At 62.6% G+C, this 57,671-nt stretch carries 43 protein-coding genes, 1 tRNA gene and 1 pseudogene (1 of these 45 only partly in view); 23 read left to right on the forward strand and 22 right to left on the reverse strand.

The features are described from left to right. Positions 1-633, forward strand: the 3' portion of a protein-coding gene (rimK, locus tag ACF8R4_RS07050) for a 30S ribosomal protein S6--L-glutamate ligase (protein WP_060501259.1). Its footprint begins 273 nt before the window's first position; only the last 633 of its 906 coding nucleotides appear in the window; its start codon lies off the left edge, out of view; the stop codon is at positions 631-633. A gap of 30 nt (positions 634-663) precedes the next feature. Here rimK and ACF8R4_RS07055 read toward each other — a convergent pair whose 3' ends face one another. Then, the gene (locus tag ACF8R4_RS07055; RefSeq protein ID WP_392491989.1) at positions 664-1,977 is read right to left on the reverse strand and encodes an ATP-binding protein; all 1,314 of its coding nucleotides are present in this window, start codon (positions 1,975-1,977) and stop codon (positions 664-666) included. Positions 1,978-1,990: 13 nt separating this feature from the next. After that, the gene (gene ompR / locus ACF8R4_RS07060) at positions 1,991-2,731 is read right to left on the reverse strand and encodes a two-component system response regulator OmpR (protein WP_016484407.1); all 741 of its coding nucleotides are present in this window, start codon (positions 2,729-2,731) and stop codon (positions 1,991-1,993) included. Positions 2,732-2,948: 217 nt separating this feature from the next. Between ompR and ACF8R4_RS07065 the strand changes: the two genes are divergently transcribed. The 4 genes from ACF8R4_RS07065 to ACF8R4_RS07080 all read left to right on the forward strand — a co-directional run bounded on the left by ACF8R4_RS07065 (position 2,949) and on the right by ACF8R4_RS07080 (position 8,019). After that, on the forward strand, positions 2,949-5,273 hold the full coding sequence (locus tag ACF8R4_RS07065) for a Tex family protein (protein WP_182408714.1): 2,325 nt from the start codon (positions 2,949-2,951) through the stop codon (positions 5,271-5,273). Further along, complete coding sequence (locus ACF8R4_RS07070; protein ID WP_003257433.1) at positions 5,273-5,656, forward strand: PaaI family thioesterase; 384 nt, start codon at positions 5,273-5,275, stop codon at positions 5,654-5,656. The genes ACF8R4_RS07065 and ACF8R4_RS07070 overlap by 1 nt, the downstream gene beginning before the upstream one ends. Positions 5,657-5,809: 153 nt before the next feature. Next, complete coding sequence (gene gshA / locus ACF8R4_RS07075) at positions 5,810-7,387, forward strand: glutamate--cysteine ligase (RefSeq protein WP_156867783.1); 1,578 nt, start codon at positions 5,810-5,812, stop codon at positions 7,385-7,387. Then, the gene (locus ACF8R4_RS07080) at positions 7,387-8,019 is read left to right on the forward strand and encodes a TetR/AcrR family transcriptional regulator (RefSeq protein WP_156867784.1); all 633 of its coding nucleotides are present in this window, start codon (positions 7,387-7,389) and stop codon (positions 8,017-8,019) included. The genes gshA and ACF8R4_RS07080 overlap by 1 nt, the downstream gene beginning before the upstream one ends. Before the next feature lie 43 nt (positions 8,020-8,062). Here ACF8R4_RS07080 and ACF8R4_RS07085 read toward each other — a convergent pair whose 3' ends face one another. The 8 genes from ACF8R4_RS07085 to ACF8R4_RS07120 all read right to left on the reverse strand — a co-directional run bounded on the left by ACF8R4_RS07085 (position 8,063) and on the right by ACF8R4_RS07120 (position 15,370). Next, the gene (locus ACF8R4_RS07085) at positions 8,063-8,278 is read right to left on the reverse strand and encodes a molybdopterin-binding protein (RefSeq protein ID WP_008095172.1); all 216 of its coding nucleotides are present in this window, start codon (positions 8,276-8,278) and stop codon (positions 8,063-8,065) included. Positions 8,279-8,322: 44 nt separating this feature from the next. After that, positions 8,323-9,135: an aliphatic sulfonates ABC transporter ATP-binding protein gene (gene ssuB, locus ACF8R4_RS07090; RefSeq protein ID WP_019096900.1), complete on the reverse strand. Its 813-nt coding sequence runs from the start codon at positions 9,133-9,135 to the stop codon at positions 8,323-8,325. Further along, the gene (ssuC, locus tag ACF8R4_RS07095; protein ID WP_392491991.1) at positions 9,132-9,929 is read right to left on the reverse strand and encodes an aliphatic sulfonate ABC transporter permease SsuC; all 798 of its coding nucleotides are present in this window, start codon (positions 9,927-9,929) and stop codon (positions 9,132-9,134) included. The genes ssuB and ssuC overlap by 4 nt, the downstream gene beginning before the upstream one ends. A 10-nt stretch (positions 9,930-9,939) precedes the next feature. Then, entirely contained in the window at positions 9,940-11,088 is a 1,149-nt protein-coding gene (gene ssuD, locus ACF8R4_RS07100; RefSeq protein ID WP_060501273.1) for an FMNH2-dependent alkanesulfonate monooxygenase, read from the reverse strand. 60 nt (positions 11,089-11,148) lie between these two features. Continuing rightward, a complete protein-coding gene (locus tag ACF8R4_RS07105; protein ID WP_060501275.1) occupies positions 11,149-12,114 on the reverse strand; it encodes a sulfonate ABC transporter substrate-binding protein in 966 nt (321 codons plus the stop codon). An 84-nt stretch (positions 12,115-12,198) separates the two neighbouring features. Next, the gene (ssuE, locus tag ACF8R4_RS07110; protein WP_156867788.1) at positions 12,199-12,792 is read right to left on the reverse strand and encodes an NADPH-dependent FMN reductase; all 594 of its coding nucleotides are present in this window, start codon (positions 12,790-12,792) and stop codon (positions 12,199-12,201) included. 439 nt (positions 12,793-13,231) lie between these two features. Continuing rightward, positions 13,232-13,870: a peroxiredoxin gene (locus tag ACF8R4_RS07115; protein WP_019096904.1), complete on the reverse strand. Its 639-nt coding sequence runs from the start codon at positions 13,868-13,870 to the stop codon at positions 13,232-13,234. Positions 13,871-14,035: 165 nt separating this feature from the next. Then, entirely contained in the window at positions 14,036-15,370 is a 1,335-nt protein-coding gene (locus ACF8R4_RS07120) for an OprD family porin (RefSeq protein ID WP_060499427.1), read from the reverse strand. A 498-nt stretch (positions 15,371-15,868) separates the two neighbouring features. Here ACF8R4_RS07120 and tauA point away from each other — a divergent pair, with 498 nt between their 5' ends. From tauA to tauD, 4 genes are read left to right on the forward strand one after another with little or no spacing between them, the layout of a single operon-like run. Then, a complete protein-coding gene (gene tauA / locus ACF8R4_RS07125; RefSeq protein ID WP_060499428.1) occupies positions 15,869-16,840 on the forward strand; it encodes a taurine ABC transporter substrate-binding protein in 972 nt (323 codons plus the stop codon). Between the two features lie 13 nt (positions 16,841-16,853). Continuing rightward, positions 16,854-17,642, forward strand: coding sequence for a taurine ABC transporter ATP-binding subunit (tauB, locus tag ACF8R4_RS07130; protein WP_060499429.1), 789 nt, complete (start codon positions 16,854-16,856; stop codon positions 17,640-17,642). Then, positions 17,639-18,478, forward strand: a complete 840-nt coding sequence (gene tauC, locus ACF8R4_RS07135) for a taurine ABC transporter permease TauC (protein ID WP_156867789.1) — start codon at positions 17,639-17,641, stop codon at positions 18,476-18,478. The genes tauB and tauC overlap by 4 nt, the downstream gene beginning before the upstream one ends. Before the next feature lie 48 nt (positions 18,479-18,526). Beyond that, on the forward strand, positions 18,527-19,360 hold the full coding sequence (tauD, locus tag ACF8R4_RS07140; protein ID WP_060499431.1) for a taurine dioxygenase: 834 nt from the start codon (positions 18,527-18,529) through the stop codon (positions 19,358-19,360). Between the two features lie 117 nt (positions 19,361-19,477). On the opposite strand, the gene betT is transcribed toward tauD, so the two are convergent. Both betT and epsC read right to left on the reverse strand, forming a co-directional pair. Then, entirely contained in the window at positions 19,478-21,439 is a 1,962-nt protein-coding gene (betT, locus tag ACF8R4_RS07145; protein ID WP_164525217.1) for a choline transporter BetT, read from the reverse strand. A 238-nt stretch (positions 21,440-21,677) separates the two neighbouring features. Beyond that, positions 21,678-22,610: a serine O-acetyltransferase EpsC gene (gene epsC / locus ACF8R4_RS07150; RefSeq protein ID WP_016714447.1), complete on the reverse strand. Its 933-nt coding sequence runs from the start codon at positions 22,608-22,610 to the stop codon at positions 21,678-21,680. Between the two features lie 308 nt (positions 22,611-22,918). Here epsC and tcyJ point away from each other — a divergent pair, with 308 nt between their 5' ends. The 9 genes from tcyJ to ACF8R4_RS07195 all read left to right on the forward strand — a co-directional run bounded on the left by tcyJ (position 22,919) and on the right by ACF8R4_RS07195 (position 31,958). Beyond that, positions 22,919-23,713, forward strand: a complete 795-nt coding sequence (tcyJ, locus tag ACF8R4_RS07155) for a cystine ABC transporter substrate-binding protein (protein WP_016714446.1) — start codon at positions 22,919-22,921, stop codon at positions 23,711-23,713. Next, positions 23,710-24,378: a cystine ABC transporter permease gene (gene tcyL, locus ACF8R4_RS07160; protein WP_016714445.1), complete on the forward strand. Its 669-nt coding sequence runs from the start codon at positions 23,710-23,712 to the stop codon at positions 24,376-24,378. Before tcyJ ends, tcyL begins: the two co-directional genes overlap by 4 nt. A gap of 2 nt (positions 24,379-24,380) precedes the next feature. After that, positions 24,381-25,139: an L-cystine ABC transporter ATP-binding protein TcyN gene (gene tcyN / locus ACF8R4_RS07165; RefSeq protein WP_392491997.1), complete on the forward strand. Its 759-nt coding sequence runs from the start codon at positions 24,381-24,383 to the stop codon at positions 25,137-25,139. Between the two features lie 325 nt (positions 25,140-25,464). Beyond that, positions 25,465-26,706, forward strand: coding sequence for an SfnB family sulfur acquisition oxidoreductase (locus tag ACF8R4_RS07170; protein WP_060499434.1), 1,242 nt, complete (start codon positions 25,465-25,467; stop codon positions 26,704-26,706). Positions 26,707-26,847: 141 nt separating this feature from the next. After that, positions 26,848-28,029: an SfnB family sulfur acquisition oxidoreductase gene (locus ACF8R4_RS07175; RefSeq protein WP_392491999.1), complete on the forward strand. Its 1,182-nt coding sequence runs from the start codon at positions 26,848-26,850 to the stop codon at positions 28,027-28,029. Next, on the forward strand, positions 28,029-29,420 hold the full coding sequence (locus ACF8R4_RS07180; protein ID WP_392492001.1) for an LLM class flavin-dependent oxidoreductase: 1,392 nt from the start codon (positions 28,029-28,031) through the stop codon (positions 29,418-29,420). The genes ACF8R4_RS07175 and ACF8R4_RS07180 overlap by 1 nt, the downstream gene beginning before the upstream one ends. Beyond that, the gene (locus tag ACF8R4_RS07185; RefSeq protein ID WP_186723149.1) at positions 29,413-30,213 is read left to right on the forward strand and encodes a MetQ/NlpA family ABC transporter substrate-binding protein; all 801 of its coding nucleotides are present in this window, start codon (positions 29,413-29,415) and stop codon (positions 30,211-30,213) included. Before ACF8R4_RS07180 ends, ACF8R4_RS07185 begins: the two co-directional genes overlap by 8 nt. Position 30,214: 1 nt before the next feature. Beyond that, entirely contained in the window at positions 30,215-31,324 is a 1,110-nt protein-coding gene (locus ACF8R4_RS07190) for a methionine ABC transporter ATP-binding protein (RefSeq protein WP_186723150.1), read from the forward strand. Then, the gene (locus ACF8R4_RS07195; protein WP_186723151.1) at positions 31,314-31,958 is read left to right on the forward strand and encodes a methionine ABC transporter permease; all 645 of its coding nucleotides are present in this window, start codon (positions 31,314-31,316) and stop codon (positions 31,956-31,958) included. Before ACF8R4_RS07190 ends, ACF8R4_RS07195 begins: the two co-directional genes overlap by 11 nt. Positions 31,959-31,989: 31 nt before the next feature. Here ACF8R4_RS07195 and dibA read toward each other — a convergent pair whose 3' ends face one another. Then, positions 31,990-33,885: a phosphodiesterase DibA gene (dibA, locus tag ACF8R4_RS07200; RefSeq protein WP_186723152.1), complete on the reverse strand. Its 1,896-nt coding sequence runs from the start codon at positions 33,883-33,885 to the stop codon at positions 31,990-31,992. A 146-nt stretch (positions 33,886-34,031) separates the two neighbouring features. Between dibA and desA the strand changes: the two genes are divergently transcribed. Further along, entirely contained in the window at positions 34,032-35,216 is a 1,185-nt protein-coding gene (gene desA, locus ACF8R4_RS07205; RefSeq protein WP_019096488.1) for a delta-9 fatty acid desaturase DesA, read from the forward strand. A gap of 140 nt (positions 35,217-35,356) precedes the next feature. Then, positions 35,357-36,343, forward strand: a complete 987-nt coding sequence (locus tag ACF8R4_RS07210; protein ID WP_223624463.1) for a sensor domain-containing diguanylate cyclase — start codon at positions 35,357-35,359, stop codon at positions 36,341-36,343. A 120-nt stretch (positions 36,344-36,463) separates the two neighbouring features. Here the strand turns inward: ACF8R4_RS07210 and ACF8R4_RS07215 are convergent, their stop codons facing one another. The 8 genes and pseudogenes from ACF8R4_RS07215 to ACF8R4_RS07250 all read right to left on the reverse strand — a co-directional run. After that, on the reverse strand, positions 36,464-37,333 hold the full coding sequence (locus tag ACF8R4_RS07215; protein ID WP_392492003.1) for a PoNe immunity protein domain-containing protein: 870 nt from the start codon (positions 37,331-37,333) through the stop codon (positions 36,464-36,466). Further along, positions 37,333-46,260, reverse strand: coding sequence for a hemagglutinin repeat-containing protein (locus ACF8R4_RS07220; RefSeq protein WP_392492004.1), 8,928 nt, complete (start codon positions 46,258-46,260; stop codon positions 37,333-37,335). Before ACF8R4_RS07220 ends, ACF8R4_RS07215 begins: the two co-directional genes overlap by 1 nt. Before the next feature lie 24 nt (positions 46,261-46,284). Next, on the reverse strand, positions 46,285-46,803 hold the full coding sequence (locus ACF8R4_RS07225) for a toxin-activating lysine-acyltransferase (RefSeq protein ID WP_060499443.1): 519 nt from the start codon (positions 46,801-46,803) through the stop codon (positions 46,285-46,287). A 9-nt stretch (positions 46,804-46,812) separates the two neighbouring features. Further along, the gene (locus tag ACF8R4_RS07230; protein WP_392492006.1) at positions 46,813-48,507 is read right to left on the reverse strand and encodes a ShlB/FhaC/HecB family hemolysin secretion/activation protein; all 1,695 of its coding nucleotides are present in this window, start codon (positions 48,505-48,507) and stop codon (positions 46,813-46,815) included. 233 nt (positions 48,508-48,740) lie between these two features. Continuing rightward, positions 48,741-49,994: a response regulator gene (locus ACF8R4_RS07235; RefSeq protein ID WP_164524032.1), complete on the reverse strand. Its 1,254-nt coding sequence runs from the start codon at positions 49,992-49,994 to the stop codon at positions 48,741-48,743. A gap of 139 nt (positions 49,995-50,133) precedes the next feature. Next, positions 50,134-51,411, reverse strand: a complete 1,278-nt coding sequence (gabT, locus tag ACF8R4_RS07240) for a 4-aminobutyrate--2-oxoglutarate transaminase (RefSeq protein ID WP_060499445.1) — start codon at positions 51,409-51,411, stop codon at positions 50,134-50,136. A 182-nt stretch (positions 51,412-51,593) separates the two neighbouring features. Further along, complete coding sequence (gene gabD / locus ACF8R4_RS07245; protein WP_015268576.1) at positions 51,594-53,036, reverse strand: NADP-dependent succinate-semialdehyde dehydrogenase; 1,443 nt, start codon at positions 53,034-53,036, stop codon at positions 51,594-51,596. 236 nt (positions 53,037-53,272) lie between these two features. Next, a pseudogene (locus ACF8R4_RS07250) lies at positions 53,273-54,184 on the reverse strand (aryl-sulfate sulfotransferase); the annotation flags it as partial. A 145-nt stretch (positions 54,185-54,329) separates the two neighbouring features. On the opposite strand from ACF8R4_RS07250, the gene ACF8R4_RS07255 reads away from it, so the two are divergent. The 3 genes from ACF8R4_RS07255 to ACF8R4_RS07265 all read left to right on the forward strand — a co-directional run bounded on the left by ACF8R4_RS07255 (position 54,330) and on the right by ACF8R4_RS07265 (position 56,969). Further along, positions 54,330-54,406 (forward strand) — tRNA-Arg (locus tag ACF8R4_RS07255). A 162-nt stretch (positions 54,407-54,568) separates the two neighbouring features. Beyond that, the gene (locus ACF8R4_RS07260; RefSeq protein ID WP_392492007.1) at positions 54,569-56,299 is read left to right on the forward strand and encodes a dipeptidase; all 1,731 of its coding nucleotides are present in this window, start codon (positions 54,569-54,571) and stop codon (positions 56,297-56,299) included. A 232-nt stretch (positions 56,300-56,531) separates the two neighbouring features. After that, the gene (locus ACF8R4_RS07265) at positions 56,532-56,969 is read left to right on the forward strand and encodes a CBS domain-containing protein (protein ID WP_060499452.1); all 438 of its coding nucleotides are present in this window, start codon (positions 56,532-56,534) and stop codon (positions 56,967-56,969) included. Between the two features lie 6 nt (positions 56,970-56,975). Here the strand turns inward: ACF8R4_RS07265 and ACF8R4_RS07270 are convergent, their stop codons facing one another. Further along, complete coding sequence (locus tag ACF8R4_RS07270) at positions 56,976-57,614, reverse strand: hypothetical protein (RefSeq protein ID WP_060499454.1); 639 nt, start codon at positions 57,612-57,614, stop codon at positions 56,976-56,978. Between the last annotated feature and the right edge of the window lie 57 nt (positions 57,615-57,671).

The following is a 57,671-nucleotide window of genomic DNA, read 5'->3' on the forward strand; positions in this document are numbered from 1 at the left end:
GTGGCCATTGCCCGCTCGCGCGACAAACTGCGCTCGTTGCAGCTGTTGTCACGACGCGGCATTGGCCTGCCGATCACCGGTTTCGCTCATTCGCCGGACGATATCCCCGACCTGATCCAGATGGTCAATGGTGCCCCGCTGGTAATCAAAGTGCTGGAGGGTACCCAAGGCATTGGTGTGGTGCTGTGTGAAACCACCCAGGCGGCCGAGTCGGTGATCGAGGCGTTCATGGGCCTAAAGCAGAACATCATGGTTCAGGAATACATCAAGGAGGCCGGTGGCGCCGACATTCGCTGCTTCGTGGTGGGCGACAAAGTGATTGCCTCGATGAAGCGCCAGGCCAAGCCGGGTGAGTTCCGCTCCAACCTGCACCGGGGAGGCGTCGCCAGCCTGATCAAGATAACGCCTGAGGAGCGGATTACCGCGATTCGTGCAGCCAAGGTCATGGGGCTGAGCGTGGCGGGTGTGGATATCCTGCGTTCCAACCATGGGCCGCTGGTGATGGAGGTGAACTCGTCGCCGGGGCTGGAAGGGATTGAGGTGACCACCGGCAAGGACGTGGCCGGGATGATCATCGAGCATCTGGAGAAGAACGGCGGGCCTAATCAGACCCGGACCAAGGGTAAGGGCTGAGTTTGTGGGGCTGCGCTGCAGCCCCAGCAATTACACAGCATTGCGCGGTAACAACAACCCTAGCGGCAACCGCACCCGCGCTTCGATCCCACCACCGGACCGGTTGCGCAGCTCTACATTCCCGCCATGCTGCGCCGCGATCCTTTTGACGATCGCCAGCCCCAGCCCGGTGCCCTTGCCACCCCGCGCCCGGTCACCACGAATGAACGGGTTGAAGATGGTTTCCAGCTCCGATTCGTCGATCCCTGTACCACGGTCCAGCACGCTCAGCACCACATACGGCGCACTCTCGTCACCCGACACATAAGCCGCCACCTCGACCCCTTTGCCAGCGTGGTGCAGGGCGTTGCCGATCAGGTTGCCCAGCATGCGCTTGAGCGAAACCCGGCTCAGCGGAAATGGCGGAATAGGCTCCAGGCAAAGTCGCACACGTTCTTCCGGCTGGTTGTACGGCGCCACCACTTCGCGCACCAGGTCCGCCAGGTCGACCTCTTCTACCGGCTCGTCACGGCCATCGCGGATAAAGGCCAGGAACTGATCGAGGATCGCGTCCATGTCTTCGATATCGCGGACCATGTCGTCACTCAAATCGCTGTCGCTGTTCAGCAGTGACAGCGACAGGCGCAAACGGGTCAGCGGTGTGCGCAGGTCATGGGACACCCCGGCCAGCATCAGCTCACGCTCGCGTCCGGCCTGCTCGACGTCCTCGGCCATCTGGTTGAAGGCCTTGTACACCTCGGTCATTTCGCTGGGCGTGTCGCTGATCGGCAGGCGCACGCTGCGCCCCTGGCCCAGCTGACGAGCGGCGAACACCAGGCGCTTGAGCGGCTGGTTCAGCTGGCGAACGAAGATCCAGGCCGAGGCGGTGGACAAAAGGCCAATGGCCAGGAACCAGCCCAACACGTTCCAGATCTTCTGCCCGCGCAGCGGGTGTGGGTACAGCGGCACCTTCAGCCACCCGGGGCCCAGGCTGGGCGCATTGACCCACAACGCCGGTGGCGCATGAATGCGCAGCCGCACCTCGGTGTCCTCACCCAGTTCGGCCTGCATCTGCCGCTGGTAGATCTCGCTGTAGGGCCAGTGCTGTTCGCCCTCGGGCACACCCGAGCCGGTCACGCGGATAAGGCCAGCCGCCTCGGCAATCTTGTCGCGGTTTTCTTCATCGGCAGCCCAATAGGCACGCAAGGTCAGCGCCACACCGTGGCTGTACTGACGGTCGACCAGCACGTCCTCGTTCATCAGCAGGTAGACCAGGGTCAAGGCCTTGCTGAACAGGACCACGATCAACACCAGCCACAGGGTGCGGGCGAAGAAGCTTTGCGGAAACCAGAGCGGTGTTTTCATCGACGGCCAGGCATCATTTACCGGCGTTTCCGTCTGGCACGAACACGTAGCCCACGCCCCAGACGGTCTGGATGTAACGCGGCTTGGACGGGTCCGGCTCGATCATGCGGCGCAGACGCGAGATCTGCACGTCGATGGAGCGCTCCAGTGCATCCCACTCGCGGCCACGGGCCAGGTTCATCAGCTTGTCGCGGGTCAGCGGTTCGCGGGCGTGCATCACCAAGGCCTTGAGCACGGCGAACTCACCGGTGGTGAGCATGTGCACTTCATCGCCACGCTTGAGTTCGCGGGTAGCCAGCGACAGCTCGTAATCACCGAAAGTGACCGATTCGTCTTCGCTACCCGGTGCCCCCGGTACAGCGGGTGCCTGGCGGCGCAGCACGGCCTTGACGCGGGCCATCAGCTCGTCCGGGTTGAACGGCTTGCCCAGGTAGTCGTCGGCGCCCAGTTCCAGGCCTTTGATACGGCTCAACTCATCGCCTTTTGCGGTGAGCATGATGATCGGGATCTGGTTGTTCTGCTGGCGCAGGCGCTTGCACGCGGACAGGCCATCTTCGCCTGGCAGCATCAGGTCGAGCACCACCAGGTTGAACACCTCGCGTTGCAGCAGGCGGTCCATCTGTTCGGTGTTGGGCACCGCGCGGGCACGGTAGCCCTTGCTGGTGAAGAAACGTTCCAGCAGGCTGCTAAGCCCCGGGTCGTCGTCGACGATGAGAATCTTGTCACCTTCAGCGGTGTTTGCGGTGCCGGTCATGAATAACTCCTCTGATATCGCCGCGCATTATGGCGTAGCCATTGCTGCACGTTGCGTGAGCATTGTTAGCAGATTTTTCCCCGGGCGCCAGTTCCGGCTGGCCGGGCGCCATCACCGCAAGCCGTTTGCGATGGGTATAATGCGCGGCTTTCATCCAGCGCCACCGGGCGAAAAGCCCACAGGCGACCCCCGTATTCACAAATGTCAGGTGGTTTACATGGACAGCATCAACAGCCGTATCGCCGAGGAACTGGGCGTACGCCCCCAGCAGGTCGAGGCGGCCGTGGGCCTGTTGGACGAAGGCTCGACCGTGCCTTTCATCGCCCGTTATCGCAAGGAAGTGACCGGTAGCCTGGACGACACCCAACTGCGCCATCTGGAAGAGCGCCTGCGTTACCTGCGCGAACTCGACGAGCGCCGCGCCAGCATCCTGTCCAGCATCGAGGAACAAGGCAAGCTCACCCCGGAGCTGGCCCGCGAGATCAAGCTGGCCGACACCAAGACCCGCCTCGAAGACCTGTACCTGCCGTACAAGCAAAAACGCCGCACCAAGGGCCAGATCGCCCTGGAAGCCGGCCTGGGCGAGCTGGCCGACGGCCTGTTCAACGACCCGACCCTGGCACCGGAAAGCGAAGCCGCACGCTTCGTCAACGCCGAAAAAGGCGTGGCCGACGTCAAGGCTGCGCTGGAAGGCGCCAAGTACATCCTCATGGAGCGTTTCGCCGAAGACGCCTCGCTGCTCGAAAAACTGCGCAACTTCCTCAAGCAGGAGTCGGTGCTCAGCGCTCGCGTGGTAGCGGGCAAGGAAGAAGAAGGCGCCAAGTTCCGCGACTACTTCGCCCACGACGAACTGCTGCGCACCGCCCCGTCGCACCGCGCCCTGGCGATCTTCCGCGGGAGAAACGAAGGCGTGCTGAGTGCCTCGCTGAAAGTCGGCGAAGAGCTGCCTGGCACCCTGCACCCGTGCGAAGTGATGATCGGCAACCACGTCGGCATCGAAAACCGCAGCCGCCCGGCCGACAAGTGGCTGGGTGAAGTGGTGCGCTGGACCTGGAAGGTCAAGCTGTACACCCACCTGGAAACCGACCTGTTCGGCGAGTTGCGCGACAACGCCGAAGGCGAGGCGATCAACGTGTTCGCCCACAACCTGCACGACCTGCTGTTGGCCGCCCCGGCCGGCCCGCGCGCCACCCTGGGCTTCGACCCGGGCCTGCGCACCGGCTGCAAGATCGCCGTGGTCGATGCCACCGGCAAGCTGCTGGACCACACCACGGTCTACCCGCACGCGCCGAAAAACGACTGGGACCGCACCCTTTCCATCATGGCCGCGCTGTGCGCCAAGCACTCGGTGGAGCTGGTCGCCATCGGCAACGGCACCGCCAGCCGCGAAAGCGACAAGCTGGTGGCCGAACTGGTCAAAAAATACCCAGCGCTGAAAATTACCAAAATCATGGTCTCCGAAGCCGGCGCTTCGGTGTACTCGGCATCGGAACTGGCCGCCCGCGAGTTCCCTGACCTGGATGTGTCGATCCGTGGCGCCGTGTCGATCGCCCGCCGCCTGCAGGACCCACTGGCAGAGCTGGTGAAGATCGACCCGAAATCCATCGGTGTCGGCCAGTACCAGCACGACGTGTCCCAGTTGAAACTGGCGCGTGGCCTGGATGCCGTGGTCGAGGACTGCGTGAACGCCGTGGGCGTGGACGTGAACACCGCTTCGGTGGCGCTGCTGACCCGTATCTCTGGCCTCAACGCCACGCTGGCACAGAACATCGTCGCCCATCGCGATGCCAACGGCCCGTTCGCCACGCGTGCAGCGCTGAAAAAGGTCAGCCGCCTCGGTGAGAAAACCTTCGAACAAGCCGCTGGCTTCCTGCGTGTGATGAACGGCGACAACCCGCTGGACGCCTCCGCAGTGCACCCCGAGGCCTACCCGCTGGTGCAACGCATTGCCGCCGACACCGACCGCGACATCCGTTCGCTGATCGGCGACAGCAGCTTCCTCAAGCGCCTGGACCCAAAAAAGTTCACCGACGAAACCTTCGGCCTGCCGACCGTCACCGACATCCTGCAGGAGCTGGACAAACCGGGCCGCGACCCACGCCCCGAGTTCAAGACCGCCACCTTCCAGGACGGCGTAGAAGACCTCAAGGACCTGGAGCCGGGCATGATCCTCGAAGGCGTGGTCACCAACGTCACCAACTTTGGCGCCTTCGTCGACATCGGCGTGCACCAGGACGGCCTGGTGCACATCTCGGCGCTGTCGGAAAAGTTCGTCAAGGACCCGCGTGAAGCGGTCAAGGCCGGCGACGTGGTCAAGGTCAAGGTCATGGAAGTGGACATCCCGCGTAAACGCGTCGGCCTGTCCATGCGCATGAGCGACACACCGGGCGAAAAGGTCGAAGGCAACCGCGGCGGCAACCGTGGCAATAGCGGCAACCGTCAGCAGCAGGCGCCGCGCCAGCGTGAGACCGCCACTGCCGCTCCGGCCAACAACGCCATGGCCGCCCTGTTCGCCAACGCCAAGCAGTTGAAGAAGAAGTGATGGACGTACCACGCGAATACGTCGAAAGCGCCTTCAGCCAACTGCTGGGCTGCCGCCTGCAACGCCTGGAAACAGGCGTTGCAGAGGTGGCCCTGGCGCTTGAGCCGCACTTGCGCAACCGTGGCCAGAAGCTCCACGGCGGGGCAATCTTCAGCCTGGTGGACATCGCGATGGGCCTGGCCTGCTCGGCCAGCCATGGCTTTGACCAGCAAAGCGTCACCATCGAGTGCAAGATCAACTACATGCGCGCCGTCAGTGATGGCGAAGTGCTGTGCACCGCCCGTGTGCTGCACGCCGGGCGGCGTACCCTGGTGGTCGACGCCGACGTAGTCCAGGGCGACAAGCTGGTGGCAAAAGCGCAAGGAACCTTCGCGGTTCTCTAGCTCACCAAGCTGTATCTGCGGTATTTTCAGCAGTGCGCTGGCACTGCTGGAACCGCGTAAACCAGGCGACAACGCCAGTTCCTTTCTTCCTACCCTTGTAGACCGTTATCTCTACCCCCATATTGGGGCGACTGACGCGTGAAGGAATACATCTTGAGCGACCTCCTCAACCGCCGCCTGAGCCTGCTCGGCGCCAATCTCCCCCTGCTCAAGCAGTGCCTGCACGGTATTGAGCGCGAATGCCTGCGCGTGACCGACGAAGGTCGCCTGGCCCAGACCCCGCACCCGGAAGCTTTGGGGTCGGCGCTGACCAACGAGCAGATCACTACCGACTATTCCGAGTCGCTGCTGGAGTTCATCACGCCAGCCCTGCCCGACCCGGCCAAGGTACTCGAAAGCCTCGAGCAGACCCACCGCTTCGTCTACAGCAAGCTGGGCGACGAATACCTGTGGAGCCCGTCGATGCCGTGCACGCTGCCGGCCGAGGAGGACATCCCGATTGCCGAGTACGGCACCTCGAACATCGGCAAGCTCAAGCACGTCTACCGCAAGGGCCTGGCCCTGCGCTACGGCCGCACCATGCAGTGCATCGCCGGTATCCATTACAACTTCTCGCTGCCCGAGGCCCTGTGGCCGCTGCTGCGCGAAGCCGAAGGCAGCACTGAAGACAACCGCGACTACCAGTCGTCGGCCTATATCGCCCTGATCCGCAACTTCCGCCGCTACAGCTGGCTGCTGATGTACCTGTTCGGCGCTTCGCCGGCCCTGGACAAAGGCTTCCTGCGTGGCCGCCCGCACCAGCTCGAAGAGCTGGATGCCGAAACCCTGTTCCTGCCCTATGCCACCAGCCTGCGCATGAGCGACCTGGGCTACCAGAGCAACGCCCAGGCCGGCCTCACGCCGTGCTACAACAACCTGGCCAGCTACACCGATAGCCTGCGCAAGGCCGTGGGCACGCCCTACCCGCCGTACGTAGAAGTCGGTACCCACGTGGACGGCGAGTGGGTGCAGCTGAACACCAACATCCTGCAGATCGAGAACGAGTACTACTCGAACATCCGCCCCAAGCGGGTTACCTACACCGGCGAACGGCCGATCCAGGCCCTGACCTCGCGTGGCGTGCAGTACGTGGAAGTGCGTTGCCTGGACATCAACCCGTTCCTGCCCGTGGGCATCGACCTGACCGAGGCGCGCTTCCTTGATGCGTTCCTGCTGTTCTGCGCACTGGAAGACAGCCCGCAGCTGGACAACGGCGAATGCGGCCAGTGCACCAGCAACTTCCTGACCGTGGTCAAGGAAGGCCGTCGCCCGGGCCTGGCGCTGCATCGCGATGGCCAGCCAATCAGCTTGAAAGATTGGGCCAGCGAGCTTATCGGGCGTATCCGGCCACTGGCCGACCTGCTCGACCAGGCGCAAGGCGTTGACGAGCACGCCAAAGCCCTGGATGCCCAGCAAGCCAAGGTTGACGACGCTTCGCTGACACCGTCGGCCCAGGTGCTGGCACGCATGACCGAACACGACGAAACCTTCGTCCAGTTCTCCCTGCGCCAAAGCCGGATCCACGCCGAAACGTTCCGCGAACAGCCCCTGAACAACGAGCAGCAACAGGCGTTCGAAACACTGGCCCGTGAATCGCTCGCCAAGCAATCGGAGCTGGAACAGGAAGAAGTCGGTGACTTCGACCTGTTCGTCGGTGCCTACCAGGCCAGCATCCTGGCGATCAGCAACTGATGACCCGTACCGCCACCCCGCGCAAGCCGCGCGCCAGCAGCCAGGCCAGGATCGAAGCGATCCTGACGGCTGCACGCGAGTTGCTGGCAGAGCAAGGGGTGGCGGCACTGTCCATCTACAGCGTGGCCGAACGGGCACAGATTCCGCCGTCGTCGGTGTATCACTTCTTCGCCAGTGTGCCAGCGTTGCTGGAAGCACTGACTGCCGACGTACACCGGGCCTTTCGCGAAGCACTGAGTGCACCGATCGATAGCAGCGCGTTCAGCACTTGGCACGAACTCTCACGGCTCATCGAAGAACGCATGCTTTGTATCTATAACGAAGATGCGGCGGCGCGGCAGCTGATCCTGGCCCAGCATGGGCTGAGCGAAGTGGTGCAGGCCGATCGGCAGCACGACATGGAACTGGGCGACTTGATGCACAAGTTGTTCGACCAGCATTTTCACCTGCCGGTGATGCCACTGGATATGGATGTGTTTGCGTTGGCCATGGAACTGAGCGACCGGGTGTATGCGCGATCGGTGCAGTTGCACGAAGCGATCACCCCGCGCATGGCCGAAGAAGGCAAGCGGGTGTTCGAGGCGTATCTGGGGTTGTACCTGCCGCCGTTTCTGGCCAAGCGTTCAGGCTGAAATTGTTAGGGCTGCGAAGCAGCCCCGATATCGAGCAGCAGCATCACAGCTTGGCGATAGACACTTCAGTCGACTTCACGAAGGCAATCACTTCGCTGCCAACCTGCAACTCCAGCTCCTTCACAGAACGGGTGGTGATGACCGAAGTCACGATACCCGAGGCGGTCTGTACGTCGATTTCCGACAGTACCGGGCCTTCGAGGATTTCTTTCACGGTGCCTTTGAACTGGTTGCGGACGTTGATGGCTTTGATAGTCATGAGTTGATTCCTTCTCTATGGCTTCAGTCTGGTAAGTGAGTGAGTCAGTGCGCCCAACGCAACTGCGTGGGCAGAGGGGCTACAGGGTCCGGCTCGGGCGCAGTGCCCGGGGCCGACAGAACACGGTTGAGCACTTCGCTTTCCAGCGCGGCCAGGCGGTGCGAACCACGCGCCCGGGGCCGTGCCAGGTCGACAGTAAGGTCGAGCCCGACCTCGCCGTCCTCGATCAAAATCACCCGGTCAGCGACGGCAACGGCTTCGCTGACATCGTGGGTGACCAACAGCACGGTGAAGCCATGCTGACGCCACAGGCGCTCGATCAATTGCTGCATCTCGATACGGGTCAATGCATCCAGCGCACCCAGCGGCTCATCCAGCAGCAGCAGGCGTGGCTGGTGAATCAAGGCGCGGGCCAAGGCCACGCGCTGCTTCTGGCCACCCGAGAGGGCTGCCGGCCATTCATTGGCGCGATCAGCCAGGCCCACCGCCTCCAGCGCTTCCAGCGCACGTGGGCGCCAGTCACCAGACAGGCCCAGGCCAACGTTGTCGATCACCTTCTTCCAAGGCAGCAGGCGTGCGTCCTGGAACATCAGGCGGGTTTCCTCACGGGCCTCTTCCAGCGGCGCAGCACCGGCCAGCAGTTGGCCGGCGGTGGGTTGATCGAGCCCGGCCAGCAGGCGCAGCAAGGTGCTCTTGCCGCAGCCGCTGCGGCCAACGATGGCAACGAACTGGCCGGCCGGAATGTGCAGGTCGATACCTTTCAGCACTTCGCGCTGGCCAAAGGTCTTGCGCAGGCCATTGGAGGCCAGCGGGATGCCACGCAACAGGCGAGGTGGCTGTTCCTTGAGCACGGTCATGCACCCTCCTTCCTGGCTACTTGATAGGCCGGGTGCCAGCGCAGCCACACACGCTCCAGGCCGCGAGCGGCGAGGTCGGCGAGCTTGCCAAGCACGGCGTACAGGACGATGGCCAGTACCACCACGTCGGTCTGCAGGAACTCACGGGCATTCATTGCCAGGTAACCGATGCCGGCGTTGGCCGAGATGGTTTCCGCCACGATCAAGGTCAGCCACATGAAGCCCAGCGCAAAGCGCACACCCACCAGAATCGATGGCAGCGCCCCGGGCAGGATCACCTGGCGGAACAGGCTGAAGCCGGACAAGCCATAGCTGCGCGCCATTTCCACCAATGCCGGGTCGACATTACGAATGCCGTGGTAGGTGTTCAGGTAAATCGGGAACAACGTGCCCAGCGCGACCAGGAAAATCTTTGCCGACTCGTCGATACCGAACCACAGGATCACCAGCGGGATCAGTGCCAGGTGCGGCACGTTGCGGATCATCTGCACCGAGCTGTCGAGCAGGCGTTCGCCCCAGTTCGACAAGCCGGTGATGAACCCCAGCACCAGGCCGATGCTGCCGCCGATGACGAAGCCCAGGCCGGCACGCCAACCGCTGATGGCCAGGTGGGTCCAGATTTCGCCGCTGCGCACCAGCTCGACACCCGCGCTGATCACAGCGCTGGGTGCCGGCAGAATGCGCGTCGACAGCCAGCCAGCGCTGACCGCTAACTGCCAGGCTGCCAACAGCAGCACCGGCAGCGCCCACGGCGCCAGGCGCTGGGCCAGGTTGGAGGAAGTTGCACGACTCATGGCCCGGCCCTCAGCTCTGCGACACGGACTTGGGCAGGATGTCGTTGGCTACCATCTCGCCGAACGGGCTTACGTAGCCGCCGGTTTTCGGTTGCTCCGGGCGTTGTACATCGAGGTGCGGGAACAGCAGCTCAGCAACCCGGTACGACTCTTCCAGGTGTGGGTAACCCGAGAAGATGAAGGTATCGATACCCAGATCGGCGTATTCCTTCACCCGTGCTGCCACAGTCGGGCCATCGCCCACCAGTGCGGTACCGGCGCCGCCACGCACCAGGCCAACACCCGCCCACAGGTTGGGGCTGACTTCCAGGTTGTCGCGGTTGCCGCCATGCAAGGCAGCCATGCGCTGCTGGCCCACCGAGTCAAAGCGCGCCAGCGAGGCCTGGGCACGGGCGATGGTGTCATCGTCCAGATGCGAAATCAGCTTGTCGGCAGCGGCCCAGGCCTCTTCGTTGGTTTCCCGCACGATCACATGCAGGCGGATACCGAAGCGTACTTCTCGGCCTTGAGCGGCCGCTTTTTCGCGCACCTGGGCAATTTTTTCGGCAACGGCTGCCGGTGGCTCACCCCAGGTCAGGTACAGCTCGACCTGCTCGGCGGCCAGGTCCTGTGCTGCCTCGGACGAGCCGCCGAAATACAGCGGAGGACGTGGTTGCTGAATCGGTGGGTAGAGCAGCTTGGCGCCCTTCACCTGAATGTGTTTGCCGTCGTAATCGACGTTTTCGCCTTCAAGCACCTTGCGCCAGATACGGGTGAATTCGACCGAGGCTTCGTAGCGCTCTTCATGGCTCAGGTGCAGGCCATCACCGGCCAGTTCGTCCGGGTCGCCACCGGTTACCAGGTTGAACAGGGCACGGCCATTGGACAGGCGATCCAGCGTTGCCGCCTGGCGTGCTGCCACGGTTGGCGAAATGATGCCTGGGCGCAGGGCCACCAGGAATTTCAGTCGCTGGGTCACAGGGATCAGCGACGCGGCCACCAGCCAGGAGTCCTCGCAGGAGCGCCCGGTGGGGATCAGCACCCCGCCAAAACCCAGACGGTCAGCGGCTTGGGCGATCTGCTGCAGGTAACCGTGGTCGACCGCACGGGCGCCGTCGGAAGTGCCCAGGTACTTGCCGTCACCGTGGGTTGGGAGGAACCAGAAAATGTTAAGGCTCATTGGAGTTGTCTCCTCAAGGGTGGCTCAAGCCAGGGCGACGCCCCGGCACAGGCGAATCAATCAAGGCGCGCTAGCGACCTTGGCCGGGGGTGTCCAGATCACGTCCTTGATGCTCAGTGGCTTGGGTATCAGCTTGAGCGCCTGGAAGGTGTCGGCGATTTTCTGTTGTGCGGCCACGACCTCGGGGGTGAGCGGCGCTGCACCGTAGCCTTGGCGTTTGACCGAGGTCAGGGTGATGTCGGCGGGCAGGCCGAGCAGCGGTGCGACCTGGTCGGTCACTTCTTGCGGGTTGGCCTGGGACCACTCGCCCACGGCGCGCACTTCCTCGATCACGGTGTTGATCACCGCCGGGTGCCGGGTGGCGTAGTTGCGGGTGGCCAGGTAGAACTGGTGGTTGTCGACCAGGCCCTTGCCATCACGCAGGGTGCGGGCCTGCAACTGTTGCTCGGCGGCGGCCTGGTACGGGTCCCAGATGACCCAGGCATCCACACTGCCCCGCTCGAAGGCGGCGCGGGCATCGGCGGGTGGCAGGTAGACGGGCTGGATGTCGCTGTACTTCAGGCCGGCATCTTCCAGCGCGCGCACCAACAGGTAGTGAACGTTCGAGCCTTTGTTGAGGACGACTTTCTTGCCCTTGAGGTCTTTCACCGACTGGATAGCTGAGCCTTTCGGCACCAGGATCGCCTCGCTGTGGGGTGCTGGCGGCTCGTAAGCCACATACAGCAGGTCGGCACCGGCAGCCTGGGCGAATACAGGCGGGGTCTCGCCGGTTACGCCAAAATCGATGGAGCCGACATTCAGCCCTTCAAGCAGCTGCGGTCCACCGGGGAACTCGGTCCACTGCACCTGCACGCCCTGCTCTGCCAGGCGCTTTTCCAGCGTGCCCTTGGCCTTGAGCAGCACCAGGGTGCCGTATTTCTGGTAACCGATACGCAGGCTTTCGGCCTGGGCTTGGGTAATGGCGCCGAAGGACACAGCCGCCGCAAACAGGGCGACCAGACCGCGACGCAAGAAGACTGTGCGCATGGCGCTCTCCTGTACGTTTGGGTTCGGGTTGCACCTGCTTGCCTCGTTGTCGGGCGAGTAAGGTGGTGAAGCGGGTTGGGCCGGTCAGATGCTCCAGCGAGCGCTGATCAGGCGTTCATTCAGTACGCCGGGGGCCACGGGGCGTGGCCGACGGGCCAGGGCAACGTGGAAGGTTTCCAGCGAGTCCAGCAGGCGTTCTTCCAGTGCCGGTACCAACTGCGCGGGCTTCGTGCCGTCTGCGTAAGACACCTGACTGTCGTCGGCGAAGATCCCTTGCAGGGTCTCTTGTGCCTTGAGTGCCGACAGCACGGGTTTCAATGCGTAATCCACCGCCAGCATGTGGGCGATGCTGCCACCGGTGGCGATTGGCAATACGATCTTGTGCGCCAGGGCGCGTTCGGGCAGCAGGTCGAGCAGTGTTTTCAGTGCACCGGCAAACGACGCCTTGTACACCGGAGTGGAAACGATCAGGCCATCGGCCTGGGCTACCAGCTGTTGGAAGTGCTGCACATGCGGGCTGTCGAAACGGGCATGCAGCAGGTCTTCGGCGGGGAAGTCACGTACCTGGAACGTCACCACTTCAACGCCACGGCCCTGCAGCCACTGGCGCGAACGCTCAAGCAGCACGCCGGAGCGTGAACGAGGACTTGGGCTACCACCGATTGAGACGACCAGCATTGCAGCGCTTCCTTGTGTTCTGTTGAGGGAGACATTAACAGCTGCTACATATATCTAGAAATCATATTTTTTCATTTGTTTATTCTTTTTAGATACAAGACTTGAGGGTTGTAGGAGGGCGTACATCGAGCGCCGCCCGCGCGGCGCATCGCGAGCTGTGCTCGCTCCTACGTTTGTTTCGGGCCAGTAACGCCTGTGACAGGCGCGCGCGACCGCCTAGTTCATACGACGCGATATCGAGACATACACCAAAGCGTTCGCGCTCAAATTCCACAGGAATAATTGGCCCGAAACAAACGTAGGAGCGAGCACAGCTCGCGATGCGCCGCGCGGGCGGCGCTCGATCTCACAGGCACCAAAAATCTATAGGCATAAAAAAGGGCCGTCGAAACGGCCCGAAAATCCCTGCTTGGCTAAGAGCAATGCAACGAGGAATCCGTTAACGATTAGGCTGCGGGGTCAGACGCAGGTAGGGTTTGACCGCCCGGTATCCTTTCGGGAAGCGCTGCTTGATCTCTTCCTCGTCCTTGAGCGAAGGCACGATCACCACCTCGTCACCGTCCTGCCAGTTACCTGGTGTGGCGACCTTGTGGTTGTCGGTCAGTTGCAGCGAGTCGATCACCCGCAGAATTTCATTGAAATTGCGCCCGGTACTGGCCGGATAGGTAATGGTCAGGCGCACCTTCTTGTTCGGGTCGATCACGAACAGCGAACGCACGGTGAGGGTGTCACTGGCGTTCGGGTGGATCAGGTCGTACAGGTCGGACACCTTGCGGTCGGCGTCGGCGATGATCGGGAAATTGACCACGGTGTTCTGGGTTTCGTTGATGTCATCGATCCAGCGGTGGTGCGAGTCGACCGGGTCTACCGACAAGGCGATGGCCTTGACCCCACGCTTGGCGAAATCATCTTTCAGCTTGGCGGTCAGGCCCAGCTCGGTGGTGCACACCGGGGTGAAGTCGGCCGGGTGGGAGAACAATACCCCCCAGCTGTTGCCCAGCCACTCGTGGAAGCGGATTTTGCCTTCGCTGGAATCCTGTTCGAAATCGGGGGCGATATCGCCGAGTTTGAGGCTCATGGGCTGCGGCTCCTTGGCTGGGTTCTGTACCGTATGGGTTCAATGTGCCTGCATTCGGTTAAAAATAAAAAGAATAAATGACGATTTATTTATAACCATAATGCATACGAATTCGTAGGCACAAAAAAGCCTCGCACTAGGCGAGGCTTCTGGTTCAGCTACGGCTTACAGGAAGTTGTAAGTGTAGTTGAAGATCAAACGGGTCTGATCCTGGTCAGCCAGCGAGCTGGTGCCAGTGCCACGGTATACGCCGTGACGCAGGCTGGCGCCCAGGCCCTTGAAGGTGCCTTCCTGGATGACGTAGTCAACGCGGGCGTCACGTTCCCATTCGCTGAAGGTGCCGTTGCCATTGGCGTTCTTGCCATCTTCACCTTTCAGGTAAGAAACCGAAGCTTTCAGGCCAGGCACGCCCAGACGTGCGAAGTCATAGGCGTACTGACCGAACGTGGTGTTTTCACCGGCCTTGGCGAACTGGTTGATCATGCTGTCGGTGAACAGGTAGAAGCTCGAACCACCAGCACCTTCGTTGCGGCCATTGCCATCAACCACGTTGCCTTGGTTCAGCCAGACGAAACCACCGTCGTCATTGACGCGCTGGTGGCCGAGCAGGAACGAGTGGCCACCCAGGGTGTAGGTGAAGATCGCGGACCAGGTCTTGTTGTCGACCTCGCCAGTGTTCTTGGCATAACCGCCATTGTTGCTGAAGCGGTAACCGGCCTCACCGTTCTTGCCGTCGCTGCTGCTGTCGAAGTAGCGCAGGTCAGTCTTGAACGACTGGTCGTCAGCGATCTTGAACACGTGGGTCGCGCCCAGGAAGTGCTGCTTGTAGAAGTCTTCCAGGTTCGAGTAGTAGTACTGCAGGGTCAGGTCTGGCGTGAGCTTGTAGTCCAGGCCGCCGTAGCGGAACTTGTTGCTGTCCTGGGTAGCACCGGCTACCGACAGGCCGGTACGGTTGCTCGATGCACGGCCCATGGCGTGGGTCAGCTGACCGGCGTTGATGGTCAGGTTGTCGATTTCCTTCGACTGGATGGTGCCACCCTCGAAGGTTTGCGGCAGCAGACGGCCATCGTTGGAGACCAGGATCGGCAGGTTTGGCGCCAAGGCGCTACCGAAGTGAGCTTCAGTCTTGGAGAAGCGAGCTTTGGCGTTGGCGCCGAAACGGCCCCACTGGCTTACCGCAGAGCCATCGCTATCGTCCGGCATGAAACCACTTTTGTGGTAGCCGCGACCGCCGTCCAGCTGGATACCCCACAACGCCTGAGCATCGACACCGAACCCGACAGTGCCTTCAGTGAAGCCGGAAATGTAATCGAGCTTGAAACCCTGACCAGACTCACGCTGATCCGGGCGTGGATCGCTGTGGGTTTCACGATTGTCGTTGTTGAAGTACATGGTGCGCGAGCTGAGCGACAGTTTGCTGTCTTCAACGAAACCGGCAGCGCCTGCTTGTTGGGCGAGAACCCCCAGTGCCACGGCCAGAGCCAGGCTGGACTTGTACATAATTTGCTCCTCTACGTTCTAATTCTTGTGTATCTCTGGCGGCGAGGTCTGCTGCCCCGCTCACCGTGGATTGGCGATTTAGTCCCAAAGCGTGACTCATAAGTCAATCGTTTCTAAACGTTTCGAGACTTTGGTCTAAGACGCCACCTGCGCTACAGGATAATGACAATCCTATAAATCCAAAATGACCGTTTTATGAATTTGTAAGATTTTTACGGAATATGCTCGGAACCTTTACTGCCATTCGTTGTAGCAGCAACGCCATTCATAACATTTGGTTATTTGCAAACGTTTGCTCATAACCTAATTCCGTATCGTTCTATAGGGACGAAAAAGCCTAGCAGGTACCTCAGCATTCGCCATTGAGGGTAATCAACGATCTTGGGCTTAAAGCATTTGGCTCCTAAGCTAATGCAAAAAAGTTATTTATTTTCAGATTATTAGATCATTTAGTCTTCTCGTCACCCATCACATCGATTGCCTGACGAGAGGTCCACCATGATCCCGCACGCTCCGCTGCGCCTGTTCGCCGCCCTGACCCTCGCCAGCACCAGCTGGTTTGCCCAGGCTGCCGACCTGACGGTGGCCTATCAGACCACCGTCGACCCAGCCAAAGTGGCGCAGGTAGACGGCGACTACGAAAAAGCCAGCAAGGCCAGCATCGACTGGCGCAAATTCGATAATGGCGCCGACGTAATCACCGCCGTGGCCAGCGGTGATGTTCAGATCGGCTATCTGGGTTCCAGCCCGCTGGCGGCTGCCGCCACCCGCAAGCTACCCGTCGAGACCTTCCTCATCGCCACCCAGATCGGTGCCGGTGAAGCGCTGGTCGCCCGCGACAGCATCAAGACGCCGCAAGACCTGATCGGCAAGAAAGTCGCTGTACCGTTCGTGTCTACCGGCCACTACAGCCTGCTGGCAGCACTTAAAAGCTGGAATATCGACCCGTCCAAGGTACAGATCCTCAACCTGGCACCACCGGCCATCATTGCCGCCTGGAAACGCGGTGACATCGACGCCACCTACGTGTGGGACCCGGCCCTGGGCGTAGCCAAGGAAAACGGCAAGGTGCTGATCACCTCGGGCGAACTGGCTCAGAAAGGCGCCCCCACCTTCGATGCCTGGATCGTGCGCAAGGACTTCGCTGAGAAGCACCCGGATGTGGTCAAGGCCTTTGCCAAAGTCACCCTCGATGCCTACGCCGACTACCGCAAGGACCCGAAAGCCTGGCTGGCCGACAAGGGCAACGTAGACAAGCTGGTGAAGCTGTCCGGCGCCAAGGCCAGCGACATCCCGGTCCTGCTGGAGGGCAATGTCTACCCACTGGCCGCAGACCAGGCCAATGCCCTGGGCGCGCCGACCACCCAGGCACTGACCGACACGGCCAATTTCCTCAAGCAGCAGGGCAAGGTCGACGCCGTGCTGCCGGACTACTCGCCGTACGTCAGCGCCAAGTTCCTCCCAAACTGATCCGGAGCCCGTCATGGCCTTGCTTGAACTGGAGCGCATCAGCGCACAGTACCCTGGCGCCAGCACCCCGGTGCTGGCCGACATCAACCTGAGCCTGGGCCCGCGCCAGCTGCTGGTGGCCCTGGGGCCGTCCGGCAGCGGCAAGACCTCGCTGCTCAACCTGATCGCCGGCTTCGTCGCCCCCAGTGGCGGGCGAATCACCCTCGATGGCGTACCGGTGCACGGCCCGGGTGCCGAGCGCGGCGTGGTGTTCCAGGACGATGCCCTGCTGCCATGGCAGAACGTGCTGGGCAATGTCGCCTTCGGCCTCGAACTGGCTGGCGTGCCCCGCGCCCAGCGTGAAGCCAAGGCCCGTGAAATGCTCGCACTCGTCGACCTGGATGGCTTTGGCGACCGACGCATCTGGGAATTGTCCGGTGGCCAGAAACAGCGCGTAGGCCTGGCCCGCGCACTGGCGGCCGATCCACGGGTGTTGCTGATGGATGAACCGTTCGGCGCCCTCGACGCCTTCACCCGCGAACAGATGCAGGAACTGCTGCTGCAGGTCTGGCAACGCACCGCCAAACCGGTGTTCCTGATTACCCACGACATTGAAGAAGCGGTGTTCCTCGCCAGCGAGCTGGTGCTACTGGCACCCAACCCGGGCCGCGTGGTGGAGCGCCTGCAACTGGACTTCGGCCAGCGCTATGCCGCTGGCGAATCGGCCCGGGCGATCAAATCCGACCCACGCTTCATCGAAACCCGCGAGCATGTGCTGGCGCGGGTGTTCTCCCAACGCCAAAGCCTGCAGGAGCGCGCATGAGCAGCCTGGACCTGCCGGTTGCCGGCAAGCACGACACCCAAAGCCGGCCTGTTGCAACAGCGCGCCGCCAACTCTCTACCCGCTGGATCAGTACCCTGACCCTGGCCAGCCTGCTGCTGGTCTGGTGGCTGGTGACGGCCGCCGGCTGGATCGAGCCCCTGTTCCTGCCTTCGCCCGGTGACATCCTGGCCAGGGCCTGGACCTTGCTGACCCAAGGCTACATGGACGCCAGCCTGTGGCAGCACCTGGGCGCAAGCCTGGGCCGCATCGGCCTGGCACTGGTGGCCGCGACCCTGACCGCGATCCCGGTGGGCATCGCCATCGGCTACAACCGCGTGGCCCGTGGCATCCTCGACCCGCTGATCGAGTTCTACCGGCCGATACCGCCGCTTGCATACCTGCCGCTGATCGTCATCTGGTGCGGCATCGGCGAGCTGTCGAAGGTGCTCCTGATTTACCTGGCGATCTTCGCCCCCATCGCCATTGCCACCGCCACCGGCGTGCGCACGGTCGACCCCGCCAAGCTGCGTGCGGCGCAGTCGCTGGGCGCCACCAACGCCCAGCTGATCCGCCATGTGATCCTGCCCAGTGCATTGCCCGACATCCTTACCGGCATCCGCATCGGCCTGGGGGTCGGCTGGTCGACTCTGGTGGCCGCCGAACTGATTGCGGCCACCAGCGGCCTGGGCTTCATGGTGCAGTCGGCGGCGCAGTTTTTGGTCACCGATGTGGTGGTGCTGGGCATCCTGCTGATCGCCCTGATCGCCTTCGCCCTGGAAATGGGCCTGCGTGCCCTGCAACGCAAACTGGTGCCCTGGCACGGACAGAGCCACTGATTGCCGACTGACCACGCCGGCAACCCGGCGCCTAGAACGAGAAAAGACATGAGCCTGACCGTTACCCCCCTCAGCCCGGCCCTCGGCGCTCAGATCAGCGGCGTGGATATCAGCCGCGAGATCTCGGCCGAACAGCGCGATGCCATCGAGCAGGCGCTGCTCAAGCATCAGGTGCTTTTCTTCCGCGACCAGCCGATCAACCCGGAACAGCAAGCGCGCTTTGCCGCCCGCTTCGGCGACCTGCACATTCACCCGATCTACCCCAACGTGCCGGAAACCCCGCAGGTGCTGGTGCTCGACACGGCGGTGACCGATGTACGCGACAACGCCGTGTGGCACACCGACGTGACGTTCTTGCCAACCCCAGCACTGGGCGCGGTGCTCAGCGCCAAGCAGTTGCCGGCTTACGGTGGCGATACCCTGTGGGCCAGCGGCATTGCGGCGTTCGAAGCCTTGTCGGCACCGTTGCGCGCAATGCTCGACGGGCTGACCGCCACCCACGACTTCACCAAGTCGTTTCCGCTGGAGCGCTTCGGCACCACGCCGCAAGACCTGGCGCGCTGGGAGGCGACACGGCGCAACAACCCGCCGCTGTCACACCCGGTGGTGCGCACGCATCCGGTGAGCGGGCGCAAGGCGCTGTTCGTCAATGAAGGGTTCACTACACGCATCAATGAGCTGAGCGAGCTGGAAAGCGAAGCGCTGTTGAAGCTGCTGTTCGCCCATGCGACGCGGCCGGAGTTCAGCATTCGCTGGCGTTGGCAGGAGAATGACGTGGCGTTCTGGGACAACCGCGTGACCCAGCATTTTGCGGTGGATGACTACCGGCCGAACCGGCGGGTGATGCACCGGGCGACCATCCTGGGGGATGCACCCTTCTGACAGATTTTGGGAGGCCTTCGGCCTCCTTTCGCGACACAAGGCCGCTCCTACAGGAGATGGCGTACCTCTGTAGGAGCGGCCTTGTGTCGCGATGGGCCGCAAAGCGGCCCCGGCGATCTAACGGACCAGATGCAGGTACTGCATGTGCCGCTCGTACTGGTCCAGGATGTCGTTGATGATCTGCTCCTTGCTGTAGCCCACCAGGTCATAGTTCTGGCTGCCTTCGCTCAGGTGCACCTCCGCCCGGTAATAACGGCGGTTCTTCAACTCCTGCGTGCCCAGCCCACCCAAGGCGAATGACGGTGTGAAATACCCACGCATCTGCACCTGGTAGATGAACGGCTGCTCCTCGCCATGGCCAATCTTCAGGCTGACGTTGTCGTGGCTCGGGTCATCCTGGGTGATCAGCACCAGCCCCTTCTGCTCGAACACCTCACGGACCTCGGCAATCGCCGGGCGCACTACGTCGTCCATGAAGCGGTACACCTCATCACGCGACGGGAAATGCACGGCCTGGCTCAGGCGCTGGCGCCAGCCACCTCGACCGCGACGTGACTGGGCGAACGGGGCCAGTGAGTGCATCTGCGCGATCTGCCGCTGCGACTCCAGGTAGAACGCCTTGTGCAGCCCCCACATCATGCACAACAGAATCAGCGAGAACGGCAGCGAGGTCAGTACCACCGCCGACTTCAGCGAGTCGATGCTGCCCGCGAACAACAGCGCACTGGTGATCAGCGCGGTCATCGCGCCCCAGAAGATGCGCAGCCAGTTCGGCCCGTCCTCATCGGCTTCACCCCCCTTGGCCGACAAGGTCGACAGCACCACGGTGCCCGAGTCGGCCGACGTGACAAAGAACACGAAGCTGATGAACACCGTGGTGGCGATCACCGCCTTGCTCCAGGGGTAAGTCTCCAGCAGCAGGTACAGGCTCATCGACGGGTTATCCAGTGCCGACTGGCCCAGTGCGGTCATGCCATGGTTGATCACCTGGTCCAGCGCGCTGTTGCCGAAGATCGACATCCACGCCAGGGTGAACCCCAACGGGATCAGCAGCACGCCAAAGACGAACTCGCGGATGGTACGGCCACGGGAGATACGGGCGATGAACAGGCCCACAAACGGTGCCCAGGCAATCCACCAGGCCCAGTAGAACACCGTCCAGCCACCCAGCCAGTCACGGTTTTCGCCGTAGGCATACACATCGAAACTCTTGCGTGGCAAAGCGCCCAGATAGTCGCCAAGGTTCTGGATCAGCGTATTGAACAGGTGCTGGGTCGGCCCGGCGAACAGCACGAACAGCAGCAGTGCGCAGGCCAGGAACAGGTTGATGTCGCTCATCACCCGTACGCCCTTCTCCACCCCGGCAACGGCCACGGCGACCGCCGCGCCCATCATCAGGGTGATGAGGATCACCTGCACCCACTGGCTGTGGCTGATGCCGAACAGGTAGTCCAGGCCCGCATTCAGGTGCAGCACGCCAAAGCCCATGTCGGCCCCCAGGCCGAACACCGTGGCGATGATGCCGAAGCCATCCACTGCGTAGCCGATCGGCCCGTTGATGCGCTTTCCGATCAGCGGGTACAGCGCCGAACGCAACGCCAGCGGCAGGTTGTGCCGGTAGGCGAAATAGGCCAGGGCCATGCCGACGAAGGCGAACACCCCCCAGCCATGCAGGCCCCAGTGCAGGAACAGAATCTGCATCGCCTGGCGCCCGGCCTCTGCCGTGCCCGCTTCGCCCTGGGGCGGCTGCAGCATGTGGGTGAGCGGTTCGGAAACACAGAAGAAGAACAACGTGATGCTGATACCAGCGGCAAACAGCATGCCGGCCCACGACAGATAACTGAACTCGGGTTCGTCGTGGTCGGCACCGAGCTTGATCTTGCCGTAGCCGGACAAGGCGGTGACCACCACGAAGACCAGGTACAGCGTCATGGCCAGCATGTAGTACCAGCCGACCGTGTTGGCCGCCCAGTTCTGCGCTGCCAGCAACCAGTCACCTGCGGCTTGCGGGTTGGAAATGACTACCAGGCCAAAAATGAGGATGAAACTTGCCGCGAAATAGAACACCGGAGGGTTCATGCGGATAGTGCTGTTGGAAGGGATCGGCGCACTCATGAGGTATGCACCTCGTCGAATGACGTGAGGTTCGGAATGAACGGGTTCAGCAAAGGAATCCTCCTGTTGAACACCGGCAGCGGACCAGCGTTTTTCATTGAACAAGCGTTCAAGTTAAACATGGATCGAATTTCATTGCGAACCGGGGCGCCGATTGGCGCCCTCTCGTTCCAGCCTCGTCGCGGCCTACCGCAAGGTTAGATCAGTTCTTGTCCTGGCAATCCAGCTGCAGGTTGGCCTGGGTAATGTTGCTTTCAGCCGGCACACTGCGGGTCAGCCACACATTGCCGCCAATGGTCGAACCTTTGCCGATGGTAATGCGCCCCAGCACCGTGGCCCCGGCATAGATCACCACATCGTCCTCGACAATCGGGTGCCGTGGCAGGCCTTTGTGCAGGGTCCCCGACTCATCGCTCGGGAAGCGCTTGGCGCCCAGGGTCACGGCCTGGTAGATGCGCACGCGCTCGCCGATGATCGCGGTTTCGCCAATCACCACACCGGTCCCGTGGTCGATGAAGAAGCTCGGGCCAATCTGCGCGCCGGGGTGAATGTCGATACCGGTGGCCGAATGCGCCAGCTCCGAGCTGATCCGCGCCAGCAGCGGCAAGCCGGCCTGGTACAGGTGGTGCGCCAGGCGGTGGTGGATGATCGCCAGGATACCCGGGTAGCACAGCAGCACTTCATCCACGCTGCGCGCTGCCGGGTCACCGTGGTAGGCGGCCAGCACGTCGGTGTCGAGCAGTACGCGCAGTTCCGGTAGCGCAGCTGCAAAACCCTGGATCAGGCTCAGCGCATGGGCATCGACGCCAGCCAGCTCAGCCTTGCTTTGCCGTGCCGCATAGCGCAGTTCAAGGCGAGCCTGGGCAAGCAAGGCGGTCAGCGCGGCATCCAGGGTATGGCCGACGTAGAAATCTTCGCTCTCTTCGCGCAAATCGACCGGGCCAAGGCGCATGGGGAACAGCGCGCCGCACAGTTGCTCCAGAATCTGCCGCATCGCCTCGCGCGACGGCAACTCGCGCCCGCCCTGCTCGCCAATGCTGCGGCCATTACGGGTGCGCCATTGCTCACGGGCGCCGCGCAGGCCACTGACGATGCTCTGCAACTGCCAGTGCGCGGATGAAGGTTGTTCGCTCACGGTTTTCTCCTGCCGTATAGGCCATCTAATGGTGCCGCCAGGCCCGCGAAGAGGCCGGGCCTGACTACATGCGATCCACTCTACGGCAAATCAGCCCCTTGGAAAAAACAACGCTTTATTCCATCCTGCGCTAAGTCAGGCATAAGCCGCGATGACGGCACAGGCATCCTCGCCTACCCTCAAAGCAGCCAGCTCCTGGCACCAATCAAAATGGAAATAACAAAAGAATTTTTTAGTATTTCCTGGCCTAAGCAGCCAACCCTATAGTCGCCACCTCACTACTTACACAACAAGCGCGGGGCTCTGACATGTCGAAATTCGCCAAACCGCTACTCAATGCTACCCTGGCTGTTCTGCTGGGTACCGGCCTGCTCAGCCAGGCCTTCGCGGGCGAGCAGCTGAAGACCATCCAGGAAAAAGGCGTGATCAACGTCGGCCTGGAAGGCACCTACCCACCGTTCAGCTTCCAGGACGAAAACGGCAAGCTGACTGGCTTCGAAGTGGAGCTGTCCGAGCTGCTGGCCAAGGAGCTGGGGGTCAAGGCCAAGGTCCAACCGACCAAGTGGGACGGCATCCTCGCTGCGCTGGAGTCCAAGCGCCTGGACGTAGTCATCAACCAGGTGACCATTTCCGAAGAGCGCAAGAAGAAGTACGACTTCTCCGAGCCCTACACCATCTCCGGCATCCAGGCGCTGATCCTGAAGAAGAAGGCCGAGCAGTTGAACATCCACAAGGCCGCCGACCTGGCCGGCAAGAAAGTGGGCGTGGGCCTGGGCACCAACTACGAACAGTGGGTGAAAAAAGACGTGCCGCAAGCCGATGTGCGCACCTATGAAGACGACCCGAGCAAGTTCGCCGACCTGCGTAACGGCCGCATCGACGCCATCCTGATCGACCGCCTGGCCGCGCTGGAATACGCGCAAAAAGCCAAGGACACGGAGCTGGCCGGCGATGCCTTCTCGCGCCTGGAAAGCGGCGTGGCCCTGCGCAAGGGCGAGCCTGAGCTGCTCGATGCCATCAACAAGGCCATCGACAAGCTCAAGGCTGACGGCACGCTGGCCAAGCTGTCCGAGAAATACTTCGGTGCTGATGTCACCAAATGATCGCTGAAAGCCTGCAACTCGTTGTCGACTCCACGCCCTTCCTGCTGAAGGGCGCGGGTTATACGGTGCTGCTCAGCGTTGGCGGCATGTTCTTCGGCCTGGTGCTGGGCTTTGCCCTGGCGCTGATGCGCCTGTCGAAGATCTTGCCGCTGAACTGGCTGGCGCGGATCTACGTATCGTTTTTCCGCGGCACGCCGCTGCTGGTGCAGCTGTTCGTGATCTATTTCGGCATGCCGCAGATCGGCATCGAACTCGACCCCATCCCCGCCTCGCTGATCGGCTTGTCGTTGAACATGGCGGCCTACATCTGCGAGATCCTGCGCGCAGCCATCTCCTCGATCGACCGTGGCCAGTGGGAAGCGGCCGCCAGCATCGGCATGACCCGCGTCCAGGCCATGCGCCGGGCGATCCTGCCACAAGCCTTGCGCACTGCGCTGCCACCGCTGGGCAACAGCTTCATTTCGCTGGTCAAGGACACCGCCCTGGCCGCCACCATCCAGGTGCCCGAACTGTTCCGCCAGGCGCAGCTGATTACCGCACGCACCTTCGAAGTGTTCACCATGTACGTGGCGGTCGCGGTCATCTACTGGGTGCTGTGCAGCATCCTCGCGCACTTCCAGAACCGCATGGAAGCGCGGGTCAACCAGCATGACCAGGAGCACTGAGCATGATTGAAGTCAAAGGCCTGACCAAGCGGTTCAAGGGCCAGACCGTGCTCAACGGTATCGACCTGACCGTACAGCCCGGCGAAGTGGTGGCCATCATCGGCCCCAGCGGCTCGGGCAAGACCACCTTCCTGCGCTGTCTCAACCTGCTGGAAACCCCGGATGCCGGGCAGATCCAGATCGGCGCTATCAGCATCGATGCCAACCGCCCGCTGGGCGGGCAGCAAAGTGCAATTCGCCGTTTGCGCCAGCAAGCAGGGTTCGTGTTCCAGAACTTCAACCTGTTCCCGCACCGCACCGCCCTGGAGAACGTGATCGAGGGGCCGGTGATCGTCAAGAAGACGCCCCGCGAGCAGGCCATCGACCTTGGCCGGCGCCTGCTGGCCAAGGTTGGCCTGGCAGGCAAGGAAGAAGCCTACCCCCGGCGCTTGTCCGGTGGTCAGCAGCAACGGGTGGCTATCGCCCGTGCCCTGGCCATGGAGCCGGAGGTGATCCTGTTCGACGAACCCACCTCGGCACTGGATCCGGAGCTGGTAGGTGAAGTGCTGGCGACCATCCGCGGCCTGGCCGAGGAGAAGCGCACCATGATCATCGTCACGCACGAAATGAGCTTTGCCCGGGATGTGGCGAACCGGGTGATCTTCTTCGACAAGGGCGTGATCGTGGAACAGGGTGAGGCCAAGGCGCTGTTTGCGGCGCCGAAGGAAGAGCGCACACGGCAGTTCTTGCGCAAGTTCCTGGGTACTGCCGCCTCCGAGTAAACCTGCTCCGGCCTCTTCGCGGGCAAGCCCGCTCCCACACGAACCTCAGCGCTTCCAAGGCTGGTGGGGATCCTGTGGGAGCGGGCTTGCCCGCGAAAGGGCCGGTACATCCCCAGCAAATCCCTCTTCTATAGATATTCCAAAGAGTTAGTTCATAAACTTTTTATAAAGCATTAGGGTATATAAACCGGACCACCGGACCAGCACATATCTGTCGCGATCAGCTGTAGCGGCACAACTTTTTTGTGAGGTCAGGAATGGTCAGGATCACAATCACCCCAGTGCGTAACGCCAGGGCATTGAGTGCAGCCAAGGAGCGGTACTGATGTCCAGCCAGCCAAACACCCAATTCAACAGCGATCTCGACAGCTCGCCCCTGCTGCTGCCGGCCAAGGTGCTGCGCAACGACGCCGAAGCCTTGCAAGCGGCCCGCGAACTGGCTGAGGTCGCCCGCGAGCAGGCCGCACGCCGCGACCAGCAACGCAAACTGCCTTGGGCCGAGATCGAACTGTTCACCCGCAGCGGCCTGGGCAGCATCAGCGTACCCAAGGCCCACGGCGGCCCCGACGTGTCGTTCGAAACCGTTGCCGAAGTGTTCCGCCTGATCAGCACCGCCGACCCGGCCCTGGGGCAGATCCCGCAGAACCAGTTCGGCATGCTGCAACTGATTCGCCTGACAGCCACCGAGGCGCAACAGGCGCTGATCTTCCGCAGCGTGCTCGACGGTTGGCGCATCGGCAATGCCGGCCCCGAGCGCGGCACCAAAGACACCCTCACCCTCAAGGCCCGAATCACTCGCACTGGTGACAGCTATCGCATCAGCGGCGAGAAGTTCTATTCCACCGGCGCCCTGTTCGCCCACTGGGTGGCCGTCAAGGCACTGGACGACGAAGGCCGTCAGCGCCTGGCGTTCGTGCGCCGTGGCAGCCCGGGGCTGCGCATCGTCGATGACTGGTCCGGGTTCGGCCAACGCACCACTGCCAGCGGCACCGTGCTGCTGGACCAGGTGCCGGTCGACGCGGAGCTGGTGATCGACAACTGGCGCCAGCGTGATATCCCCAACATCCAGGGTGCGGCTTCACAGCTGATCCAGGCGGCAATTGATGCCGGCATAGCCGAAGCAGCAATTGATGATGCGATCACCTTCGTGCGCGAAAAGTCTCGCCCGTGGATCGAAGCCAACGTGGACCGCGCCAGCGACGACCCGTATGTCATCGCCGACATCGGGCGCCTGAAGCTTGAGCTACACGCCGCCGAAGCGCTGCTGCGCAAGGCTGCGCGGGTACTGGACGAAGTCAATGCCGCGCCAATCGACGCAGCCAGTGCGGCGCGAGCCTCGATTGCCGTGGCCGAGGCCAAGGTGCTGACCACCGAGATTTCCCTGCAAGCCAGCGAGAAGCTGTTCGAGCTGGCTGGCAGCCGCGCCACCCTTGCCGAGTTCAACCTCGACCGCCACTGGCGCAATGCCCGGGTGCACACCCTGCATGACCCGGTGCGCTGGAAGTACCACGCGGTGGGCGCTTACCACCTCAACGGCACCCTGCCTGCGCGGCATTCCTGGATCTGATTTGCTGCCTTTGGGGCTGCTGCGCAGCCCTTCGCGGGCTTGCCCGCTCCCACAGGATTACCACTGCCTGAACAGGCATCACTTTACCTGTGGGAGCGGGCAAGCCCGCGAAGGGCCACGCAGCGGCCCCCGGAGAACACCATGACTACAAATATCATCACCAGCGACACCGAAGCCCTGAATGTCGCCGAAGACATCGCCCAGCAACTGCGCCGCGACAGCGCCCTGCGCGACCGCGAGCGCCGCCTGCCCCACGCCGAACTGGAGCTGTTTACCCGCTCCGGCCTGTGGGCCATCAGCGTACCCAAGGCCTTCGGCGGCGCTGGCGTGTCCAACGTCACCCTGGCCAAGATCATTGCCCGTATCGCCCAGGCCGACGGCTCGCTCGGGCAGATCCCGCAAAACCACTTCTACGGCCTGGAAGTGCTGCGGGTAAATGGCACTCCCGAGCAGCAGCAGCGCCTGTACGCCGAAGTGCTGGCAGGCAAGCGTTTCGGCAACGCCCTGGCCGAACTGGGCACCAAGACCGCCAACGAGCGCACCACTCGTCTGAGCCGTGATGGTGACGGTTTCCGCATCAATGGCCGCAAGTTCTACTCTACGGGCGCGATCTACGCCCAGCGTATTCCCACCTCGGTCATTGATGAACAGGGCGTGCAGCAGCTGGCCTTTGTCCCGGCCGACAGCCAGGGCCTGCAAGTGATCGACGACTGGAGCGGTTTCGGCCAGCGCACCACCGGCAGTGGCTCGGTGGTGTTCGACAACGTGTACATCAGCGCTGCCGACGTCGTGCCGTTCCAGAGCGCCTTCGAGCGCCCTACCCCGGTCGGCCCGCTGGCGCAGATCCTTCATGCCGCCATCGACACCGGCATCGCCCGTGCCGCGTACGAAGATGCCCTGCACTTCGTGCGCACCCGCAGCCGCCCGTGGGTCGACTCCGGCCTGGACAAAGCCACGGACGACCCGCTGACCCTCAAAAGCTTCGGTCACCTGGCAATCCGCCTGCACGCCGCCGAGGCCCTGCTGGAACGCGCCGGTGAATACCTCGACCACGCCCGCGACGACAGCACCGCCGACAATGTGGCCGCCGCCTCCATCGCCGTGGCCGAAGCACGGGCCATCAGCACAGAGATTTCCCTTGCCGCCGGTACCGCCCTGTTCGAGCTGGGCGGCAGCCAGGCCACCCTGGCCGAACACAACCTCGACCGCCACTGGCGCAACGCCCGCGTGCACACCCTGCACGACCCGGTGCGCTGGAAGTACCACGCCATCGGCAACTACTACCTCAACGATGCCAACCCGCCACGCCGGGGGACCATCTGATGGCCAAGCAGCTCCTGCTCAATGCCTTCAACATGAACTGCATCGGGCACATCAACCATGGGTTGTGGACCCACCCACGGGACACTTCGACCCAGTACAAGACCCTGGACTACTGGACCAACCTGGCACGCCTGCTGGAACGCGGCCTGTTCGATGGGCTGTTCATTGCCGACATCGTGGGCACCTACGACATCTACGGTCAGTCGCTGGACGTCACCCTCAAGGAGTCGATCCAGCTGCCGGTCAACGACCCGCTGCTGCTGGTTTCGGCCATGGCAGCAGTTACCCGCCACCTGGGTTTCGGCCTTACCGCTAACCTCACCTACGAGGCGCCGTACCTGTTCGCCCGGCGCCTTTCCACCCTCGACCACCTGAGCAATGGCCGGGTGGGCTGGAACATCGTCACCGGCTACCTCGACAGCGCCGCCCGGGCCATGGGCCTGGCGCAACAACCGGAGCATGACCGCCGCTACGACCAGGCCGACGAATACCTGCAGGTGCTGTACAAGCTGCTGGAAGGCAGCTGGGCAGACGATGCCGTAATCGCCGACCGCCAGCAGCGCGTGTACGCCCAACCCGACAAGGTGCGCAAAGTCAGCCACCACGGCGAGTTCTACAACGTCGAGGGCTATCACCTGAGCGAACCCTCGCCACAGCGCACGCCGGTGCTGTTCCAGGCCGGCAGCTCGCAGCGCGGCCTGGCCTTTGCCGGCAACCATGCCGAATGCGTGTTCATCAGTGGCCAGGACAAAGCCGCCACCCGCGCCCAGGTCGACAAGGTGCGCGCCGCTGCACAGGCCGCCGGCCGCGACCCGCAGGCAATCAAGGTGTTCATGGGTATCACGGTGATCGTGGCAGCCACCGAGCAAGAGGCCCAGGCCAAGCATGCCGAGTACTTGCGCCATGCAAGCCCTGAAGCCGGCGTCGCGCACTTCGCGGCATCCACCGGCATCGACTTTGCGGCGTATGAACTGGACGAGCCAATCGGCTTCAGCCAGGGCAACGCCATTCAGTCCGCCACGCGCCAGTTACAAGACAACGCCTGGACCCGCCGACGTCTGCTTGAGCAGCACGCCCTCGGTGGCCGCTACGTAACCTTGGTCGGCTCACCTGACCAGGTGGCCGAGCAGTTGATCGCGTGGATTGATGAAACCGGCCTGGACGGTTTCAACCTGACCCGCACCGTCACCCCGGAAAGCTTCGAAAACTTCATCGACCTGGTCATCCCGCAACTGCAGCAGCGTGGCCGCTACAAGACGGCCTACGCCGAAGGCACCCTGCGCGAGAAGCTGTTCCAGGCCGACCACCCGCACTTGCCCGCCGACCACCCTGGTTCGGCCTATCGCTTTGTCCCTTCCCCTGCCTCGACTGGAGTCCCGCACCATGCTTGAGAAACTGTTCCGGCCCGTCGCGGCCATTGCCCTCACCCTTGGCCTGTCCGCCCACGCCCTGGCAGCCGACCCACTGAAGATCGGCACCACCTCGGCCTTTGCGATCCCGCTGGAAGCCGCCGTGGAAGAAGCGCACAAGCAAGGCCTGGAAGTGAAGCTCATCGAGTTCAGCGACTGGATCGCACCCAACGTCAGCCTCAACAGCGGCGACATCGACGTGAACTACTTCCAGCACATCCCGTTCCTGGAAAACGCCAAGGCAGCTGCCGGCTTCAACCTGGTGCCTTACGCACCGGGCATCATCAACAACGTTGGCCTGTACTCGAAAGCGTACAAAAGCTTTGCCGAGCTGCCTGAAGGCGCCAGCGTGGCCATTGCCAACGACCCGATCAACAGCGGCCGGGGCCTGCAACTGCTGGCCAAGGCCGGGTTGATCAGCCTGAAGCCAGGCGTTGGTTACAAGGCCACCGAGGACGACATCGTCGCCAACCCGAAAAAGCTGAAAATCCTTCAGGTCGAGGCGGTTCAGCTGGTCCGCGCTTACGATGACGCCGACCTGGTGCAGGGTTACCCGGCCTACATCCGCTTGGCCAACACCTTCGATGCCACCTCGGCATTGCTGTTCGACGGCCTGGAAAACAAGGAATACGTGATCCAGTTCGTCATTCGCCCACAGAGCAAGGACGACCCGCGCCTGGCCAAGTTTGTTGACATCTACCAGCACTCGCCAGCCGTGCGTGCAGCGCTGGACAAAGCCCACGGCAATCTCTACCAAGCCGGCTGGGAAGGCTGACATGAGCCAGGCCAGCGCGCTCAGGGCGCCTACCCCCCAACCATTGCCGCCAACGGTCAAGGAACAGGCCCTGCGCCCGGAGGTCAATGAAGCCCATGTGCGCTTCATCGGCCTGGGCAAGACCTACCCTGGCCAGGCACAACCGGCCTTGCAAGGCATCGACCTGAACATCCGCCATGGCGAGATCTTCGGCATCATCGGCCGCAGCGGGGCCGGCAAGTCATCGCTGTTGCGCACCATCAACCGGCTGGAGCAACCCAGCCAGGGCCGGGTGCTGATTGATCAGGTGGACATTGCCCCCTTCGACGAAGACCACCTGGTGGCGCTGCGTCGGCGAATAGGCATGATCTTCCAGCACTTCAACCTGATGTCGGCCAAAACCGTGTGGCAGAACGTCGAGTTGCCATTGAAAGTGGCCGGCGTGGCCAAGGCCGAGCGCCAGCGCAAGGTGCGTGAACTGCTGGAGCTGGTTGGCCTGCAGGAAAAACACCACGTCTACCCGGCGCAGCTGTCCGGCGGGCAAAAGCAGCGCGTCGGTATTGCCCGGGCGCTGGTACACGACCCCGAAATTCTGCTGTGCGACGAAGCCACCTCCGCGCTGGACCCGGAAACCACGGCCTCGATCCTTGAGCTGCTGCGCGACATCAACCAGCGCCTGGGGCTGACCATTGTGCTGATCACCCACGAAATGGCCGTGATCCGCGATATCTGCCACCGGGTGGTGGTGCTCGAACGTGGTGAAGTGGTCGAACAGGGCGAGGTCTGGCGGGTGTTCGGTTCGCCTCGCCACGAGGTCACCCGCACCTTGCTTGCGCCACTGCAGGCCAGGCTGCCTGCCGCGCTCCAAGCCAGCCTGCAAGCCAGCCCGGCGAGCCGCGACAGCGCCGTGGTGTTGAAACTGACGGTGCTGGACGAGCCTGAACTGTCTGCCCTGTTCAACGAACTGGGCGGGCGTGTGCGCCTGCTGCAGGGCGGCGTGGAGACCATTGGCGAACATGCCTTGGGCCAGCTGATCCTGTCGGTGCGGCACTCGCCGCATGACACGCATCAATTACTGGAGCGCGCCCGCCGCTGGGCCGAGGACGTGGAGGTACTGGGCCATGTGGTTTGATCGCCTGCTGGAAGGTTTGCTCGATACCCTGCTGATGGTCGGCGTGTCATCGCTGATCGCCCTGTTGGTAGGGGTGCCGATGGCGGTGCTGCTGGTCACCAGTGACAAGGGTGGCATCTTCGAAGCACCGCTGCTTAATCGCGTGCTGGGCGCCTTCGTCAACCTGTTCCGCTCGATCCCGTTCCTGATCCTGATGGTCGCGCTGATCCCCTTTACCCGCCTGGTGGTAGGCACTACTTACGGCGTATGGGCGGCGGTGGTGCCGCTGACCATTGCCGCCACACCGTTCTTCGCGCGGATTGCCGAGGTCAGCCTGCGCGAAGTGGACCATGGCCTGGTGGAAGCTGCGCAGGCCATGGGCTGCCGACGCTGGCACATCGTCTGGCATGTGCTCTTGCCTGAGGCGCTGCCCGGTATTGTCGGTGGCTTCACCATTACCCTGGTAACCCTGATCAACTCTTCGGCCATGGCCGGCGCGATTGGTGCGGGGGGGTTGGGGGATATTGCCTATCGGTATGGCTACCAGCGCTTCGACAGCCAGATCATGCTGACCGTGATCGCCATGCTGGTGGCGTTGGTGGCGTTGATCCAGCTGGGCGGGGACTGCTTGGCGAAAGGCTTGAACAAGCGTTGAATCCTTCGCGGGTAAACCCGCGAAGAGGCCTTCAATCCCAGCGAAGATCCCCAGCCGGCACCGGCCGCCCGAACCAATAGCCCTGCCCCAGCTGACACTGCTCCTGCAACAGGAAGCTGGCCTGCTCTGCCTGCTCGATGCCCTCGGCATGCACCTGCATACCCATGCTGTGGGCCAGGGCGATGATCACCCGCACGATCGCGATGTCGTCTTCATCATGCGGCAAACCGGCCACGAAGCCCTGGTCGATTTTCAGCTTCTGCACCGGCAAACGCTTGAGCCGCAGCAGCGATGAATACCCGGTGCCAAAGTCATCGATGGCCAAGGTCACCCCCAGCTCACGCAACCGGTGCAACTGCTCCAGTGCCACTTCCGGGTCTTCCATCACCGCGCTTTCGGTTACTTCGAGCTCCAGCAGGGCCGGGGCCAGGCCCGTCTCGTGCAGCACTTCGGCCACCTGCCGGTACAACTCGTGCTGGCCAAACAGGCGGCTGGAGATGTTTACCGCCACGAACGCCAGCTGCCGGCCTTCGGCCTGCCATTGCACCATTTGCTGGCAGGCCTGGCGCAGCACCCAGGTGTCGATCTCGGCAATCAGCCCCGTGCGCTCGGCAATCGGGATGAACTCGCCCGGCGGCACCAGGCCGCGCTGGGGGTGCTGCCAGCGCACCAGCGCTTCGACCCCGACTTGTCGGCCAGAAGCCAGGTCATGTACCGGCTGGAAGTACACCCGCAGCTCATCCTGCTCCAGGGCCCGGCGCAGCTCACCGGCGGTCTCTACCCGGTGCTGGGCATGGGCGGTCAGCTCTTCGGTATACAGCGCATAGCACGCCCGCCCGTTGCTCTTGGCTTTGAACAGCGCCGAATCGGCATTGCGCAGCAGTTGTTCGGCACTCAACGCATCGCTGGGGAACAGGCTGATGCCCGCACTGACACTGATGAACAGGCGATGGCCATCGAACTGGAACGGCTCGCGCATACGCTCGATGATGCACTGCGCCAGCTTGCCCGCCTGGCCGACCTGCTGACAGTTCTCCGCCAGCACGCCAAATTCGTCGCCGCCCAGGCGCGCCAAGGTCACGCCTGCACCCAGTACCTCACCCAGGCGCTCGCCCACCAGCTTCAGCAACTGGTCACCGATGGTGTGGCCCAGGCCGTCGTTGATGCTCTGAAAGTGGTCCAGGTCCAGCAACAACAGGGCACAACCGCGCTTGTTGGCCTGGGCCGACGCCAAAGCCTGCTCGACGCGGTCGGTGAACAGCAGCCGGTTGGGCAGGCCGGTCAGCGGGTCGTGGTGGGCCAGGTAGGCCAGTTCCTGCTCCGAATGCTTGATTGCGCTGATATCACTGAATACCGCCACATAATGGCTCAGTTCACCATCGTCGTCGTGAATGGCGCAAATGGTCTGCCATTGCGGGTAGATTTCGCCGCTTTTGCGCCGGTTCCAGATTTCCCCGCTCCACTCGCCCTTATCGGCCAGCGTGGCGAAGATCTGCTCGTAGAACGGCACCCCATGGCGGCCTGACTTGAACTTGTTCGGGCGCTGCCCGATGACCTCATCCTGCTGGTAGCCGGTGATGCGCATGAACGCGCGGTTGACGTGCACGATCAGGCCCTGGCGGTCGGTGACCAACACCCCTTCGAGTGTGCTGTCGAACACCGCAGCCGCCATGCGCAGCCGCTCACGGTCTTCGCAACGCAAGCGGGCACCACGGCCGATGAAATTGAGCAGGCGCACCCGCGACACGTAAATCAGCAAGGCACTGAACAGCACCCACAGCACCACATTGATCTGCCGCCCCACGGTCACTGCGAGGGGATCGTCAGTCATGCCGTGCAGCACCACCTCGGCCAGCACCAGCCAGAGGATCGAGAGCACCACATACAGCGCAGCCATGCGCAAGGCGTCGCGAACGGAAACAGACATGTCGGGTGGAATAGCCCATCAGAAATAATGGGGCATTATAAAGGCTGAAACATGTCGTGACCTCCTATCTGAACAGGTGACTGGTTTTATTTCCCTCCCGGGGGATAATCAGCCCCTCCTCCTGCATTCCGAGGGTTTTTACACCTATGTGGTACAACGGCCTGCTCGACTTGTCGGCCTGGCAACTGGTCGGCATCACTCTGTTGATGACCCATGTGACCATCGTCAGCGTCACGGTCTACCTGCATCGCTACTCCGCGCACCGGGCCCTGGAGCTCAACGGCGCGCTCAAGCACTTCTTCCGCTTCTGGCTGTGGCTGACCACGGCGCAGAACACACGCGAGTGGACCGCCGTCCATCGCAAACACCACGCCAAATGCGAAACCCCCGACGACCCGCACAGCCCTGTTCACAAAGGCCTGAGCACGGTATTGCGCAAGGGTGCCGAGCTGTACCGGGAAGAGGCGCGCAACCCCGAAACCCTGCGCATTTATGGCAAGAACTGCCCGGAGGACTGGATCGAGCGCAACCTCTATTCGCGCTACAAGCTGGGCGGTATTGCATTGATGGCCGTCATCGACCTGCTGCTGTTCGGCACCATCGGTATCACCATCTGGGCCGTGCAGATGATGTGGATTCCGTTCTGGGCAGCCGGCGTGGTCAACGGCCTGGGCCACGCACTGGGCTATCGCAACTTCGAATGCCGCGACGCAGCCACCAACCTGGTGCCGTGGGGCATCGTCATCGGGGGTGAAGAACTGCACAACAACCACCACACCTACCCCAACTCGGCCAAGCTGTCGGTCAAGCGCTGGGAGTTCGACATGGGCTGGGCCTGGATACGCCTGTTCTGCCTGTTGCGCCTGGCCAAGGTGCAGCGTGTGGCACCGATCGCTCACCGGGTGGCGGGCAAGGCCAGCCTGGACATGGACACCGCCATGGCCATCCTCAACAACCGCTTCCAGATCATGGCGCAGTACCGCAAGCTGGTGATCGGCCCGCTGGTCAAGCAGGAGCTGGCCCGGGTAGACGCCTCGGTAAGTCACCACTTCCGCCGCGCCAAGCGCCTGCTGTCGCGTGAAACCAGCCTGCTGGAAGACCGCCACCACATGCGCATCGAGTCCATGCTTGCGCACAGCCAGGCGTTGAAGACCATTTACGAAAAACGCCTGGCCCTGCAGCAGATCTGGGCGCGCACCAGCGCCAACGGGCACGACATGCTAGCGGCCATGAAGGACTGGGTACACGAGGCCGAAACCAGCGGCATTCATGCCCTGCGCGACTTCGCAGCGCAGCTGAAAACCTATTCCCTACGCCCCTCCGGCGCCTGACCGCCGTTAGTCGGCATGCCCCCTTTCGGGGCATGCCGTTCGGAACTTCGCCCCCTCGCCACCACTCAAACCCGCACATCGCCCGCGTGGCGGGCAGGATGCTGGCCGCACGCTTTCAAGTCGAGACCTGATTCGTGCACATGGCCAAGAACATCCCCACGATCCTGCCCGGTACCCCGCCTCCTGAAGCCGCCCAGACCCTGCTGGCCTTGCTCCACGCCCAAGGCGAAGTCGCCCGCCTGAGCGAACGCGAGCAACTGTTCAGTTCACTGCTCGACAGCGTCAATGCGGTGCTCTGGGCCTTCGACTGGGAAACCCGCCAGGTGCTGTACGTCAGCCCGGCCTACGAGCGAATCTTCGGCCGCCCGGTCAGCCTGGTGCTGGCCGACTACAACGAATGGCGCGACAGCATCTACCCCGACGACCTGGAGTACGCTGAGCGCAGCCTGGCCCAGGTGCTGCTCAAGGGCTCGGTGGAGGACCGCGAATACCGCATTCTCAATGCCGACGGCCAACTGCGTTGGCTGAGCGACAAGTGCTACATCAACCAGCAGCACGACGGCGACCGGGTGATCATTGTCGGCATCGCCGAAGACATCACCGAAAAGAAGCAGCTTGAAGGCGAACTGCAACGCCTGGCCACCACCGACGTGCTGACCCAAAGCAGCAACCGCAGGCACTTTTTCGAGTGTGCCCAGCAAGCCTTCGACAACGCCCGCGAAGCCGGTACGCCGCTGGCCTTCCTGTTGCTGGATATCGATGATTTCAAGCGCATCAACGACAGCTACGGCCACCAGGAAGGCGACCAGGTGCTGCAACGCATCGCCGACAGCGGCAAGGCCGTGCTACGCCGTGGCGACTTGTTCGGACGCATTGGTGGTGAGGAATTCGCAGCGGTGTTCCCGGGTTGCGATGCCCACGCGGCAGAACAGATTGCCGAGCGCTTGCAGCGGGCGATCCAGCGTTTGAGCTTTAGCCATGAAGAGCAGGTGTACGGGGTGACAGTGAGCCAGGGGCTGACTGCGCTGACGGATGAAGATGTGACGCTGGATAGCCTGTACGCACGGGCCGATGCGGCGATGTACCAGGCTAAACGGCAGGGCAAGAACCAGATAGTCTGCGGCTGACCGCAGCGCAGGCATGCGAGTCAGCCCGAGCCGGTCGTTGCAGCGCTGATCAACGGGTGCCTGATGACAAGTGAAGGCAATCCAGGCGCCTGCCTAATCTCAAGTAATCAGGGGTTCCAGTCACTTGCCTAGCAATCTGGCCCAGAACCCACGTTTTTCGCGCTCGGTTACTGGTGGTGATGGCAAATCTGCCTGCTCATGCAAAAGCGCCTGTGGATAATGCTCATGGCCGAGACAAAGCTGATCATCCAGTCCAAACACCTTGACCGCCGCCGCGGCCTCGACGCACCAGCGACCAAAATACGCACCGCCAGCGAAGTTCTCATCGCCATAGCGGTACCAGTAGGGGTGCTTGAACGCTGCAGCCTGTTTGTACTTGCCAGACCGCGCACCATTGCCGAGCTCAAGATACCAATGGTCAACAAAATCACGCAGCAGACTGGCTTGCTGGGGGCGCTCGGCATCGATCGCAGCTTGCAACCGCCCGTATGGTTTAGGGTAAAGCAACTCGCCGCCAATACACCGCTGTGGCGAACGGGTCGCTATTACGCGATCCAGCAGGCTATCTTCACCTTCGTTGCCCACCAATCGGATCAACCGCTGCCACTGCTCGTCGGGAATTTCCAATACCAGCGCCAACGCCACCACCCAGAAGCAGGTAATGTAATGGTCATAGTTAACTCGCCAAGCATTACGGGTGAATACCTGATCTTCGGTCCACTGCTGCGCACCTAATGCCTGAGAGCGCTCCCAGGCATCGAGCAGCCCAGGAAAGTAGCTTGCCAGCGACGGGGTAGGCAGACCCGCCGAATAGCGACGCAACATCTGATGCCAATGATCCTGCGCCAATTCGAACAGATATTGCGGTGCATAGGATGGGTCGCCGAAAGGTTTGCTGGCTGTTTCCCAGCCAAGGGCGATGGATTCCTCACCGAAAGCGACCCACTCCGCCCAGTAGGCAGGATCGCCAAGAGGTGCACGCATTTTCATCACTTGATCCCCAGTAACTTGGAGGTAGCCGTCGGGTCGGCCACGTACTTGCCCGCCTTGTCCAACACCCCGACGGTCACATTGCCAAACGGGTCGGTATGAACCAACCACTTCTCAACGCGCCCGGCAGCCAGCGCTTGCCGGATATTTCTCGCTTCGCGCGCATCACCGCTTACCGACTCCAGAACGCGATTGTAGTTAGTGTTCGCCCCTGTCAACCAACTATCGCTCATCTGCATACCATCCTTGGTCTGCTTGAGCGTTGAAGAGCCAAACTTGTACTCAACAATCAGATAGTCCACATCAGGCTTGTTGACTTTGTACAAGTCATCGATGCCTGTCTGGCCGATGTCAGGCGCCCGACCAATTTTTTGCGCGCCGGGCACGATCTGCTGAATGCGCTCGCCGCCCATCAGGTCGCCAACGATACTTTTCTGTGCATTGCTCAACGCTCGGAAGTCCATGATCGGCGTGCCGTTGGGGTTGAATTGCCCCCCTTTGGCCAAGAGCTTTTCGAAACGCCCCATACCCGCCATGCTTTCCAGGCTACTGGTGCTCAGCTTGATGCCGACCGTGGCCAACTTCACGCCGCCCTTGGCGATACCACCCGCCCCCGTAGCGATGCTGCCCACCTGCCAGACCAGCTCACCCAGGTCACGTCCGAGCTGCAAGGCCTGGTCGTCCCCGCCCTGCTCAAGGGCCAGTTTCATGCGGTCGATCTTGTCGCTCAGTTCATTGACCACCTGATCACCGAATGCCTCACGGGCTGCGCGATCGGTGACCAAGGCCTTCATGCCATTGAGGCTATCGATAGGGTGGGCGAGCAACTGCGCTATCCCCTGGATATCGCTGAAACCAGCCTCGACCAAGCCAACGCCAATGCCCGTCTGGGTCAACAAGTCCTGCTTCTTGCTGATGAAGCCCCACTTGGCCGCGACCTGCATCTTGGCCAACAAACCGTCCGCCTCATCAACTTCTTTCTTCGCCTGCACCAGCTGCTGTGTCGCCAGCCAGTTGTTATCCACCGCCCCCGAAGCCGCACCCGTCGCAGTCGCGGCATCCAGACCGGTGGTGGCCGCAAGGCCGGTGACCAGGCTGACGATCAGGTTGCGTTTGGCTTCACGTTGGCGTTCGCTTTCGGTCGGGCTGGCTTCGGAGAACAACCCGGTCAGCAAGCTCGACGCTGCCGCGCCAGCCGCGCCGCTGCCACAGCTCTGGCTGCTGGCCGCCGCGCCGGCGCAGGCAACGATGCCGTGCAAGGCCGCATGCAGGGGCGAGCCTTCGACCAAAGTGCCGTTGGCCACCAGGTCACCGATATAGCCAGCGCCTTGCTGCTGTACGTAGTTGACCACCATGCTCTGCAGGAAGGCGCCGTTGCCGGCGCTGATATTGCCGCTGGCAGCCGCCACCAGGGCGGTGGTGATCTGCCGGTAGGTGCCACCGGAGCCCCAGTTGCCAGCAATGCCATCGGCCTGGCCGCGCAGCCTCTGGGCTTCGTTACGCAGGGCCTGCGCGACCTCATCATCGGTGCTGGAGCGCGCCTTGGCGTCGGCCTCGTCGGCGGCTTTGCGTTTGTCGTCAACTTCCTTGGCCTTGTTCGCCAGCAGGGTGCCGGCCTCGTTGGCAAAGGCATTGACGATCTCGAACCCGGCACGAATCTGCTCTTCATCGAAAATCGGCTTGAGCGCGTTGCTGCTGTCGCGATCGCTGGACACATCGCGGTTCAGCTCGGCAACCGTCTGTTCAGCGCCCTTGCCAGTGCGCTCGCGCTGGGCGGCCTCGTCGGTGATCAGGATCGAGCCACCGCTGATGCCGCTGCGGGTCACGCTGCTGGCACTGTCGCTGGCGCTGATCGCGATGGGCAGGCTGGCGCCCAGTTCATCTTCGTTGGTTGGCAGTTCGGTGCCGGGGCTGACCTTGCCGCCCGTCTGTACCTGGCCTTCCTGGTCTTTACCCGCAGCCTTCCAGCCGCCTCCGATATTGAATGTGCTGGCGTCGTATTCGGCCTTGTTGCGGATGTCGCTGCTGGTCAGGCTGGCGGTAACCAGGCGGTTGTTGCCGTCTTGCACGGCCTTGTCGCTGCTGGCAATGACTGCGCCGACCAAGTCGGTGTTGCCGCCCACACGCACATCGAAGCCGCCATCACCGGCCTTGAAGCCGGACTGCTCGGTGACGCTGGCGTAGTCCGAGTCCATGTTGGTGCCGCCAAAGTTGGCGCTGGCGCCGTCCACCGACACCGAGCTGACGCCCGCGCAGAACGGCGGGATGCACAGGCTGAGGCCAAAGCCCATGCTGCTCTCGTCAACCTTGAAGGCGTCGGTGTCTTGCAGGCTTTCGATGTTCAGGTCACCGCCCACATCGGCGATCACCTGCTGGCCGCTGATCACCGCGCCGCGCAGGTTGGTGTCGCCACCGGAAATCAAAGTGGCCGTGTTACCGGCCTGCACATGGCTGTTGGTGTGGGTCAGGGTGTCACCGTCGGCTTCGCCACGGTTGCCGCTTACCCCAAGGTCGAGGGTAAAGCCGTTGCGGCTGCCACCCAGCGAAAAGCCTATGCCTACGCTGGCACTGCTGCCTTTGCTGTCGCTGTCCTGCTGGCTGGTGTTGCGTGCGGCAAGCAGGTTGATATCGCCATCGGCCACCAGAGAGGCGTCGCGGCCGGCACGAATGTCGCTGCCCTGCACGGTGATATCGCTGTCGCTACCCGCCCCGCTGGCGTGCAGGCGTACGTCGTTGCCAGCGACGATGGTCGAGCCCGCAGCAGCATCGCTGTGCTGCACCGTGGTGCTCTGCTGCTGTTTGGTACCCAGCGACAGGCTGATGTTGATGCCACCGGCCATGCCCGGGTCTTGCGCGACGGCGGTCGCGGCATTGTTCACCGCCAGTGCCGTGGTCGCCGCCGCCAGCGCCTGCATGCGGCCATCCTCGGTTTTCTTCGAGGCGTCGTGCATCTGCTGGCTGGTCTGGATGGCACTGATGACCGGGTTGGTGATGGTCAGGGTGAAACCGGTCTGCTTGAAGCGTGTTTCACGGGTGCGGTCGGTGGTTTCACGGGCTTCGGTGATTGCAATCTGCTGGGCCAGCACGTCGATATCGCCCTTGGGCGCCATCACATCGCTGCCCACCTGCCGGTACTGGCGGCCGGCGTCGATCAGAATGTCACCCTCCGTGCTGCCAACGGTGCTGGCACGCGCGGTCTCACGGGTGGTGAGGTCCTTGACGCTCTGTTCCTGGGTGCCCAGCGTGACCGCGATACCGCCACCACTGAACAGGCCACTTTTCTTGGTGGCCTTGTCATGGCGCTCGCTGCTGCTTTCGCTGGCGGCTTCGATATTGATATCGCGGTCAGCCGCCAGCACGGTCTGGCTGGTGGATACCACATCGCTGCCGCGCACATTGATGTCGCGGCCCGCCTGCAGGTAAGCCTGCTCGGCACTGAGCGTGCTGCCGCTGGCCTGGCTCTGGCTCACAGTGTCACGCAGGGTGGTGGTCTTGCTGGAGAACAGCCCGTTACTACCCTTGAACTTGTGGGCCTCATCGGCGAACTGGTACTGCTCGGATGCGGCCAGTGTCAGGTCGCGCCCGGCGTCGGCCAGCACCATGCCCTGCTCGCTGCTCAAGGTAGCGCCGCGGGCCGCGATATCCTGCCCAGCCTGGACCCGCAGGTCGCCGGTTGCCTGCACCGTACTGCCCGCCTCACCACGGCTGGCCTCGTTGCGCCAGTTGCTGGAGTTCCACACCAGCGACTGCTGGTGGCTTTCGCCAAGCGTGGTCAGGTTGACGTCACGCCCGGCTTCAAGCTGGGTGACGCCCCCTGCGCCGGTGTTGACCACCTGTGCTGCAGCCAGGTTCAGGTCGTTGCCGGCCGACACCCGCATCGTGCCCTCGGCGCCGCTGACAAACAACCCGGCGACCCGCGACACGTTGGTGCGGCTGCCTTGTTCGCTGCTGCTGTCGCGGGTCAGCGAACGCACATTGATATCCTGCCCGGCTTCGATGGCCAGGCTGTCGGTGGCACCGATCAGGCCGCCGAGGTTATTGAGGTGGTCGCGGGTCTGCAACGACACGTTGTTGGCCTGGATGCGCCCACCGAGGTTGTCGATGTTCTGCGCGGTCAGCGCCATCACGCTGCGCCCACCCAGGCTGCCGCTGTTGAGCAGGTCGCCACTGAGGTCGAGCTTGAGTTGCTGGCCGGCGATCAGGGCACCATTGCCAGTAAGGTCGCCTTCACGTACCCGCACATACACCTGCGGCACCAGCACCTGGCGTGTCTCGCCGTTGGCCAGGGTTACCGAGCGCTGCACCAACCAGACGATATCGCTGGTCAGTTGGGCCATTTGCCCGGCAGTCAGGGCCACGCCCGGCACCAGGTTCCAGTCGTTGGCCAAGGTTACTGCATTATCGATCAGCGCCCGGTACTGGGTTTCGTCGCTGGCATAACCGTCGAGGAAGCGGCGCCCGGTGAGCTGGGCAATCTGTTCGCGGATCAGCTTCTGTTCGTAGAAGCCATCGCCCAGGCGCAGCTGGGTGGTGGCCGGGTCGACCTGCAGGCGGTCGAGCATGTAGTCCGACGACAGCCACTGACGGTAGCTGGTGAAGCGCGGGTCCGACTCGATCAGGTAACCCTGGGTGCCTGCAGGGTTGGTCTGGAACAGGCTGTTGCTCGGCAGCGCCAGGCTCGGCGCGCCGCTGCGCACCAGGTTGGCCACGCCCTGGCCGTCCTCGAGTTTCACCTCTACCACGGCGCCCACCTGGTGCTGCTCGCTGACCTGGGCGTCCACTTGCCCGACTGCCGCGACCTGCTGGCCCACCGCTTGTTGCTCGCGCCCGTTGATCTGGGTGCCGCTGCCACTGATGGTGGCGTGCTCGCCATACTCGGTGGGGGTGAGCTCGATGTCCTGGATCAACGGTGCCGGGCGATAGGCGGTGACGCTGGTGCCTTGGCGATCACGCCCCTTGCGCTGGATACGGTAGAAATTGGTGGCGGTACCGGCGTCCGTGGTTACGTGCTGGCCATCCACCTCGGTGTTGGTCACCGTGGCTGCCCCGGCCTGCAACAGGCCTCCCGCGAGGATGCGGCTCTTGTCGTTGTAAACCGAATCGCCGCTGAAGGTCAGGTTACCACCGGCCAGGATCTGCCCTGGCGCCGAGGTCAAAATACGGGTTTCGGTCACCGTACGGGTGTAGTCGTACCGATTGAAATTGTCGCGGGTACCCGTCGGTGTGCGCAGGTGGTCGACTTCGTCGTTGTAGACGCTGACCTCGTCCGGCCTGTAGCGGTTCGGCGAGCCGCTGATCTGATACTCGCGCAATTGCTCGCTGCTGACCTGCACCTGGGCGGTACTGAAATGTTCGTTGGTGTTGCGCAATGCGGCCACTGCCAGGCGCAGGTCACCCAGCGACTCGACAGTGGCACTGGCATTGCGCAACGCTGCGGCACTGCCGGTGGCATGATCGTCGGCATCGAGTGCACCACCAATGGCCAGATCGCCGGCGCTGAACAACAGCGCGTCTTCGCGGTTGTCGATGGACTGGGCGCCGATGTCCAGTTGCTCGCGGGCAGCGATCACCGCCGCACGCCCCTGCTCGTCACGGTTGTTCAACGCGTTGGCAGAGATGGCCAACTGGTCGCCGTAAATGCGCCCGGTGCCAAGGTTGTCGAGGGTAGGGGCCTGAAGCCGTACGTGCTGGCCGTCGAACAGGCCCCGGTTGGTCAGTTGGCCACCGACGCGCACATTCACTGCAGTGGCAGACAGCTCGCCGCTGGCCTGGTTATCCAGCGCCTGGCTGCTGAGCGCGAGGGTTTTGCCGGCCAACAGCTGGCCGCTGTTGCTCAGGCTGCCGCCAATGGCGATGTCCAGCGTGCCATTGGCCTGCAGGCGCCCGCGGGTGGTCAGGTCGCCCTGCTGGCGCAGGATAAGGTCGCCCAGGCTCAAGGCCTGGCCGCTGCCGCTGAAGTAGGCGGCATTCATCGACAGCAGGCTGCCGGCCAGCAGGGTACCGCTGCCATTGTCGATGCGCAGGCGCGTGCCGTTGCTGTCACGGTCGGCCAGCAACAGCTTGCCGCCTGCCGAAACCAGGCCTGCATCGTTGTTCAGGCCATTGCTCAGGCCCAGGTCGATGTCGCTGTCGGCGCGCAGTGCGCCCGAACGGTTGTCCAGGCTGTCGGCGCGCAGCAGCAGCGACTGGCCTTCAATGCCATGGTCCAGGCCCCCACTCGTGCTGTTGTCCAGCTGCGCCGTGGTCAAGGTGAGCTGCCCGGCGCTGCGCAACAGGCCGTTGCGGTTGTCGACCGTGCTGGCCTGTTCGAGGGTCAGCGCACCGCGTGCCTGGACTTCGCCCCTCTGGTTATCCAGTTGGGCGCCGGTCAGACGCACCGTGCTTTCACCGATGATCTGGCCGTGGTTCACCAAGGTTTCGGCAGCCAGCAATAGGTCGCCCTTGCCGGCGATGAAACCTTGGTCGTTGATCAACTGTGCGCTGTGCAGTTGCACTTCACCCTGGCCGACGATGCCCTGGGTGGTGCCGGAATCGCTATTGCGCAACGCCTTGTCGCCGGTGTCGACCAGCAGGCGGCCACCGGCCTGGATCAGGCCTGCGGCATTGAGCAACTCGCCACTGCGCAAGTCGAGCGTGGCAGCAGCAGCGAGGGTGCCACCGCTGTTATCGACACTTTGACCGCGACTGTCGAGCAACAGGTTTCGACCACTGACCACACCTTGACGGTTATCCACACCCGCTGCACTCAGCTGAATGTCCCCCGTCGCTTCCAGACGCCCGCCCAGGTTGAGCAGCCTGTTATCCAACGTGAGCTGCAAGCCGGCATTCACCGAGCCGAGTACCCCGCCGCTGTTGTCCAGCTGGCCGGCCATCACTTGCATGGCCTGGGTGGCCGCCACGGTGCCGGCCAGGTTGCTCAGGCGCTGGGCCTGGATGTTCAAGGCGCCGCCAGCGTTGAGGGTGCCGTCGTCGTTGAGCAACTCACCCACGTTGAAACTGGCCGCGCCACCGGCGGCAAGCGTGCCACCGCGGTTGTCCAGGTGCTGGGCACTGCGCACTTCGAGGGTACCGCCCTGCGTGGCGATGACCGTGCCATCGCGGGTGTCGAGGGTACGCGTGTCGAGCACCAGCTTGCGGGCCTGGGTCTGCCCCTCGGCGAGCACGGCGTCCTGGGCCGTCAGCTGCAAGGTGCCGTTACTGGCCAAGGTGCCCGCCTTGCCGTCGAGCTGATCGGCACGCACCTTCAATTGCCCGCTGCCAGCGTGTTCAACCTTGCCTTGCTGGTTGTTCAGGCGGCTGGCTTGCAGGGTGAGGTCCTGACCATTGCTGGCGATGCGCCCGCCGTGGTTGTCCAGCGTGCCTGCGGCCTGGAGGCTGGAAACGCCCTGACCTGTCTGCACCAACTCGCCACCGACGTTGGCAATGTGCCTGGCCGTCAGTTGCAGGTTACCCACGTTGACCTTGGCACTGTCGCTGCGCAAGGTGCCACTGGCGCTGGCATTGAGCGTGCCTGCACTGTTGATCTGGCTGTCGGCCAGGTCCAGGTCACCTTGAGTTGCATTGAGCCGCATGTCGCCGGCCTGGGTCTGGCTACCGTGCAGGTCGATGTTTTTGCCTTGCAGGTCGAGCGTGCCGCTGGCATGAACCTGGCCATGGGCCGCGATCTGTTCTGCACGGGCTTGCAGGCGGGCATTGCCACTGGACTTGCCCGCGCTATCGACGCCAGCCGCCAGCAAGGACGCCTTGCTGTTGCTGAGCGTGGCGGCCTGGATATTCACATCGCCTTGGCCAGCCAGCACGCCACTGTTTGTCACGCTACCGGCGCTGGTCACCTCCAGCGAGCCTTTGGCATACGCACTGCCACTGTTTTCAACAGCCGCAGCCGCTACCTGCAACGCACTGGCACTGCTGATCGCGCCCTGGTTGACCAGCTTACCATCGGCGCTGACCACCACGTCACCGGCCATGGCGCCGATTTGCCCGGCGTTGCGCACGCCTACACCGGCCTCGGTGCCCACCAGCTTGATCCTGCCGGCGTACATGCCACCCAGTGCTGCCACATCAATTGCCACTTCCGGCTTGGAGCTGCCGTCGTCTGCAAGCGCAGTAGCCTGGGTGTTAGCTGCATTCACCTGGTTGCGCCCGGCTGTGACTTTCAGATCGCTGGCCCACACCCCGGCGTTAACCTCGACGGTGCGTGCAATCAGGTCGGTGTAGTCGCTGTCACGGGCATCCAGGCCCTTGCCAGTGATGCTCAAGGTACCGCCCTCAACGCGGTAGCCGGTGATCTGGCCATTTTCCAGTTGGACACGCCCGGTGGTCAGCGTAGAGCGGTCAGCGTTGATGAAGCCGCAACCGTCGCAGGTGATACCGGCCGGGTTGGCGATTACCACCTCGGCGCGCTTGCCGGCCACTTCGACATAACCGCGCAACTGGCTGGGGTTGCTGGCGTTGACTTCGTTGAGGATGACGCGCGCGCTGCCATTGCCCAGGTACGGGTTACCTTCGACCCAACCGCCCAATTGTGTCTGGCTGTTGCTCCCGGCGTTATTGAGGATGGCACCTCGGCCATCCACATCGAACTGGTTGTAGGTGTTGTGCGAAACACCGGCTGCACTGGGCGCCTGGATGTTGACCAAAGGTGTGCCGTTGGCGCTTTCCATCACCATCGGCCGCTGGCCGGCCGGAGCCGATGGATCGGCAACAATGCCCGCAGCCCAGGCCGGCGCAGCACTCAGGCTTACCAGGCCCAGGGCGCCCATGACGGCAAAGCGCAAGCGGCCCAAGGTTGCGATGCACTGCCCGGCACCGTGCCCTGGCGCCTGCGTGTTGCCCGGCGCCTTGCCCTGCGCGCTGACATTTTCGGCCACCACCATGAGCAGGCCGCGCGCCTTGTTGAAAACGATCCGGTAAAGGTGCTTGTTCATTGCAACTCCCTTTGCGCTTGCAGGTCAGGCAGCGGTGACGACGGGGTGGGCGGCAAACCAGGCTCGGGCCTGTTCGGGGATCACGCCGATGCCATGAAATGTCTTGATCTTCAGGCCACGCTGTTCGCCCTTGTGGTAGAGCGCACGGGCACAGCTGTTGGGGAACACGCGGCTTAACAACAGCCGGCTCAGTACCTCGGTGTGACCAAACGGTGCAACCCAGTCGTTCACCCACAGCCGCTGGCCGCTGCACCAGTCAGCGTCGTCCATCTCGATGGGCGAACGTGTCAGGTAACGGCGCTCGGCGGCCTCGTCCAGGCTTAGCCACGACAGGTAGAACACCGGCTTGCCACCCTCGCTGCCCAGCACGAACTGGCGGTGCTTCAGGGCCGGCAGCAGCAGGCTCGACAGGGTGTGCAGCGGCACGTCACGGTGCGCCTGGGAATGCATCCACAACCAGGTGGCGCTGCCCAGCGCCGTGGCCTCGTTCCAGGGCTCGTCGAACACGCCAGGGGCTGTGATTTCAAAGGTGTCGAATCGCATGCTGGGCCCTCAGAAAGACAACGCGACGGTAAAGGCACTGGTGAAGTGGGCGGTTTCGAAACCGTCCGGCTTTTTCAGCGGCGTGCCCCACGACCAGTCGTAGGACAGGTTGCGGTACCCGCCGCGTACTCCCACCACAGCGCCGGCCAGGCGCCGGCCAACCAGGTAGTCGGCGGAATTGCCGCCCACCTCGCCGTAATCGATACCGGTGTAGAGCTCCTGGCCGCTGCTGCCCAGGGCCAAGCCCAGTTCGTTGCTCAAAGTCCAGCCGCGGTCGGCGGCCAGGATGTTTTCACCATCGAAGCCGCGCACGCTGTAGCGCCCACCGATGCTGAAGCGATCCTGGGGAACCAGTTCGGTGCGGTTCCACTGTGCGCGCCACGCACCCAGATAACGCCAACGCTGGTCATAGGCGCTGAACGGCACTTGCCACTGGGCATCGGCCAGGATGATTTTCGAGCGCGACGAGCCGTCCCCAATCGCCTCTTCAGGGGCCTCCAGCGAACCATGGGCACCGGTGCCACGGCGATAACTGGCCCCCAGGTCGAGGGTGGCCGGCCCGATAAACTCGCGGTGGTTGAAGCCTGCCTGCCAGCCAGCCATGCGTCGGTGCTGTCGCTGGATCTGCGTGTCATCGATGAAATTGTCGGACGAGCGCGTCCACAGGCTGCTCCACAGCGTGGTCTTGCGCACGGCATCGCGGTATACGAGGCGCGACAGGCGCAGTTCGTTGTTGCGGCTCTCGCCGCGGTACTGGAAGTTCTGGTTAACCCCGGCCACATTCTGGTGGTAGTCGTACTCACTGCTGGTCACCGCCAACTGCCAGTAACCAAAGGGCACCGAGTAATGCAGCGTATGGCCCTTGGAGCCTTTGTCGCCGGACTCGCCACCGCCCAGGTCATGGTTGAAACTGGCGTAGAACAGGTCGTTGAAGCTCAACGGGTTGTCCAGCGACAGCGCTACGGCGCCCTGGTATTTGCCGGTTGTCTTGCTACCGCCGTTGTCCACCGACAGGCTCAGGCGTGCCGGGAAACGCTGGCGCCATGCAATGATCACATCGCTCTCGCCGGGTTTGGCGTTGCTGCCGCTGGCAGGGGCGATGCGGATATCGGCTTCTGCGGTGGGCACGCGCTTGAAGTTCTCCAGCGCTTGCTCGATATCACGCAGGTTCAACAGGTCGCCGGGCTGGGCCGGCATGGCGTTCCACAGATTGGCGCGCCGGCTTGTACCTTCGGCGAAACGGATATCACCAATACGCCCTGGCAGCAGGGTCAGTACCAGGATGCCGCTGCTCAGGTCTTGTGCTTCGGCCAATACCCGGGTGGTGACGTAACCCTTTTGGATAATCGCATTCTGCATGCGCTTCATCGTGAGATTGATAGCGCCCGACCCCAGGCAGCGCCCCAGCGCGGGGTCACCGTTGGGGTTGGCCGCCGCCAGGGCCCACTGGAACTGCTCGGCGGCGTCGCCGATCAGGCGAATGTCGTTGATCCTGAAGCACGGGGTTTCCCGGGCGGGCAGTATTCCGTGCGCGGTGGTGGGCGCTTCCAGGCGCACATCCGGCTGGGCTTCAAGCTGCTCACGCAATGCCCGTTCGCGCTGCTGTTGGCGCAACAGAGGATCGTCGGCTGTAGCAGCAAGGCTGCTTTGCGCTGCGCTCAGGCAGCCGGCCAGCAGGAGCAGGCGGAGGGCGATGGTAGGCATATCACATCCTTGTGGACCGATAAGTACGGAAGCGTTTATCGGGCGATGTGACGGGCGAGAGCAGGAAAAGTTGCAGCAGATGGGAAGAAAATTGGTGAAAAATAGCTTTTTGTGAAGCAATTCCCACACGAAAAGTCGTGTTTTGTCGCAGCTAACACAACATGAAGCAGCGGCGTGGTAGCGGGTTCAGGGCGCTGCGCGACCACCCTGGGGCGCACAGCGCATGCACACGCTTAAGCGGTCGGCTCGGTTGGCTCGGCCAACTGCACGGGTTTCGCTTCGGGGTTTTCCACCTTGCGCAGGCGGCTCAACTCCGGCAAACCCAGCTTGAGTAACCGCGCCGTCTTGCCGCTGGCTACCTTCTCTATCCCTTGCTCGGCCGGCAGCCGCGACAACTGCCCAGCCAGGTTCATGGCCAGAATCTCCCGCGAATAGACGCCACCGCCAAGCTGGTAAATGGCCGCGATCAACTCCCGCAGCGCCAACGGCAAACGCCAGCGGGTACGTAGCGCCGAGCCGAACGCCGCACCAAATTCGACAAGCGACAGCTGCACCTTGTCCTCGTCCAGTTCGCCGCCGGCCAGGCGCCACTCCTGCAGGCAACGCAACACCGCCAGGTCGCCCAGGCAATGCAGCAAACCCGCGCAATAACAACGCCCTTCGTCCAGTTCGAGCATGCGCGCCAAGGTACGGCCATATTCGGCAGTGTGCAGCGACAGGTCCCAGTAACGGGCGGCATGTTCCGCCAGCAACGGGTCGCTGAGGCGTGCGCTGCGCTTGAGGGTCATGCCCAGGATCAGGTTCATGCTCTGGGTACTGCCAAGCTTGTTCAAGGCCTGCAGCAACGTTTGTACCGGGGCGTCACGGTGCAGCGCGGCGCTGTTGGCGGCGGCAATCAACACAGCGGTAACCTGAGGGTCGTTACGCACTTCCTCTTCCAGCACCTTCAGGTTCAGGCCCTGAGGGTTGAGCGCGCGCTTGATCGCTACCTCCACATCCGCCAGCAACGGCCCACCATCGGCAGTAGCGCGGCGTTGCTCAAGGTAGGCCGGCAGGCTGGCACCGGGCTGCAAGGCAGGGGCCGGGCAGGCGATTTCCTCGCCAACCGCCACCAGCAGCTCTTCCAGGCGCTTGCGCAGGTTGTCCAGGTTCAGCGGCTTGCTCAGGTAGGCGGTAGGGTGCAGCGGCAATGTTTCGCGCACGCTGGCGCTGTCGCTGCGGTTGCTCATGAGGATGAACGGCAACTCCGGCCCTTTGGCGCGGACCTTGCGCAACAGGTCCAGGCCGTCGACACCGGCCAGCTCGCGGGCGGCGATGATCAGGTCAGGTTTGTTGGCCAACAGGTTGAGTGCCTGCGAACCGTCGGCGCATACATGCAACCGGGCATCACAGCGTACGCTGAGCAGCATTTCGCTGAGCATGTCACGTACCCAGGGATCGCCCTCGACAATCAGTACGCTTGGTGCGGTGGGGTTTGCAGCGCTCATCGCCAACAGCTCCTGATTAGCCTCACACACAGTCCGTCGCAGCTTCCAAAGCAAATCCTCCGCTAACGATAGCGCCCCATGGCTTTTCTGGGCACAAAAAAAACCCGCCGAGGCGGGTTTTTTTCTGAAGCGTGTCACATCAAGCGAGTTCAGCGAAGCACTCTTCGATGATGGCCAGGCCTTTGTCCAGCAGGGCGTCTTCAGCAGTCAGCGGTACCAGGATACGCAGGACGTTGCCGTAGGTGCCGCAGGACAGCAGGATCAGACCCTTCTCGCGTGCCTTGGCGACCACCTGGCCAACAGCAGCAGCGTTCGGGGTGTGAGTGCCTTTCTCGAAGACTTCGACAGCAATCATCGAGCCCAGACCACGGACGTCGCCGATGATCGGGAACTTCTTCTGGATTTCGCGCAGGCCAGTGGTCAGGCGCTCACCCACAGCCTTGCTGCGGTCCAGCAGTTTTTCTTCTTCGAACACTTCGATCACGGCCAGGGCCGCGGCGCAAGCGATCGGCGAACCGGCGTAGGTGCCGCCCAGCCCGCCTGGCGCGATGGCGTCCATGTACTCGGCCTTGCCGCACACACCGGCCAGCGGGAAGCCGCCAGCGATGGATTTGGCGAAGGTGGTCAGGTCAGGCGCAACGCCCATCTGTTCCATGGCGAAGAAGGTACCGGTACGGCCAGCGCCGGTCTGTACTTCGTCGGCGATCAGCAGGATACCGTGCTTGTCGCACAGCTCGCGCAGGCGCTTCATCAGCTCTTTCGGCGCTGGCAGGAAGCCGCCTTCGCCTTGTACTGGCTCGAGGATGATCGCGGCGATGTCGCGTGGCTCGGCGTCGTTCTTGAAGATGCGCTCGACAGAGGCGATGGCGTCGTCAACGCTGATACCGTGCAGCTCGCTCGGGAACAGGGCGCGGAAGATGCCGCCTGGCATCAGGCCCATGCCAGCGGAGTACGGCACGACCTTGCCGGTCAGGCCCAGGGTCATCATGGTACGGCCGTGGTAGCCGCCGGTGAAAGCGATCACGCCAGCTCGGCCAGTGGCGGCACGGGCGATTTTTACGGCGTTTTCAACGGCTTCGGAGCCGGTGGTGACCAGCAGGGTCTTCTTGTCGAAGTCGCCTGGTACCAGCTTGTTGATCTTTTCGCACAGCTCTACGTAGGGTTCGTAGGCCAGCACCTGGAAGCAGGTGTGGCTGACTTTGGTCAGCTGATCTTGCACAGCTGCAACCACTTTCGGGTGCAGGTGGCCGGTGTTCAGTACTGCGATGCCGCCGGCGAAGTCGATCAGTTCGCGGCCTTCAACGTCGATCACGGTCGAGTTCTTCGCGGTGTCGACGAAGATCGGGTGGATTTGGCCGACGCCACGTGGGACGGCAGCTACACGACGTTGCATCAAGGATTCGTTGGTCTTGCTCATAATGCCCTCATTGCGCCGACAGGAATGGCGCTTTTATTCGGGGGTGGCTGGGAGTGCTCGCGAACAGTATTCGTTGATCGACTGCCGCAAACGCCCTGGCCACCAGGTAATGCGATGTAAAAAAGGCCAGCGAGACGTCGCTCTCGCGCCCCGCTGGCAGAGGTAAAGCCTTTACCGTGCTATCAGACGCTGATGCACAGGTATTTGATTTCGAGGTAGTCCTCGATACCGTACTTGGAACCTTCGCGGCCCAGGCCCGAAGCCTTGATGCCACCGAACGGTGCCACTTCGTTGGAGATCAGGCCGGTGTTGATACCCACCATGCCGTATTCCAGGGCTTCGGCAACACGGAACACACGGCTCATGTCGCGGGCGTAGAAGTATGAAGCCAGGCCGAACTCGGTGTCGTTGGACATGGCGATGACTTCGGCTTCGTCTTTGAAGCGGAACAGCGGCGCCAGTGGGCCGAAGGTCTCTTCCTTGGCGACGGCAGCGGTCTTCGGTACGTCGACCAGGATGGTCGGCTCGAAGAAGTTGCCTTCGATGATCTTGCCACCGGACAGCACCTTGGCGCCTTTGCCAACGGCATCTTCGATGTGTTCCTGAACCTTGGCGACAGCTTTACCGTCGATCAGCGGGCCAGTGGTGGTGCCTTCTTCCAGGCCGTTACCGATCTTCAGCTTGGCAACAGCGGCGGCCAGCTTCTGGGCGAACGCGTCGTAGACGCCGTCCTGCACGTAGATACGGTTGGCGCAGACGCAGGTCTGGCCGTTGTTACGGTACTTGGAGATGATCGCGCCCTCGACCGCCTTGTCCAGATCGGCGTCGTCGAACACGATGAACGGGGCGTTGCCACCCAGCTCCAGGGAAACCTTCTTGATGTCCTTGGCGCATTCTTCCATCAGCTGGCGACCGATTTCGGTCGAGCCGGTGAAGGACAGCTTGCGTACCAGGGAGTTGCCAGTCAGCTCGCCGCCAACTTCGCCAGCGCTGCCGGTAACCACGCTCAGCACGCCAGCCGGGATACCGGCACGGTGGGCCAGCTCGACCAGGGCCAGGGCGGAGTATGGGGTTTGCGAAGCAGGCTTGAGCACCATGGTGCAGCCAGCGGCCAGGGCCGGGCCGGCTTTACGGGTGATCATGGCGGCCGGGAAGTTCCACGGGGTGATGGCCGCGGTAACGCCGATTGGCTGCTTGATGACGATCAGACGCTTGTCTGGCTGGTGGCCAGGGATGGTGTCACCGTAGACGCGCTTGGCTTCTTCGGCGAACCACTCGATGAACGAGGCGGCGTAGGCGATTTCGCCCTTGGCTTCGGCCAGTGGCTTGCCTTGCTCGGTGGTCATCAGGCGAGCCAGGTCGTCCTGGTTCTCGATCATCAGTTCGAACCAGCGACGCAGCTTGGCCGAACGCTCCTTGGCGGTCAGGGCACGCCAGGCCGGCAGGGCCTTGTCGGCGGCTTCGATGGCGCGGCGGGTTTCCGCGGTGCCCATCTTCGGCACGGTACCGATGACTTCACCGGTGGCCGGGTTGGTCACCTTGATGGTCTGGCCGTTGTCCGCATCCAGCCACTCACCATTGATATAGGCTTGCTGGCGGAACAACTGAGCGTCTTTGAGCTGCATGTCGGCTTCCCGAATTGTTGATTGTTGAAAAGCGCCCAAGGCAGGGCATCGAGCGTTTGAAATCTCAAACGAATGCTAAGCGGCTGCTGGGGTGTTGGACAATAGGCTGTTCGAAAAAAAGAACGAATGGTTGAACACCCTATCCGAAATTGCCCGTCAAATGGCCGGTACAGGGTAGACGAACGAGCTGAAAGAAATGTGAAGGGAGGACCGACGGCCCTCCCGGCAGGGATGTATCAGAACGCCTTGGCCAGGTCGATCACCAGTGCCCGGTAGCCGACACTGCCCGGCTGTCGGCTATGCACTTTCAGCTCCACCAGCACCTCCTGGGTCCCACGCCGCACCTCGTTGAGCACGGTAGTGGTCAACTTCTCCGGCGTCAGGAAGTTTACCGAAGCCGAGTAGATGAACTGGGTATCAGTCTCCGGCCAGCCTTGGGGCGAGGCCAGTATCCATTTCACCTGCTTGTCGCGACCGATCTTCGCCACGCCCTGGTGCCGTGCTGAAACGATGATGCTGTCGTCATCGGCGTCGTAGTCGATGGCATTGACGTGCGCCCAGTTGCGCCCGGTGCCCACGCCGGGGGTGTCGCCAAAGGGCAAATCACCTTCGGCCAGTTCATTTGCCAGCCGCTCGTGTTGCTTCTGCATACCTTCCGGCAATTGAATGGCGGCCTTGCCCAAGGTTTCCAGCAAGTCGCCTCGATACGGATCAAGGATCTGGTTGAGGTCCCAGAAGTCCAGCACATCCCCGGCCTCGTTAACCTCGATGATGTGGTCGCGGATCGAACGTACGCGCTTACCGTCCGGGCGGCGATAGTCGCTGGTACCCACCCTTAGCAGATAAGTGCCATTGGTAGTCTCGCGAATTTCATGGGAGAAGTCGGCGAACTTGTCGGGCAGCGTGCGCTGCCAGATACGCCGCCCCAGCAAGTCGTACTTGGAATAGGTCTGGCCCTGGCCCCAGATCAGCTTGCCATCGCGGCGGTTGGAGTCGTGGATCTGCTCGATGTCCAGGTACCAGCGCACATCGCCGTTGCTGTCGGCGATCCAGTTGTTGCCCACCTGATCCCATTCCGCCGCACCGCCCAGTGCATTCCATTTGAAGGCACGGCCACCCGGGATGTCACCTTGCAAGTGGTTGAACAGCTAAAGGCGCTTGGAAGGCTAAGGCCAGAACTGATCGCGCTCTGAGCGGGTTGAACACCCTGCCGGAGTGACTTGGCAGGTAAAAACAGCTACAGATCAAGGCGATGGACGCCACCGATTCAGATGGGTATCATGCGTGCGCGTTGCACTCGTAGCTCAGCTGGATAGAGTACTGCCCTCCGAAGGCAGGGGTCGTGGGTTCGAATCCCGCCGAGTGCGCCATATCAAAAAAGCCCTGGGCCTGAGCCCGGGGCTTTTTCGTTTGTGCGAAATGTCGCGTTTCTGGCACTCCCGTGCCATAGGTCATTGGTGTTAGCGTGGGCGTCTTCCCGTTTTTTGAACGGGTAACCCACAACAATGATTGGCGAAGGAATGCACGCAACCATGCACCTGAAAAAACTCACCGCCACCACCCTGCTGCTGGCCAGCATCGGCCTGTTCACCCAGCCGGCCCAAGCCAACCTCACACAGCAGCAGTCCGCTGCCATCGTCAAAACCTTCGACGGCAGCAACCCAAGCGATTTCAAGCAGTTCCTCGGCAAGCTCAAAGGCAGTGACCTGGCCAAGGCCGACAACCTTGAAGCTACCCTCGACGCCTACCTGGCCGGCAAGCCACTGGCCGCCGAGCAGCAAGACGAGATCAACCGCCTGCTTGGCCTGTATACCCGCATCAAGTATGGCAAGGCCGCCACCGAAACCCTGCGCGAGCTGGTGGCCATCCCCACCTTCAATGTGGAGGGTACGCCGCAGTACCAGAACCCCGAGTTCCTCAAGATTGCCGACAAGATCAAGGCCCTGGCCGACAGCTTTGGCCTGGCCTTCCGCAACATCGACAACCGCGTGTACGAGATTTCGCTCGGCAGCGGCAAGGAAGTAATCGGCATCCATGCCCATGCCGATGTGGTGCCGGTCAACTCGGACAACTGGAAGCTGGCCGACGGCACACGCCTGGACCCGTTCAAGGTCACCCTGGTTGGCGACCGCATGTACGGCCGTGGTACCGAAGACGACAAAAACGGCATCGTGGTGGCGATGTACGCGCTGAAAGTGGCCAAGGACGAAAACCTGCCGCTGGCCCGGCAGTTCAAACTGCTGATCGACACCACCGAAGAAACCAGCGGTGACGCCATCCCCTACTACTTCGAGCGCAACCCCACGCCCGACTACAACCTGGCCCTCGACGGCGGCTACCCGGTGGTGATCGCCGAGAAAGGCTACGGCACGGTCATGGCCAGCTTCAGCAAGCGGGCGGGCACTGGCAAGGGCGCAGAAATCGTCAACCTGACTGGCGGCCTGGCCACCAACCAGATCCCGACCACCTCGGTAGCGACCCTGGTTTCAGACAACCCGACGCAGTTGGCCAAACAGTTGCAGCAAGCCGGTGCCAAGTACGTGAAGCAGCATGGCGGCGACTTCAGCATCGACGCCAAAGCTGAGGGCAAGAACGTGCTGCTCACGGTGACCGGTGTTTCCGCCCACTCTTCGGAGCCGGAGTCCGGGGTGAACCCGGTTGCCCGCATGCTCGACTTCATCAACGGCGTGGGCAAGCAGGTTCCGCTCAAGCACAACCACTTCACCGACGCCGCCCGCTACGCCGCCGACAACTGGGGCCTGGACTACCTGGGCAACAAACTCGGCGTGGCGTTCAAGGACGCATTCATGGGCCCGCTGACTGCCTCGCTGACGTTTGTCGGGGTGGATGACAAAAGCCTGAAACTGGCGGTGAACCTGCGTATTCCGAAGGGCAAGCCGATCGCCACGATCAAGGACGAACTGGCTGACAAACTGGGCAAGTGGACCCACCAAAGCCACACCTCGGTAGCCTTCGACTACAGCCTGGACGAGCCGATGTACCGCAACCCCGAGGGCGAATGGGTCAAGGCCCTGCTCGCGGTGGCCACCGAGAACCTGGGCATGAAGCATGAGTTTGGCACCTCGGCCGGCGCAACTTCGGTGCATGACCTGCCCAACGGCGTGCAGTTCGGCCTGGCCATGCCGGATGTGAAGTACACCGGGCACAACGACAACGAGTTCAAGACGGTGGAGCAGTTCATGCTGGACCTGCAGATCGTGAGCGAGATGGTGGCGCGGCTAGGGCAGATGCCGAAGCTTTGATTGGCTGTACTGGCCTCTTCGCGGGTAAACCCGCTCCCACAGGGATCGCCCAGATTTCGAAGGCGGTGTAGTTCCTGTGGGAGCGGCTTCAGCCGCGAAGAGGCCGGAACAGGCAATCGCTCATGACGTTTTTCAATCGACTCCATGCCGTTTCCTGCATTGCCGTGCAGAGCGCCGTGCCGGATGCTTTAGTTACTCCGAGACAGCGCTTTTTTCACCCCCAGAGGCCCGTATGAAGACCGTCGAACAAATCCTCAAGACCAAGTCCCAGCACCAGACCGTGTACACCATCGGCCCGGATGACTCGGTGCTCGACGCCCTGAAAATGCTGGCGGAGAAAAACGTCGGTGCGCTGCCCGTGGTCGAGGGCAGCCAGGTGGTGGGCATCGTCAGTGAACGGGACTATGCACGCAAACTGGTGCTGAAGGGCCGCTCGTCCGCCGCCACCCCTGTGCGCGAAATCATGAGCGCTCCGGTGGTTACCGTGGAACCGAAACAGAACCTTGAGTACTGCATGAACCTGATGACCAACCGCCACCTGCGCCACCTGCCGGTGGTCAGCAATGGCGAGTTGCTGGGCCTGCTGTCGATCGGTGACCTGGTCAAGGAAACCATCGCCGAACAGGCCAGCCTGATCCTGCAACTGGAGCAGTACATTCGCGGTGAATGACGCCTCTCAATGGTAGGCGCGCTCCAGCTCGTCCAACTGATGGTCGAAGCTGCGCAGACGCGCCGACCAGGTATACACCAGCACTTCCAGGTCACGGTTCAGTACTGCCGTATTGCCGTGGCCGCTGTGCGTAGGTTCGCCCAGGTCAAGCTGGTAGCGTTCGCGGGCCATGGCTTGGGCCACGCTCGACAGGTCGCGGGCATTGGCCAGCCAGTGGTGATGATGGTCATGGACTTCACGATCGAGCACCCGGCACTGGCGCTTCAGCGCATCCAGGCTCTGCTCCAGTGGCGTGCCCTTGAGCTCGCCCATGACCTCTTCGAACGTACGCCCCGAATGCCAGTAACTGCCCCAGAAGTAGCGGTCGAATACTGTTTCGACGCGGCGTAGCGCCACTTTGGTGTTCCAGATGGTCAGCAACGTTCGCCCCTGAATCACTTCCCGCTTGTTCAGGTGCAACTGCTGCCAGGCAATCCAGGTCAGCGCCACCAGCGCAAACGCCACAGTGACTGCGGCAGCTGCATACAGGAAATGCACTGCCTGGTTCATCTGCTGCGTCTGCCTGATGCCGTAGAAGTAACTGGCCGTCAGGGTGCCCAGGATCGTCACGGAGCACCAGAAGCCTGGTGCGTAGGGATCTTTCATCGCGCTATCCCCTTATTGTTTTCCTGAGCATAGCAACGGCCAATCACTCGTCAGGTG

The sequence above is a fragment of the Pseudomonas sp. FYR_2 genome (assembly GCF_043106425.1).
In the GTDB taxonomy this organism is placed as follows: domain Bacteria; phylum Pseudomonadota; class Gammaproteobacteria; order Pseudomonadales; family Pseudomonadaceae; genus Aquipseudomonas; species Aquipseudomonas monteilii.

Coding starts and splice junctions, on each gene's coding strand:
- ssuB (WP_019096900.1), bottom strand. CDS start 9,135: ATGACCGTGCTCAAGGAACAGCCACCTCGCCTGTTGCGTGGCATCCCG.
- ACF8R4_RS07210 (WP_223624463.1), top strand. CDS start 35,357: ATGGCCAAGAACATCCCCACGATCCTGCCCGGTACCCCGCCTCCTGAA.
- dibA (WP_186723152.1), bottom strand. CDS start 33,885: ATGTCTGTTTCCGTTCGCGACGCCTTGCGCATGGCTGCGCTGTATGTG.
- ACF8R4_RS07230 (WP_392492006.1), bottom strand. CDS start 48,507: ATGCCTACCATCGCCCTCCGCCTGCTCCTGCTGGCCGGCTGCCTGAGC.
- tauC (WP_156867789.1), top strand. CDS start 17,639: ATGAGCAGCCTGGACCTGCCGGTTGCCGGCAAGCACGACACCCAAAGC.
- ACF8R4_RS07215 (WP_392492003.1), bottom strand. CDS start 37,333: ATGAAAATGCGTGCACCTCTTGGCGATCCTGCCTACTGGGCGGAGTGG.
- desA (WP_019096488.1), top strand. CDS start 34,032: ATGTGGTACAACGGCCTGCTCGACTTGTCGGCCTGGCAACTGGTCGGC.
- ACF8R4_RS07195 (WP_186723151.1), top strand. CDS start 31,314: ATGTGGTTTGATCGCCTGCTGGAAGGTTTGCTCGATACCCTGCTGATG.
- ACF8R4_RS07265 (WP_060499452.1), top strand. CDS start 56,532: ATGAAGACCGTCGAACAAATCCTCAAGACCAAGTCCCAGCACCAGACC.
- ACF8R4_RS07055 (WP_392491989.1), bottom strand. CDS start 1,977: ATGAAAACACCGCTCTGGTTTCCGCAAAGCTTCTTCGCCCGCACCCTG.
- ACF8R4_RS07185 (WP_186723149.1), top strand. CDS start 29,413: ATGCTTGAGAAACTGTTCCGGCCCGTCGCGGCCATTGCCCTCACCCTT.
- gabD (WP_015268576.1), bottom strand. CDS start 53,036: ATGCAGCTCAAAGACGCTCAGTTGTTCCGCCAGCAAGCCTATATCAAT.
- ACF8R4_RS07085 (WP_008095172.1), bottom strand. CDS start 8,278: ATGACTATCAAAGCCATCAACGTCCGCAACCAGTTCAAAGGCACCGTG.
- tcyN (WP_392491997.1), top strand. CDS start 24,381: ATGATTGAAGTCAAAGGCCTGACCAAGCGGTTCAAGGGCCAGACCGTG.
- ssuE (WP_156867788.1), bottom strand. CDS start 12,792: ATGCTGGTCGTCTCAATCGGTGGTAGCCCAAGTCCTCGTTCACGCTCC.
- ACF8R4_RS07065 (WP_182408714.1), top strand. CDS start 2,949: ATGGACAGCATCAACAGCCGTATCGCCGAGGAACTGGGCGTACGCCCC.
- gabT (WP_060499445.1), bottom strand. CDS start 51,411: ATGAGCAAGACCAACGAATCCTTGATGCAACGTCGTGTAGCTGCCGTC.
- ACF8R4_RS07180 (WP_392492001.1), top strand. CDS start 28,029: ATGGCCAAGCAGCTCCTGCTCAATGCCTTCAACATGAACTGCATCGGG.
- tcyL (WP_016714445.1), top strand. CDS start 23,710: ATGATCGCTGAAAGCCTGCAACTCGTTGTCGACTCCACGCCCTTCCTG.
- ACF8R4_RS07170 (WP_060499434.1), top strand. CDS start 25,465: ATGTCCAGCCAGCCAAACACCCAATTCAACAGCGATCTCGACAGCTCG.
- ACF8R4_RS07175 (WP_392491999.1), top strand. CDS start 26,848: ATGACTACAAATATCATCACCAGCGACACCGAAGCCCTGAATGTCGCC.
- ACF8R4_RS07080 (WP_156867784.1), top strand. CDS start 7,387: ATGACCCGTACCGCCACCCCGCGCAAGCCGCGCGCCAGCAGCCAGGCC.
- ACF8R4_RS07270 (WP_060499454.1), bottom strand. CDS start 57,614: ATGAAAGATCCCTACGCACCAGGCTTCTGGTGCTCCGTGACGATCCTG.
- tauD (WP_060499431.1), top strand. CDS start 18,527: ATGAGCCTGACCGTTACCCCCCTCAGCCCGGCCCTCGGCGCTCAGATC.
- ACF8R4_RS07225 (WP_060499443.1), bottom strand. CDS start 46,803: ATGCGATTCGACACCTTTGAAATCACAGCCCCTGGCGTGTTCGACGAG.
- ACF8R4_RS07070 (WP_003257433.1), top strand. CDS start 5,273: ATGGACGTACCACGCGAATACGTCGAAAGCGCCTTCAGCCAACTGCTG.
- ssuC (WP_392491991.1), bottom strand. CDS start 9,929: ATGAGTCGTGCAACTTCCTCCAACCTGGCCCAGCGCCTGGCGCCGTGG.
- tauB (WP_060499429.1), top strand. CDS start 16,854: ATGGCCTTGCTTGAACTGGAGCGCATCAGCGCACAGTACCCTGGCGCC.
- tcyJ (WP_016714446.1), top strand. CDS start 22,919: ATGTCGAAATTCGCCAAACCGCTACTCAATGCTACCCTGGCTGTTCTG.
- ACF8R4_RS07235 (WP_164524032.1), bottom strand. CDS start 49,994: ATGAGCGCTGCAAACCCCACCGCACCAAGCGTACTGATTGTCGAGGGC.
- ACF8R4_RS07260 (WP_392492007.1), top strand. CDS start 54,569: ATGCACCTGAAAAAACTCACCGCCACCACCCTGCTGCTGGCCAGCATC.
- ACF8R4_RS07220 (WP_392492004.1), bottom strand. CDS start 46,260: ATGAACAAGCACCTTTACCGGATCGTTTTCAACAAGGCGCGCGGCCTG.
- ssuD (WP_060501273.1), bottom strand. CDS start 11,088: ATGAGCCTTAACATTTTCTGGTTCCTCCCAACCCACGGTGACGGCAAG.
- ompR (WP_016484407.1), bottom strand. CDS start 2,731: ATGACCGGCACCGCAAACACCGCTGAAGGTGACAAGATTCTCATCGTC.
- tauA (WP_060499428.1), top strand. CDS start 15,869: ATGATCCCGCACGCTCCGCTGCGCCTGTTCGCCGCCCTGACCCTCGCC.
- ACF8R4_RS07105 (WP_060501275.1), bottom strand. CDS start 12,114: ATGCGCACAGTCTTCTTGCGTCGCGGTCTGGTCGCCCTGTTTGCGGCG.
- ACF8R4_RS07115 (WP_019096904.1), bottom strand. CDS start 13,870: ATGAGCCTCAAACTCGGCGATATCGCCCCCGATTTCGAACAGGATTCC.
- betT (WP_164525217.1), bottom strand. CDS start 21,439: ATGAACCCTCCGGTGTTCTATTTCGCGGCAAGTTTCATCCTCATTTTT.
- ACF8R4_RS07120 (WP_060499427.1), bottom strand. CDS start 15,370: ATGTACAAGTCCAGCCTGGCTCTGGCCGTGGCACTGGGGGTTCTCGCC.
- ACF8R4_RS07190 (WP_186723150.1), top strand. CDS start 30,215: ATGAGCCAGGCCAGCGCGCTCAGGGCGCCTACCCCCCAACCATTGCCG.